Source organism: Bacillus sp. DB-2 (assembly GCF_003315125.1).
Classification (GTDB): domain Bacteria; phylum Bacillota; class Bacilli; order Bacillales; family Bacillaceae_G; genus Bacillus_A; species Bacillus_A mycoides.
Genome location: NZ_QNRN01000017.1, coordinates 15345 through 73015 on the forward strand (window position 1 = coordinate 15345; position 57671 = coordinate 73015).

Annotated in this window: 65 protein-coding genes, 2 pseudogenes and 1 riboswitch (2 of these 68 cut by a window edge); of the genes and pseudogenes, 23 read left to right on the plus strand and 44 right to left on the minus strand. The window is 34.4% G+C overall.

What is annotated here, in order from left to right; genetic code table 11:
- A protein-coding gene (locus DET63_RS24680; protein WP_113938153.1) for a collagen-like domain-containing protein crosses the window boundary here: on the plus strand, positions 1 to 733 show its 3' portion. 641 nt of this gene lie to the left of the window's left edge; only the last 733 of its 1374 coding nucleotides appear in the window; its start codon lies beyond the left edge, outside the window; its stop codon occupies positions 731 to 733.
- A 147-nt stretch (positions 734 to 880) separates the two neighbouring features.
- Here DET63_RS24680 and DET63_RS24685 read toward each other — a convergent pair whose 3' ends face one another.
- Positions 881 to 2098, minus strand: a complete 1218-nt coding sequence (locus DET63_RS24685) for an ATP-binding protein (RefSeq protein WP_113938154.1) — start codon at positions 2096 to 2098, stop codon at positions 881 to 883.
- A gap of 25 nt (positions 2099 to 2123) precedes the next feature.
- Complete coding sequence (locus DET63_RS24690; protein WP_113938155.1) at positions 2124 to 3353, minus strand: ATP-binding protein; 1230 nt, start codon at positions 3351 to 3353, stop codon at positions 2124 to 2126.
- Between the two features lie 172 nt (positions 3354 to 3525).
- Here DET63_RS24690 and DET63_RS24695 point away from each other — a divergent pair, with 172 nt between their 5' ends.
- Positions 3526 to 5553 (plus strand): catalase, encoded by a 2028-nt coding sequence (locus DET63_RS24695; RefSeq protein WP_113938156.1) that lies wholly within the window; start codon positions 3526 to 3528, stop codon positions 5551 to 5553.
- A 21-nt stretch (positions 5554 to 5574) separates the two neighbouring features.
- A complete protein-coding gene (locus tag DET63_RS24700; protein WP_113938157.1) occupies positions 5575 to 6384 on the plus strand; it encodes an alpha/beta fold hydrolase in 810 nt (269 codons plus the stop codon).
- A gap of 25 nt (positions 6385 to 6409) precedes the next feature.
- On the opposite strand, the gene DET63_RS24705 is transcribed toward DET63_RS24700, so the two are convergent.
- From DET63_RS24705 to DET63_RS24720, 4 genes are all read right to left on the minus strand, one after another.
- A complete protein-coding gene (locus DET63_RS24705; protein ID WP_395923201.1) occupies positions 6410 to 6634 on the minus strand; it encodes an ABC transporter permease family protein in 225 nt (74 codons plus the stop codon).
- Positions 6635 to 6846: 212 nt separating this feature from the next.
- Positions 6847 to 8913, minus strand: coding sequence for an LTA synthase family protein (locus DET63_RS24710; RefSeq protein WP_113938159.1), 2067 nt, complete (start codon positions 8911 to 8913; stop codon positions 6847 to 6849).
- A gap of 211 nt (positions 8914 to 9124) precedes the next feature.
- Entirely contained in the window at positions 9125 to 9355 is a 231-nt protein-coding gene (locus DET63_RS24715) for a hypothetical protein (RefSeq protein ID WP_113938160.1), read from the minus strand.
- Positions 9356 to 9366: 11 nt separating this feature from the next.
- Entirely contained in the window at positions 9367 to 9663 is a 297-nt protein-coding gene (locus tag DET63_RS24720) for a DUF3986 family protein (protein WP_113938161.1), read from the minus strand.
- 120 nt (positions 9664 to 9783) lie between these two features.
- On the opposite strand from DET63_RS24720, the gene DET63_RS24725 reads away from it, so the two are divergent.
- From DET63_RS24725 to DET63_RS24735, 3 genes are read left to right on the plus strand one after another with little or no spacing between them, the layout of a single operon-like run.
- Complete coding sequence (locus DET63_RS24725) at positions 9784 to 10791, plus strand: ABC transporter substrate-binding protein (protein WP_113938162.1); 1008 nt, start codon at positions 9784 to 9786, stop codon at positions 10789 to 10791.
- 11 nt (positions 10792 to 10802) lie between these two features.
- Positions 10803 to 11567, plus strand: coding sequence for an ABC transporter ATP-binding protein (locus DET63_RS24730; protein WP_016102906.1), 765 nt, complete (start codon positions 10803 to 10805; stop codon positions 11565 to 11567).
- Complete coding sequence (locus DET63_RS24735; RefSeq protein WP_002089141.1) at positions 11560 to 12366, plus strand: ABC transporter permease; 807 nt, start codon at positions 11560 to 11562, stop codon at positions 12364 to 12366. The genes DET63_RS24730 and DET63_RS24735 overlap by 8 nt, the downstream gene beginning before the upstream one ends.
- A 34-nt stretch (positions 12367 to 12400) precedes the next feature.
- Here DET63_RS24735 and DET63_RS24740 read toward each other — a convergent pair whose 3' ends face one another.
- Together DET63_RS24740 and DET63_RS24745 are read right to left on the minus strand one after the other, a co-directional pair.
- A complete protein-coding gene (locus tag DET63_RS24740) occupies positions 12401 to 12628 on the minus strand; it encodes a hypothetical protein (RefSeq protein WP_002199053.1) in 228 nt (75 codons plus the stop codon).
- Between the two features lie 225 nt (positions 12629 to 12853).
- Entirely contained in the window at positions 12854 to 13972 is a 1119-nt protein-coding gene (locus DET63_RS24745) for a recombinase family protein (RefSeq protein WP_113938163.1), read from the minus strand.
- Positions 13973 to 14065: 93 nt separating this feature from the next.
- On the opposite strand from DET63_RS24745, the gene DET63_RS24750 reads away from it, so the two are divergent.
- The gene (locus DET63_RS24750) at positions 14066 to 14737 is read left to right on the plus strand and encodes an HAD family hydrolase (RefSeq protein WP_113938164.1); all 672 of its coding nucleotides are present in this window, start codon (positions 14066 to 14068) and stop codon (positions 14735 to 14737) included.
- Between the two features lie 47 nt (positions 14738 to 14784).
- On the opposite strand, the gene DET63_RS24755 is transcribed toward DET63_RS24750, so the two are convergent.
- The 3 genes from DET63_RS24755 to DET63_RS24765 form a co-directional block, all read right to left on the minus strand.
- On the minus strand, positions 14785 to 15321 hold the full coding sequence (locus DET63_RS24755; RefSeq protein WP_113938165.1) for a DUF3267 domain-containing protein: 537 nt from the start codon (positions 15319 to 15321) through the stop codon (positions 14785 to 14787).
- A 113-nt stretch (positions 15322 to 15434) separates the two neighbouring features.
- Positions 15435 to 15914, minus strand: a complete 480-nt coding sequence (gene mutTA, locus DET63_RS24760; protein ID WP_002015736.1) for an antimutator 8-oxo-(dGTP/GTP)ase — start codon at positions 15912 to 15914, stop codon at positions 15435 to 15437.
- 84 nt (positions 15915 to 15998) lie between these two features.
- A complete protein-coding gene (locus tag DET63_RS24765) occupies positions 15999 to 16316 on the minus strand; it encodes a hypothetical protein (protein ID WP_002089150.1) in 318 nt (105 codons plus the stop codon).
- 83 nt (positions 16317 to 16399) lie between these two features.
- Between DET63_RS24765 and ytzI the strand changes: the two are divergent.
- From ytzI to DET63_RS24790, 5 genes and pseudogenes are all read left to right on the plus strand, one after another.
- A pseudogene (gene ytzI / locus DET63_RS24770) lies at positions 16400 to 16489 on the plus strand (YtzI protein); the annotation flags it as partial.
- Positions 16490 to 16703: 214 nt separating this feature from the next.
- Positions 16704 to 16934, plus strand: a complete 231-nt coding sequence (locus DET63_RS24775) for a YczI family protein (protein ID WP_113938167.1) — start codon at positions 16704 to 16706, stop codon at positions 16932 to 16934.
- A 14-nt stretch (positions 16935 to 16948) separates the two neighbouring features.
- Entirely contained in the window at positions 16949 to 17179 is a 231-nt protein-coding gene (locus DET63_RS24780; protein ID WP_113938168.1) for a YczI family protein, read from the plus strand.
- Between the two features lie 34 nt (positions 17180 to 17213).
- Positions 17214 to 17447 carry a hypothetical protein gene (locus tag DET63_RS24785; RefSeq protein ID WP_113938169.1) on the plus strand — a complete coding sequence of 78 codons (234 nt, stop codon included), beginning with the start codon at positions 17214 to 17216 and terminating at the stop codon, positions 17445 to 17447.
- Between the two features lie 25 nt (positions 17448 to 17472).
- Positions 17473 to 17703: a YczI family protein gene (locus DET63_RS24790; RefSeq protein WP_113938170.1), complete on the plus strand. Its 231-nt coding sequence runs from the start codon at positions 17473 to 17475 to the stop codon at positions 17701 to 17703.
- 61 nt (positions 17704 to 17764) lie between these two features.
- Here DET63_RS24790 and luxS read toward each other — a convergent pair whose 3' ends face one another.
- The gene (gene luxS / locus DET63_RS24795; RefSeq protein ID WP_001141371.1) at positions 17765 to 18238 is read right to left on the minus strand and encodes an S-ribosylhomocysteine lyase LuxS; all 474 of its coding nucleotides are present in this window, start codon (positions 18236 to 18238) and stop codon (positions 17765 to 17767) included.
- A 128-nt stretch (positions 18239 to 18366) separates the two neighbouring features.
- Here luxS and yidD point away from each other — a divergent pair, with 128 nt between their 5' ends.
- Complete coding sequence (gene yidD, locus DET63_RS24800) at positions 18367 to 18603, plus strand: membrane protein insertion efficiency factor YidD (RefSeq protein ID WP_002112460.1); 237 nt, start codon at positions 18367 to 18369, stop codon at positions 18601 to 18603.
- On the opposite strand, the gene DET63_RS24805 is transcribed toward yidD, so the two are convergent.
- On the minus strand, positions 18600 to 19163 hold the full coding sequence (locus tag DET63_RS24805) for a beta-class carbonic anhydrase (protein ID WP_002089163.1): 564 nt from the start codon (positions 19161 to 19163) through the stop codon (positions 18600 to 18602). The two genes, yidD and DET63_RS24805, sit on opposite strands and share 4 nt — an antisense overlap.
- 224 nt (positions 19164 to 19387) lie before the next feature.
- Between DET63_RS24805 and cydA the strand changes: the two genes are divergently transcribed.
- The gene (cydA, locus tag DET63_RS24810) at positions 19388 to 20737 is read left to right on the plus strand and encodes a cytochrome ubiquinol oxidase subunit I (protein WP_060750091.1); all 1350 of its coding nucleotides are present in this window, start codon (positions 19388 to 19390) and stop codon (positions 20735 to 20737) included.
- On the plus strand, positions 20727 to 21755 hold the full coding sequence (cydB, locus tag DET63_RS24815) for a cytochrome d ubiquinol oxidase subunit II (protein ID WP_113938171.1): 1029 nt from the start codon (positions 20727 to 20729) through the stop codon (positions 21753 to 21755). Before cydA ends, cydB begins: the two co-directional genes overlap by 11 nt.
- 169 nt (positions 21756 to 21924) lie before the next feature.
- Here the strand turns inward: cydB and DET63_RS24820 are convergent, their stop codons facing one another.
- A complete protein-coding gene (locus DET63_RS24820; RefSeq protein ID WP_088040298.1) occupies positions 21925 to 22158 on the minus strand; it encodes a spore germination protein in 234 nt (77 codons plus the stop codon).
- Between the two features lie 712 nt (positions 22159 to 22870).
- Between DET63_RS24820 and DET63_RS24825 the strand changes: the two genes are divergently transcribed.
- Both DET63_RS24825 and DET63_RS24830 read left to right on the plus strand, forming a co-directional pair.
- Positions 22871 to 23905, plus strand: a complete 1035-nt coding sequence (locus DET63_RS24825; protein ID WP_113938172.1) for a YdcF family protein — start codon at positions 22871 to 22873, stop codon at positions 23903 to 23905.
- Between the two features lie 187 nt (positions 23906 to 24092).
- Positions 24093 to 24965: a YitT family protein gene (locus tag DET63_RS24830; protein ID WP_000738210.1), complete on the plus strand. Its 873-nt coding sequence runs from the start codon at positions 24093 to 24095 to the stop codon at positions 24963 to 24965.
- Between the two features lie 138 nt (positions 24966 to 25103).
- Here the strand turns inward: DET63_RS24830 and DET63_RS24835 are convergent, their stop codons facing one another.
- The 5 genes from DET63_RS24835 to DET63_RS24855 all read right to left on the minus strand — a co-directional run bounded on the left by DET63_RS24835 (position 25104) and on the right by DET63_RS24855 (position 27930).
- Positions 25104 to 25322, minus strand: a complete 219-nt coding sequence (locus DET63_RS24835) for a hypothetical protein (protein ID WP_002167505.1) — start codon at positions 25320 to 25322, stop codon at positions 25104 to 25106.
- Between the two features lie 97 nt (positions 25323 to 25419).
- The gene (locus tag DET63_RS24840; RefSeq protein WP_113938173.1) at positions 25420 to 26238 is read right to left on the minus strand and encodes a DUF4247 domain-containing protein; all 819 of its coding nucleotides are present in this window, start codon (positions 26236 to 26238) and stop codon (positions 25420 to 25422) included.
- A gap of 13 nt (positions 26239 to 26251) precedes the next feature.
- Positions 26252 to 26758: a DUF4178 domain-containing protein gene (locus DET63_RS24845; protein ID WP_113938174.1), complete on the minus strand. Its 507-nt coding sequence runs from the start codon at positions 26756 to 26758 to the stop codon at positions 26252 to 26254.
- A gap of 21 nt (positions 26759 to 26779) precedes the next feature.
- Positions 26780 to 27184 (minus strand): DUF350 domain-containing protein, encoded by a 405-nt coding sequence (locus tag DET63_RS24850; RefSeq protein ID WP_002089172.1) that lies wholly within the window; start codon positions 27182 to 27184, stop codon positions 26780 to 26782.
- An 80-nt stretch (positions 27185 to 27264) separates the two neighbouring features.
- The gene (locus tag DET63_RS24855; protein WP_002015754.1) at positions 27265 to 27930 is read right to left on the minus strand and encodes a PspA/IM30 family protein; all 666 of its coding nucleotides are present in this window, start codon (positions 27928 to 27930) and stop codon (positions 27265 to 27267) included.
- 403 nt (positions 27931 to 28333) lie between these two features.
- Between DET63_RS24855 and DET63_RS24860 the strand changes: the two genes are divergently transcribed.
- The gene (locus tag DET63_RS24860) at positions 28334 to 28912 is read left to right on the plus strand and encodes a lipoprotein BA_5634 family protein (RefSeq protein ID WP_002129594.1); all 579 of its coding nucleotides are present in this window, start codon (positions 28334 to 28336) and stop codon (positions 28910 to 28912) included.
- A 35-nt stretch (positions 28913 to 28947) separates the two neighbouring features.
- Here the strand turns inward: DET63_RS24860 and DET63_RS24865 are convergent, their stop codons facing one another.
- The 3 genes from DET63_RS24865 to DET63_RS24875 are packed head-to-tail and all read right to left on the minus strand — an operon-like array spanning position 28948 to position 31344.
- Positions 28948 to 29115: a FeoB-associated Cys-rich membrane protein gene (locus DET63_RS24865; protein WP_000989601.1), complete on the minus strand. Its 168-nt coding sequence runs from the start codon at positions 29113 to 29115 to the stop codon at positions 28948 to 28950.
- 16 nt (positions 29116 to 29131) lie between these two features.
- Positions 29132 to 31120, minus strand: a complete 1989-nt coding sequence (gene feoB, locus DET63_RS24870; RefSeq protein ID WP_002129597.1) for a ferrous iron transport protein B — start codon at positions 31118 to 31120, stop codon at positions 29132 to 29134.
- Positions 31117 to 31344 carry a FeoA family protein gene (locus DET63_RS24875; RefSeq protein ID WP_000060512.1) on the minus strand — a complete coding sequence of 76 codons (228 nt, stop codon included), beginning with the start codon at positions 31342 to 31344 and terminating at the stop codon, positions 31117 to 31119. The genes feoB and DET63_RS24875 overlap by 4 nt, the downstream gene beginning before the upstream one ends.
- Positions 31345 to 31535: 191 nt before the next feature.
- Positions 31536 to 31637, plus strand: a riboswitch (TPP riboswitch).
- Between the two features lie 86 nt (positions 31638 to 31723).
- On the opposite strand from DET63_RS24875, the gene thiT reads away from it, so the two are divergent.
- Entirely contained in the window at positions 31724 to 32383 is a 660-nt protein-coding gene (thiT, locus tag DET63_RS24880) for an energy-coupled thiamine transporter ThiT (RefSeq protein WP_113938175.1), read from the plus strand.
- 219 nt (positions 32384 to 32602) lie between these two features.
- On the opposite strand, the gene DET63_RS24885 is transcribed toward thiT, so the two are convergent.
- The 7 genes from DET63_RS24885 to DET63_RS24915 form a co-directional block, all read right to left on the minus strand.
- Positions 32603 to 34456, minus strand: a complete 1854-nt coding sequence (locus DET63_RS24885; protein WP_113938176.1) for a sensor histidine kinase — start codon at positions 34454 to 34456, stop codon at positions 32603 to 32605.
- Positions 34453 to 35142: a response regulator transcription factor gene (locus DET63_RS24890; protein WP_113938177.1), complete on the minus strand. Its 690-nt coding sequence runs from the start codon at positions 35140 to 35142 to the stop codon at positions 34453 to 34455. Before DET63_RS24890 ends, DET63_RS24885 begins: the two co-directional genes overlap by 4 nt.
- A gap of 54 nt (positions 35143 to 35196) precedes the next feature.
- The gene (locus DET63_RS24895) at positions 35197 to 35817 is read right to left on the minus strand and encodes a class D sortase (protein ID WP_113938178.1); all 621 of its coding nucleotides are present in this window, start codon (positions 35815 to 35817) and stop codon (positions 35197 to 35199) included.
- 89 nt (positions 35818 to 35906) lie between these two features.
- Entirely contained in the window at positions 35907 to 36401 is a 495-nt protein-coding gene (locus tag DET63_RS24900; RefSeq protein WP_002138792.1) for an LPXTG cell wall anchor domain-containing protein, read from the minus strand.
- Between the two features lie 173 nt (positions 36402 to 36574).
- Positions 36575 to 39316: an S-layer homology domain-containing protein gene (locus DET63_RS24905; RefSeq protein WP_113938212.1), complete on the minus strand. Its 2742-nt coding sequence runs from the start codon at positions 39314 to 39316 to the stop codon at positions 36575 to 36577.
- 160 nt (positions 39317 to 39476) lie between these two features.
- Complete coding sequence (locus DET63_RS24910) at positions 39477 to 39809, minus strand: hypothetical protein (RefSeq protein ID WP_113938179.1); 333 nt, start codon at positions 39807 to 39809, stop codon at positions 39477 to 39479.
- Positions 39810 to 39992: 183 nt separating this feature from the next.
- Entirely contained in the window at positions 39993 to 40208 is a 216-nt protein-coding gene (locus DET63_RS24915) for a hypothetical protein (protein WP_113938180.1), read from the minus strand.
- A gap of 160 nt (positions 40209 to 40368) precedes the next feature.
- Here DET63_RS24915 and hpt point away from each other — a divergent pair, with 160 nt between their 5' ends.
- Together hpt and DET63_RS24925 are read left to right on the plus strand one after the other, a co-directional pair.
- A complete protein-coding gene (hpt, locus tag DET63_RS24920) occupies positions 40369 to 40896 on the plus strand; it encodes a hypoxanthine phosphoribosyltransferase (protein WP_000687586.1) in 528 nt (175 codons plus the stop codon).
- Between the two features lie 150 nt (positions 40897 to 41046).
- Positions 41047 to 41949: a diacylglycerol/lipid kinase family protein gene (locus DET63_RS24925; RefSeq protein WP_113938181.1), complete on the plus strand. Its 903-nt coding sequence runs from the start codon at positions 41047 to 41049 to the stop codon at positions 41947 to 41949.
- Positions 41950 to 42058: 109 nt separating this feature from the next.
- On the opposite strand, the gene DET63_RS24930 is transcribed toward DET63_RS24925, so the two are convergent.
- Positions 42059 to 42718: a DUF7003 family protein gene (locus DET63_RS24930; RefSeq protein WP_113938182.1), complete on the minus strand. Its 660-nt coding sequence runs from the start codon at positions 42716 to 42718 to the stop codon at positions 42059 to 42061.
- 66 nt (positions 42719 to 42784) lie between these two features.
- Here DET63_RS24930 and DET63_RS24935 point away from each other — a divergent pair, with 66 nt between their 5' ends.
- Entirely contained in the window at positions 42785 to 43708 is a 924-nt protein-coding gene (locus DET63_RS24935; protein ID WP_113938213.1) for an Rpn family recombination-promoting nuclease/putative transposase, read from the plus strand.
- A gap of 39 nt (positions 43709 to 43747) precedes the next feature.
- Here the strand turns inward: DET63_RS24935 and DET63_RS24940 are convergent, their stop codons facing one another.
- From DET63_RS24940 to DET63_RS31090, 3 genes and pseudogenes are all read right to left on the minus strand, one after another.
- Positions 43748 to 44512, minus strand: a complete 765-nt coding sequence (locus tag DET63_RS24940) for a hypothetical protein (protein WP_113938183.1) — start codon at positions 44510 to 44512, stop codon at positions 43748 to 43750.
- A gap of 52 nt (positions 44513 to 44564) precedes the next feature.
- Positions 44565 to 44819 (minus strand): hypothetical protein, encoded by a 255-nt coding sequence (locus DET63_RS24945; RefSeq protein ID WP_002164894.1) that lies wholly within the window; start codon positions 44817 to 44819, stop codon positions 44565 to 44567.
- 121 nt (positions 44820 to 44940) lie between these two features.
- A pseudogene (locus tag DET63_RS31090) lies at positions 44941 to 45111 on the minus strand (FtsX-like permease family protein); the annotation flags it as partial.
- Between the two features lie 374 nt (positions 45112 to 45485).
- On the opposite strand from DET63_RS31090, the gene DET63_RS24955 reads away from it, so the two are divergent.
- Positions 45486 to 45665, plus strand: coding sequence for a cold-inducible protein YdjO-related protein (locus DET63_RS24955; RefSeq protein ID WP_002015777.1), 180 nt, complete (start codon positions 45486 to 45488; stop codon positions 45663 to 45665).
- Positions 45666 to 45882: 217 nt separating this feature from the next.
- Here DET63_RS24955 and DET63_RS24960 read toward each other — a convergent pair whose 3' ends face one another.
- The 11 genes from DET63_RS24960 to DET63_RS25010 form a co-directional block, all read right to left on the minus strand.
- The gene (locus DET63_RS24960) at positions 45883 to 47730 is read right to left on the minus strand and encodes an FtsX-like permease family protein (protein ID WP_113938184.1); all 1848 of its coding nucleotides are present in this window, start codon (positions 47728 to 47730) and stop codon (positions 45883 to 45885) included.
- Between the two features lie 15 nt (positions 47731 to 47745).
- Entirely contained in the window at positions 47746 to 48507 is a 762-nt protein-coding gene (locus tag DET63_RS24965; RefSeq protein ID WP_002143529.1) for an ABC transporter ATP-binding protein, read from the minus strand.
- A gap of 210 nt (positions 48508 to 48717) precedes the next feature.
- Positions 48718 to 49374, minus strand: a complete 657-nt coding sequence (locus tag DET63_RS24970; protein WP_113938185.1) for a YkyA family protein — start codon at positions 49372 to 49374, stop codon at positions 48718 to 48720.
- Between the two features lie 17 nt (positions 49375 to 49391).
- Complete coding sequence (locus DET63_RS24975; protein ID WP_113938186.1) at positions 49392 to 50213, minus strand: peptidoglycan-N-acetylglucosamine deacetylase; 822 nt, start codon at positions 50211 to 50213, stop codon at positions 49392 to 49394.
- 77 nt (positions 50214 to 50290) lie between these two features.
- Positions 50291 to 52153 carry an FtsX-like permease family protein gene (locus DET63_RS24980; protein ID WP_113938187.1) on the minus strand — a complete coding sequence of 621 codons (1863 nt, stop codon included), beginning with the start codon at positions 52151 to 52153 and terminating at the stop codon, positions 50291 to 50293.
- 674 nt (positions 52154 to 52827) lie between these two features.
- The gene (mreC, locus tag DET63_RS24985) at positions 52828 to 53589 is read right to left on the minus strand and encodes a rod shape-determining protein MreC (protein ID WP_003192006.1); all 762 of its coding nucleotides are present in this window, start codon (positions 53587 to 53589) and stop codon (positions 52828 to 52830) included.
- Positions 53590 to 53789: 200 nt separating this feature from the next.
- A complete protein-coding gene (locus DET63_RS24990) occupies positions 53790 to 54155 on the minus strand; it encodes a YxeA family protein (protein WP_003192005.1) in 366 nt (121 codons plus the stop codon).
- A 112-nt stretch (positions 54156 to 54267) separates the two neighbouring features.
- A complete protein-coding gene (locus tag DET63_RS24995; RefSeq protein ID WP_113938188.1) occupies positions 54268 to 55776 on the minus strand; it encodes a sensor histidine kinase in 1509 nt (502 codons plus the stop codon).
- Positions 55760 to 56461 carry a response regulator transcription factor gene (locus tag DET63_RS25000; protein WP_113938189.1) on the minus strand — a complete coding sequence of 234 codons (702 nt, stop codon included), beginning with the start codon at positions 56459 to 56461 and terminating at the stop codon, positions 55760 to 55762. The genes DET63_RS24995 and DET63_RS25000 overlap by 17 nt, the downstream gene beginning before the upstream one ends.
- A 28-nt stretch (positions 56462 to 56489) precedes the next feature.
- Positions 56490 to 57104, minus strand: coding sequence for a DedA family protein (locus tag DET63_RS25005; protein ID WP_000418950.1), 615 nt, complete (start codon positions 57102 to 57104; stop codon positions 56490 to 56492).
- A protein-coding gene (locus DET63_RS25010; RefSeq protein ID WP_002129619.1) for a class I SAM-dependent methyltransferase crosses the window boundary here: on the minus strand, positions 57104 to 57671 show its 3' portion. The gene runs 11 nt beyond the window's last position; 568 of the gene's 579 nt are visible here — the last part of the coding sequence; the start codon falls outside the window, past its right edge; the stop codon is at positions 57104 to 57106. The genes DET63_RS25005 and DET63_RS25010 overlap by 1 nt, the downstream gene beginning before the upstream one ends.

Consider the following 57671-nt stretch of genomic DNA (forward strand, 5'->3'; position numbering starts at 1 on the left):
TACTGGTTCTACCGGAAACACCGGTTCTACTGGTTCTACCGGAAACACCGGTTCTACTGGTTCTACCGGAAACACCGGTTCTACTGGTTCTACCGGAAACACCGGTTCTACTGGTTCTACCGGAGCTACTGGTCCTACTGGTCCTACTGGTCCTACTGGTCCTACTGGGTCTACCGGAAACACCGGGCCTACTGGCAGCATTGGACCCACTGGTATTACTGGACCTACCGGAATCACTGGGCACACCGGTAGCAGTTCAGCAAAAAGCATCCTTTTCCAAGGAACTAACGCTGAGTTTCAACGTATAGCAGGTGCTCCAGCAGTTGATTCCAATATTATTCCTTATGTAATTGCTGGATCTGGAAATATAGCTGGTTTTTCTGCATCTATAAATGTAAATAATTTGCCTATAGAAGTTTATACAATTCAAATCTGCACTAATGTCCCAACAAACCTTTCCGCCCCTACCTCTGATCACGTTATATCTACTATTACTTTTACCACTACGGCTAAAATCACTGGAACAATCACATTTACTATTACTCCTTCAGACGTTGGATCACAGCTAGTTCAAGTGTATGACCCTACCCCTTTACCAGGACCTGCCACTGTTATTTGGACTAGTACAACAACTGGAAATCCAGTTTCAAGAGGAGACGCATTATGCCTTTATATTAGCCCTGGGATTACTGACAGTGCTATATACTCTATTTTTCTAATTACCTCTATTTAAACTGTACTCTATAGAAAAAGCTTTAATCAGTAGGGGGATCCCTTCCCTACTGATTATTGGTTGAACCAATTGGATCTTAACGCAAGATAAATTAAAAAACATCACTTTTGATTAAGTGATGTTTTCTATTTATCTCTTACACTATCATTAAATCGGCAACATAATCTCAACAGTCGTTCCAACTCCAACTTCACTTTCAAAGTTCAATTTACCGTGGTGATCTTTAATAATTTTTTCCGTAACTACTAATCCTAAGCCTGTTCCAGTTTCTTTCGTTGTGTAAAAGGCTTCATTTAGCTTCGGAATTTTATCTTTCGGAATGCCGCATCCCTCATCTATAATTTGAACAATGATCACATCTTCCACTATAACTTTTACAGTAATAGTTCCGCCAACTGACATTGCTTCAATCGCATTTTTTATTAAATTAAAAAATACTTGTTTCAATCGTTTTTCATCACATGTAATTGAAGGTATATCTTTACTATAAATAGCATGCATTTTTATCCCTTGTTCTAAAGCTGGCTTTTCCATAACCCTGATAACATAAGAGATGATTTCTTTAATATTATGCGTTTCAGATTCTACCGATTTAGATTTCTCAAACCCATTTAGTTCTGTAGCAATTGTATGAATTCGCTCTACTTCCTGTCTCATAATTTCACTATAAATTTTATCTTCTGGATATTTTTTCGCTTGCTTATTCACAAGTTTTTTCAATTTTTCTAACGGTCTTCTAATCTTATCGCCAATTACTGTCGCCATTTTCCCAACCATTGCTAATTTTTCTACATTTCGTATTTCTTTATCCATCATTTCAAGTGTACGAACGTAAGATTGGAATCTTAAAAATATAATCCAACATATAATAACAAACACGCTATATAATGCTATTGGGATAAGAACAATAAAGGATTGAACAACGAATCCCATAAGTGCATATTTCCCAACAATAGTTCCGGCAACTAACCAAAAGTACCTCTTATTCACAAATATCGGTGCAAATAAAATAAAGAATCCTTCTACTATATTCCCGCCATCAAATTCCGCATCACTTCCGTAATAAATAATGAAGTTATTAATAAAATCCAATATATTATAGCCAATTAAAATAATATACTTCACAATATACGGATTTTTCCATTTCATAAAATAAAGTCCTATAAAGAATAATCCAACCATCAAACTATATAGCCATAAACCTAATCCTTCTTCAAAAGCATCTGCTAGTTTTTGATTTTTATCTGATAAAAGGACAATAGCTTTTTCAGCAAAATCATACGCAAAAAATATAACGAAGAATAAGCTTAAAAATATTATTAATGCCTTTATCTCTTCTTTTTCAAATATATTGCCTTTTTCCATATGATAACTCCTTTAACAACACCTCTTAATCTTGTGTCACATTGCGCTCACATTTTTTCGGGAGCAGTATTTCTACTCTCGTTCCTTTCTTTACTTCACTAGAAATGTGTAATTCTCCAAGATGCTCTGTCACAATTCGCTCTACTACCGTAAGACCTAATCCAATTCTATCTTGCTTCGTTGTATAAAAAGCATCCTTAACTCGTCCTAAATTATCCTTTTTTATCCCAAAACCACTATCTACTATACTTACTATTACATAATCTCTTTTTTTATTTTCAACTTGTATTTTTAATGTTCCGCCATGTTCCATTGCCTCTAAAGCATTTTTAATAACATACAAAAATACTCCTTTTAATTTGCGTTCATCACATTCAATTTCACTTCTATTTTGCTCTTCATTAAAGGTGCAATTTATATTTAACTCGTTCATTTTTCCGCGCATGTTTTCTACCGCTTGTACTAAAACATCACTTACAATGTGTTTTTCATAAACAGAAGGTTTACATGTAGCAACCTCCATTAATTCGCTAATCATATTATTCATATTTTCGATTTCAAGAATCATTTGTTCATATGTTGCATCTTTTTCGTGTTTCTCTTTTTGTAATTGCGTAAACCCTTTTAATGAAGCAAGTGGGTTTTTAATTTCATGTCCGACTGTCGCTGCCATTTTTCCGATAACCGCCAATTTTTGTGACTGACTTGCCTCTGCAATACGTCCCTTTACTGCTGAAAGATATTGTAAAAATCGATTTAAAATAATAAATGACACGAAAAGTAACACCATATTTATAACAAGAGACATAAACAGGTTAAGTTCTCCAAATACAAATAGGTATATCATATATTTCCCTATAAGGAATGGCGCTAGGACAAATAAATATCTTTTACTCAAAAAGATCGGTACGAAGAAAATGAAAATATATTCAATTACATTCCCTTCATCAAATGCTATTGTATTATGAAAAGCATACCATCCAATATTAAAAGTCTCTGCGATCATGTATGCAAATAAATATGTATATTTAACTAAATATGCTTTTTCTCTCTCAAATAAGTAAACACTAATACCTAATATAGCCATAATATATGCAAGCTTCCATATCCCTTTATGCCAATTTGCTAAAGGCATTGTATCTTCTAATATAATCGCGTATGCAACCTCGTATACAATTAAAATAACATGTATTACCCATAAGAAAATCTTAGCGTTTTTCTTTTCTTCTTTAGCTGATAGAAAACTCTCTTCCACTTCAACACCCCTTCAAAAGAATACCATTTATTATAATAAATGATTTTCATAGACAAACAAAGATAAATTGAACAAATGAGGAAAATCAATCCATAGATAATATACTTCCCCACACCATATGTAAGCATAAAAACCATGAACAATAATACGTATAATATGGGAGGTGCTTTATATGGACGGTCGTGAAAATAAGAAGATAGAACAGTTACAATCCTTTACGAAAAACAATGAAGGAAAAGAGATGACAACGAATACGGGTGTCAAAATTTCAAATGATGAAAACTCTTTAACCGCCGGCGATCGTGGTCCTACACTTTTAGAAGATTTCCTGATGCGAGAAAAACTCGCTCATTTTGACCGCGAACGAATTCCTGAAAGAGTCGTTCATGCCCGTGGTTACGGAGCACATGGTGTTTTTGAGCTATATGATTCTTTAGAAGACTTAACAATGGCTCATTTTTTACAAGACCCATCTAAAAAGACACCTATTTTTATTCGTTTTTCTGAAGTTGCTGGATCAAAAGGTGCAAATGAAACGAACCGAGATGTACGAGGATTCGCTGTTAAGTTTTATACAGAGGAAGGAAATTTCGATTTAGTGGGTAATAACATTCCGATTTTCTTCATTCAAGATGGTATTAAATTTCCGGATCTTATTCATGCCCTTAAACCAGAGCCACATAATGAGATTCCCCAAGGACAAACAGCACACGATACTTTTTGGGACTTTATCGCCAATAATCAAGAATCAGCTGCGATGATGATGTGGATTATGTCGGATCGCGCAATTCCGAGAAGTTTTCGAATGATGCAAGGGTTCGGCGTTCATACATTTCGTTTAGTTAATAAACACGGAAAGTCACGATTCGTAAAATTCCACTGGAAGCCAAAGCTTGGCGTTCACTCGTTAATTTGGGATGAAGCTCAAAAACTAGGCGGCGCTGATCCAGATTATCATCGCCGTGATTTATGGGAAAATATTAATGCTGGAAACTACCCTGAGTACGAACTTGGCGTTCAAATTTTAGAAGAAGAGGACGAATTTAAATACGATTTCGATATATTAGATGCAACGAAAATTTGGCCGGAAGAAGACTTCCCTGTTAAAATCATCGGAAAAATGACGTTAAATCGGAACGTTGATAACGTATTTGCGGAAACAGAACAAGTCGCACTGCACCCTGGAAGCATCGTCCGCGGTATCGATTTTACAAATGATCCTCTCTTACAAGGCAGACTATTTTCTTATACAGATACACAATTAGCACGCGTCGGTACAAACTATCAAGAGTTACCGATTAATCGTCCAGTATGTCCTTTTCATAACAATCAAAGAGATGGTGCGTCTAAATATATAATTGATAAAGGAAAAGTCGCTTACCATAATAACTCTTTAGCTAATAACTCTCCCTTTACTGTACCTGGTACGAAAGGCGGTTTCGTTACATATCCTTCTACTGTTTCTGGACATAAAACAAGAGAAACAGCCGCTAGTTTTAAAGACCATTTCTCACAAGCCCGTTTATTTTGGAATAGTATGAGCCACGTCGAAAAAATCCATATTATGCAGGCCTTTTCCTTTGAATTAGGAAAAGTAAAAAGTAAATCAGTTCGCCAACAAGTCGTAGGTATGATTAGTCATATAAGTACAGAATTAGCTACTTTAGTAGCTGAAGCAGTCGGGGCAACAGTGCCAAATGTTCAAGAATCAAATGTTACAAAATCCTCGCCAGCACTAAGTATGGAACATACAGCATTCAGCCCAAATACATTACGAGTAGGCGTCATTGTCGCAAACGGATATGACGATCAAAACGCAAAATATATTATAAATCAATTCAAACAAGCCGGTCTTCAGCCCGTTATTATTTCCGAACGATTAGGTTTTGTGCAAGGCTCTCAAAATGGACAGTGGGAAGTGAATGATACTTTCTTAACAGGATCACCGCTTCTTTATGATGGGCTACTTCTTATTGGCGGAAATATTAATGATCATTTTCTTAACAAGGCAAGTTCATTCGTCGTAGAATCGTATAATCACTTTAAGCCAATTGGCGCTTTCCAAAATGGAACTACTATTGTTCAATCTTTAAACATCGAAGGAAAACCTGGCGTTATAACAGAACAAAACCCTACCTTACTTGCAAATGAATTTATTCAGGCAATGACAAAACAGCGATTTTGGGAAAGAGCCTATTAAAATGTATGAGGAGGATACATCATGTTCGTTACAGTTGAAAAAGATGTACACATTTTTGTTGAGGATATTAACCCAGGCCCTGGAAGTAAACCTGTCTTCTTCATTCATGGCTGGCCTTTAAATCATCAAATGTACCAATATCAATTTAATATCTTACCACAACATGGTTTCCGCTGCATCGCCATGGATATACGAGGAAACGGACAGTCTGATAAACCATGGACTGGTTACACTTATGATCGTTTAGCTGATGATATCGCAATTGTATTAGAAGCACTTCAAATAGAAAATGCTACGTTAGTCGGCTTCTCAGTCGGTGGCGCTCTCTCTATTCGGTATATGTCACGATATGATGGGCGTCGTATTTCCAAACTTGCATTAGTGGATGCTGTCTCTCCTTCTTTCGTGAAAAACCAAGAATCCCCTTACGGCGTACCGAAAGAACAAGCAGATGCTCTTATTAATCAAATGTATGTAAATTTACCTAAGTTTCTAAGTGATGTATCTTTATCATTTTTTAATAGAAACTTAGGAGCGGCTACACTAGAATGGTTTTCTTATCTCGGTATGCAGTCCGCTTCTTATGCTCTCATCAAAATTTTGCAAGCAGCCGCGACCGAAGACGTAACGAAAGATTTAAGTAAAATTAACGTTCCAACAAAAATATTCCACGGTGTTCACGACCAACTCATCCCTTATAAAAGTGCTGAGCTAACAAAAGAGCGAATTAAAAATTCTGAACTATATCCTCTTACAAATAGTGGCCACGGCTCTCCAATCGATCAAGCGGATGAGTTAAATAAAGAACTGATAAAATTTTTAAATTCATAGTTCCTTTACGGCAAATTCTTTTTTCTTAACTACCTTTTGCACGAGCAAATTCCACATATGGCTTATTCTTCTCTTCCATTAAAAATAAAACGATAATGCGGAAAAAATGAAGAGTTGGAACAATCGTCATACAAAGAATCGGTAAGACATATGCACTTTCATCATTAAACGCATAAATGGTAACGAAGCGATATCCTGTCTGTTTATAAATCCATACAACAAATAATTGCAAACTAAAAATTAATAACAAATCTGGAACTGATTCTATTAAAATTAAACAAATTGTCCAATTATATACTAGATGAAAAATTCACACACTTCTCACAAATTAATTATTAAAACGACTCTATTTTAATTTATACTAAATGTACAAGTAATACTCCCTAAACCTAGCTTGTCTGGTTATCCCGTTAAATACTATGAAAAAAGAACTTGTATCGTATACAAGTTCTTTTTTGTCGCCTATTTAAATAATATATCCTTACTATATTGCTTTCCGATGAGTAAGTCATATTGAATAAACTCATATTGCTTTAACATTTCTTTTTGTTTTTCTGTTAAACTTTTTATTGCTTCTCCGTCTTTTCCTATCTTCAATTCATCACGAAGTACGGGAATTTCTCCATATAACTTCGATAAAAATTGATAGAACGGTACCTTATTTAATCCAGCATAATCAAAGACAAGATTTGAAAAATAGATTGGACTTACTAAACCTAAATTGTCATTTGGCATATCAAAATTTGCATACATTAATAACGGCGTTTGCGCCATCGCTAATCGTTCACTTGGCGTTTTTTCATTCGTTATATAACCAGTCTCTTTATAAAGAGATTTATTTGTTCCTAGTGATGGGAGATGGTCCCCAAAGAATACTAATAATGTAGGTCTATCTAAATTATCTAGCTCCTCTATTAAATATTGAAGAGCTTCATCTGAACGTCTTAAACCTTCTGTATAAGTCTCTAATTCAGCCTTCGATTCTTCATTCTCTAAACCACTAATCTCTATTTGATTTTCGCCAAATCTTCCTTCTGTAAATGGAAAATGATTTTGCATTGTAACCGCATGAATAAAAGTAGGTTTCTTTTGCTTCTCTAATTCAGCTATTATCTCTTTACTCATAGATAAATCGCTAATATAATCTCCATCAACTTCTACATTTTCCATCGTATCTTGTGCATTAAACTTATCAAACCCTAACACTTTATATACGTCATCCCGTTTAAAGAATGAGCGACCGAACGAATGAATTGCACTTGTATAATACCCTTCTTTTTTCAAAGCTCGAGGAATTGATGGAATTTCTTTCTTATTTGTAACAACTTGCTGATACGGTATAGATCCTGGTTTTAACAAACTCATTGAATAACTCGTTAATACCTCAAATTCAACGTTCGCAGTATTTCCTCCAAATGCAGGAGAAATAGTTTGTCCACCAGGAAAACTTTCTATATAATGATGCAAATTAGGTAAAGGATCTTCACTAAAGGACAGGTTCGTTAACTTCGTTGGATCCCAAAACGATTCACTCATTACAAAAATAATATTCGGTTTCTCTTTTTGCTTCTGCGTCCCTATATTGCTACTATATTGTTTCTTTATATCGTTTGCTATTTGAAGCATACTTTCTTTTGAATACTCTTTCGGCTTTTCAATAACTGTTGTATCTAGATTACTTATAAAGCCTAACACAAAACCGTTCGAAGCATAATTTTCATTTTGATTCCACAAAACGAACTCTATACCTGACTTTTGAAACCATTTATTCATAAACGTATTCGTAAAATTACCATACACATATAAAATAAAAACGGATCCTATTATAAATAGTACTCGTACGCCTGCATGAACTTTTACATTTTGAATATACTTCCTCACATACATACCCGCCAAAATACAGACAACAACACTTACAATAACGAGAAGAATATAACCCCAACTAAAATAATCCATCACCATTGGTATAACAGATTGCATATGTCCAATCTGTGTAAAATCAGAAGGATATAGTGGGTCTCCCCTAAAAACAATTTTGAAGTGATTTACAATAGCCAAAATGATTAGCAAAATGCTTGTCAAAATAGTACTCAAAAAAACTTTCCCAAGCACGTTATACACCAAAACATATATCGCATAAATTACAATTAAACTAAATATAAACTGTGCGTTATAATTGTAAATCCAATTCAGTGTATTTACGAGATTCATATTATTTTGCGTGAAAATAAAAAGCAAAGTAACCACATTCGCTACTAAAAACATTCTAATATAAATCCTAATAATACGTTTAAATTTATTAACAATATCTTTATTCAAATGCGCAACATACAATAGTACAATCCACATCAAAATTGTCATTATACTTAAGACAATTTTTTGATTTAACATATCTTTCATCGTATCTAAACTAAAATATTTTAAAATCAAGAAAAGTGTGGGTATTACATATAGGGTTACTAGGCCACTTAACATCGCTGAAATTAATATACTTCTTCTTGACTGATGAAATGAAAAATTACACCTCAATTCATTCCCTCTTTTCTGTTTATTAATTTCACCCCGCACCGTAATAAAATATTACTTATATAAACATAACATATTATGTACACAACGTCTTCTCATGTACACCCTCCGTATAATGTCATCTGTTACCTCTTGTACATACCGAATAGAAAAGAACCTGTCATGTGACAGGTTCTTCTCGTTATTTATTAGGATACGATGATTAGCATGTTTACTATACAAGAGGAAGCATCCATATTTTCCATATGATACTTACGATTACTATAAGTACAAAATCAAACAAATCTAATCTCGGACCCTTTTTCATAGTCATGTCTAGCCACATATGCATCCATTTCATTTCCTTATATTTATGAATATTTTTCTTTGCGAATCGGTAAGTGAGCACTTGCATGATGTAAATTCCAATTACGCAAATAAGCAATAAGATGAGAAATTCAAACACAAAATTCCTCCCTATTTTTGAAGCGTTCTTTCTACTATATGGTTCTTCAAAATCCATTCCTCAAACTGAGCACTTCCAAACTCCCAGCTCAAATCACGAGCATGTACAGAAAAAACGTAATAACCAGCATATTCGTCCATAAACCGACCTGTCTCTATCTCCTCTTTCTGAAGACCGTATACTCCAAAATTAAAATACACATCCCACACGTCTTCATGCTTCCTCTTATAAGCAATCGATTCCATATCACATTCAGTTCCGAAATAATCAAGATGTAAATGTACGCTATCATCGTATTCGTAATCCATTTTATCACCCCTTATATTTGTACTTCTTTACTACCCAAAAAATTCCTGCTATATATACTCACATATGGGCACTTACCTACATATTATGCTTGTAGATTGACTTCTAGGAGGTGTCATATAGTGAAAAAATTAATAACCGTTTTTTGCATCATGTTACTAGCTGTTTTCACATTCGCTGCTTGTAGTAGTACAAAGGAAAGTACGAAAGAACAAGCTCAAAAAATTCGCGTTGGCGAAGTTACACACTCTCTTTTCTACGCACCATTATATGTTGGAATGGAAAAAGGATTTTTTAAAGATGAAGGCTTAAATATTGACTTACAAACAACAGCTGGCGGAGATAAAACGATGACCACCCTTTTATCTGGCGGAATTGATATTGCTCTCGTTGGTTCAGAAACGTCTATTTATGTTCATCAACAAGGAGCAAAAGATCCTGTCATTAATTTTGCGCAGCTTACACAAACAGATGGCACATTTTTAGTTTCCCGTAAAAAATTAGACTCTTTTAATTGGAACGACGTAAAAGGCGTTACGTTTTTAGGACAGCGTAAAGGCGGCATGCCGCAAATGGTTGGTGAATACGTTTTAAAGAAAAATGGTATTGACCCTCGCAAAGATACGAACTTAATTCAAAATATCGAGTTTGCTAATATTGCAAATGCCTTTGCATCTGGTACGGGAGAATTTGTACAGCTCTTTGAACCGACTGCAAGTATACTTGAAAAAGAAGGAAAAGGTTATATCGTCGCGTCTTTCGGAGCTGAATCTGGTACTGTCCCTTATACAACGTTTATGGCAAAAGAAAGTTTCTTAAAGAAAGATAAAGCTGCTGCAGAAAAATTCACGCGCGCACTATATAAAGCGCAGCAATGGGTTGATACACATAGTCCAGAAGAGATTGCCGATGCCGTTTCACCACTATTTAAAGACACTTCAAAAGACATTTCAGTAAAAGTAATTGAACGCTACAAAAAACAACATTCATATGCGACAAATCCATTATTAGATGAGGCAGAATGGAAACAACTCCAAACGATTATGAAAGAATCTGGTGAATTACAAAAAGAAGTTCCACATGAAGCGCTCGTCAATACAAAAATTGCCGAAAGCGTTATTAAGAAATAGAGGCGAAGTGTATGAGCTTTTTACAAATACGTAACGTTTCTCACTGCTTTTTTGCAAAAGAAAATGCCAAACTTATTCTTGAAGATATGAGTTTGCAAGTAGACGAAGGCGAATTTATTTCAATCCTTGGTCCAAGTGGTTGCGGAAAAACAACGCTCCTCTCCATCATCGCAGGTCTACTCGATCCAATTGAAGGTATCGTATTTTTAGATGGTGAACCGATTACAACTAAGACCCCCTCTATGGGCTATATGCTCCAGCAAGATTACTTGTTTCCGTGGAAAACAATTGAAGAAAATATTATGCTCGGACTTCATATTCGGAAGGTTTATGATGAAAATACGAAAGAACATACATTAAAGCTTTTAAAACAAGTCGGCCTATATGATATAGAACAGCAATACCCTCGTGAACTATCCGGTGGTATGCGCCAACGTGCTGCACTCGTTCGAACATTAGCGACCGACCCAAAAATTTTATTGTTAGATGAACCATTTTCCGCTCTTGATTATCAAACAAAATTAAAACTAGAAGATCTCGTCTTCACATTACTACGTAACTATAAGAAAACATCCCTACTTGTGACACATGATATTGAAGAAGCAATTGCGATGAGTGATCGTATTTATTTGCTGCAGGCGAACCCTGGAAAAATTGCAAAAACATTCATCGTCCCAGAAAGTATCCGTTCCTTATCGCCGTTAGAAGCACGCCACCACCATGACTTCCCATCCCTCTTCCAAGAAATATGGAAGGAGCTGGAACGACTTGGATAATATAAAACAACTACATGAACAGTTTCGAAAAAAAGAAAGACAACATGCATGGTTAGCTCGCTCTTTACAACTTGTACTTCTTGTTCTTTTCTTTGCACTATGGGAAATAGCTAGTAAAAAAGAATGGATTGATCCTTTACTCTTTAGCTCTCCTTCAAGTATTTGGGATCTCTTTTTAACGAAATGGATTGACGGTTCACTTTGGGTCCACATATGGACGACATTACTTGAAACAGGAGTAGGCTTCATTCTCGGAACTATACTCGGAGCTATTATTGCTACTCTCCTTTGGTGGATGCCACTTTTGGCCCGCGTACTTGATCCTTATCTCGTCGTCCTAAATGCAATGCCAAAAGTTGCACTCGGTCCAATCATCATTGTTATTTTCGGTCCAAATATTTCATCCTCTATTGCAATGGGGGTAATCATCTCCATCATCATTACCATTCTCGTTATTTACAGCGCATTTCAAGAAGTCGATTCCAACTATATTAAGGTCATGGACACATTTGGCGCAAATAAATGGCAATGCTATAAGCACGTTATTCTCCCTTCATCTTTCCCTGCAATTATTTCAACGTTAAAAGTGAATGTTGGCTTATCATGGGTCGGTGTTATTTTCGGGGAACTCCTCGTTTCTAAACAAGGGCTTGGCTATTTAATTAGCTACGGATTCCAAGTCTTTAACTTCACACTCGTCTTACTCAGTGTATTGCTCACTTGTGTCCTCGCAACTCTTATGTATGTATTTGTCGAGGCATTTGAAAAACTCCTTATTGGAAAACGAAAAAAAAGCTGACTTAGAGCGATACGCTAGAGTCAGCTTCTTTCTTCTACCTTTTATCACACATTTTCGAATTATCTGTAACATTCCCATTAGCAACCGTAACTGTATGGAAACAATCTTTCACACGCACCGTAACGACATTATCTTTTCGATCAATAATATGATAATCATTAAACTCTTTATTTAATGCACTACGAATTTGCTCCCCTTCAAAAATCGGAAAACCGTGAGACATTACCCAAATGAGACCAGCAACAGCAAGAATCGTTTTCATACGTTTCATTACCTCCTCGAGAGTAAACTTATAGCCCCTATACTATGCGCATTATAATTGTGTCTAATTTGTGACGTTTTTATACTAATTCTATTTTAATGATTCAGTTCCTTCTTCTTTTTTAAAAAAGACAGAATTTTCAATTTTATCAATATAAAGAAACGCAAAGAACTACAATTCTTCACGTTTTCCCTTGGCTAAAATATATCGAACACATAATTCGCATTAATGTCCACTTGGTTGTTCTATCGTTTTCGAAACATCATATAATCCAGCTAACACTTCCGCTCTCATTTTTACAAGCTCAGGGAATTGATAGAAGAAGGCAATTTTTTTATATTTTAATTCTGTTCCTTCTTTCACCTTTTTTGAATCTTGTAAAATAAACGCTGTAAATGTATCCGCAATATCCTCCGCTACATTTGTCGTTCCATACAGTGAAACAAACTCACCATGCTTTTCCTTAAAAAATTCAATTTGAGCTTCTTCGCTTTCTTCCACTTTCTTTTCTGTCCACTCCTGGTCAATTGGTTTCCAGAAAGAATTATAAAATTGATTTATATAAGAGCTCTCCTTCGCACATCCTTCTTGTAAGAAAAGAGATTTACATTTATTTTGGTATGATGAAATATCTTTATCTTCTTCAAAAGCCTTTAAGTACTTTTCATTTACTGGTATTTGTTTATGTCCCAGTGTCAATACGTGAGCCGTCTCATGTATTAATGTTTTCATCACTTGATCGATATTTACTGCAGAATCAAGCGTATCTAAACTAATGGTCCACTCTTTCGGATACTCCATACTCGGCATAACATGAGCCACAATTCCATCGTACCCATCTGTTACCATATCAAACTCTTTTATGTCAGTGCGATACTTAGCAGGAATAAGCGTGCTATACATCTCCCATAACGATTCATGATAATCCCTATCTTGACGTTGCTTTAATACTTCTTCTTTCGCGTCCTTATCCTCCGCAAAAGCCTTATTCAATCGTTTACGATCTAGTTTATCGAAATAAGGATCTACAATTTCATCACCATCAATATAATAAGAAGCTAAAAAGAAATAATTTTCATCATCCTTTTTTTTCATTTCTGCTTCTTTCATATCGTTACTTGAATGTCCTTCTAAATCATAATCCTCTAGTACTTCAAGTTCTGAAAGTCCATCTATCTTTTTATATACTTTTTGAAGTGTTTTATCACCTATTTGTGTGCATTCTTCTGTCGTTTCGCACACATCTTTTTTCTCTCTTTTCGAAGTTTGCTCCGACATATCACATCCAGCTACTAAGCCCGTTGAAATCATAAAACACACTAACTTGCCATAAAGTTTCTTCATACGCACCTCCATTATTCCATTCTACAAAAATATCATAATCATTTTTTAACGAATATGCGATAATTAATTATAAAAACTGTATGGAGGTTTCCCATGATTCGAGCAATCTTATTTGACTTAGATGGAACACTATTAGATCGTCGTCAATCTTTAGAGCAATTTATTCGTGATCAATATAATCGCTTCGCCTTTCATTTGATAAACATAGAAAAATTCGAGTATTGCTCTCGTTTTCTCGAACTCGACAATAATGGTTACACGTGGAAAGATAAGGTATATTCCACTCTCCTTTGCGAATACAACATTACCACTTTAACGCAAGAGCAACTGCTGCACGACTACATTACAAACTTCCAACATCATTGTATTTCTTTCCAAAACATGCATGAATTACTTCAACAACTAACTCAGCAAAACATTAAAATCGGTATTATTACAAACGGCTTTACTGATTTTCAAATGAACAACCTTCGAGCACTAAACATACATACGTATACAAACACGATTCTTGTTTCAGAAGCGGAAGGAATTAAAAAGCCTCACCCTGAGATTTTCGAACGTGCTTTACAAAAGCTAAACGTAAAAGCAGAAGAATGCCTTTACGTTGGAGACCATCCAGAAAATGATGTGCTTGGTTCTGAACAAGTAGGGATTCTTGGCGTTTGGAAGAGAGATTTATTTTGGGGTGACTTTGAACATCCACGTGTGGTGGATGATTTATTAGAGGTGCTTTCGTTTTTAGAGGTGGAAATAAAAAAAACATAAAGCAGTCCAAAGAACCACTCTACGGAAGAGAGGTTCTTTGGACTGCTTTACTCATAAACTGTAAACTGCGGTTTACTCGGATGATCTTTAACTAGCGCATCATCTGGAAACTTTGAAACTTTTTTATATAAAGCAATGTCACCGATACAACCTGCTGTTAGTAGAATCCCTAAAAATGAGAGTGGCTCCAGATTCATAGCTAATCCCAATACAATTGGTAAAATTCCAGTTGGTAAAAACGGAAGCATTAACACTGTCTTCATTTGCTTTACTGTAATCACCTGTTTAGAATGAGCATATGCAGCACCTAATTTCCAATTGACGCCCCATTTTAGTTCACTCCACGGAACACCTCCGATATAGCGAAATCCAATTAAATGTATTGCCTCATGAATACAAACGAGAATAATCATTCCAATAATCAAAAGAAACATAATCGGCAATGTAATTTCAATTTGAAACTCGCCTGAAAAAAGCGCATGTAAAAAACTAATTCCAAATGCCAAAACAAATATTATAAGAAATGCATAGAAATTTAATTTAACCATCGAAACCGCAACAGTCGTTTCTTTTCTTTTATCCATCTTTTCCCCTCCTAAAACGTAAATACACCTTTACAAAATTGTATAATATACCCAAAATAAATGTAAAGATATATTTACATTTATTTTGAACACAAAAAAAGAAACCGGCCACTTTACTTCGTAAAACAGCCGATTTCTTCTATATGTTTCATCGTACGCGCTAATACATCATCGCGCATAATAAAGCTAAATTTTCTATCAGTTTTAATATTATCAGGAATGTCTTTTAATAACACAGACCCTTTCGTTTCTTCGTAATGCGTATGTTGCTCTACCGCACTAATTGTTGCAAAATAAATGTTTTTAATGATTATTTTGTCTTTTCCGGATACTTTGTATTGCCCTAAGTAAGTTAAATCAGAAACTATGCCGCCGGTTTCCTCATGAACTTCTCGAACTGCCGCTTCTTCCGGTGTCTCCCCGAGTTCTACTTTACCACCTGGAAATTCAAGACCACGGCGTAAATGATGCGTTAATAACCATTGATCCCCGTACCGGCATACAACCCAAACATGCTTTGGCTCAGGAGAAAATGGGTAACGTTCAAACGATAATTGTACAGTGTTGTGGTAATAATCTTTAAATTTGTACATGCCATTACTCCCCTATTGATGATTACAAGTTTTTCCTACCACAAATTGTAGCATATTCTCGCTTTTCTGCATAATATTATCCAATTACAATCCATTGATTATTCCCATTTGCGCGACTAATTCTTTCGTTTCATGATTCCCTAAATCATAAATCATTTTATATGCTTTTTGTAGTTGTTCATCATATCGATCATTATTCGAATCGTGATGATACTCAACGAATGGAACGTGGGAGCGTACATACGAACCTAAGTCCTCTTCATACGCTTGATCAAAATACTCTCTTAACTCCGTAATCTCTTCGTCATTTGCATAAATTTCAAAATTATACGTATCCGCCGTCTTCACTTGCGAAATTTGACCATTTCCAACTGATATATAATATGTTTTTTTATTCTCCATGTAACACCCTTCTTTCATCCTTTTAATTTCTATTGTTTTCATCAATTACAAAATTATGTAAAATAAAGAAAAGGAGGGATTTCATGCTCAAAATATTAATTACCGGCATTATAATCGTACTGATCGTATTAGTACTCTCCGTCATGACGATTAATAAAGGCTACGCATATAAAGTGAAACTATAATCAGTGGGGGTTTTGTTCATCCCCCACTGATTATTAGCCTTCACCAATCGGGCGTTTACGGGCAGTTGATCTCCCACCTAACTTCTTTGCTCCATCCGAATTTTGAGGTGGGAGTTTTACTGCCCGTTAATGCGGGATAAACATTCTGTTGATAAGCCCGAAGATAACCCTTACCCGAAAAATAATAAGGAGGAATCATAGTATGCCTCGTATACTTCGCATCGCAATCGCACTCACTGTGATAATTATGTCAGCAATTGGGCTCTATACAGGTCAAAATAACTTTCTACCACTTTCACAATTTCTATTAGGCGCTTTAATGTTTCTCATCGCAATTGAGCAAATAAAAAAGAAGGATTCAGGAACCGGATTTATTTGCATTGTTGCTGGAGCTTTCATTTGGATTGTTCTTATCATTACCTACATAAAATAGAAGGAGGGTCCTTGATGTTAAAAGGAGTTCGAATTACTTTTTCACTTATCGCTTTATCTATAGCAATCTATAGTTTTATCAGCGGCAACAGAGACATTATGCCTTACATGTTCATTTCCTTAGGCTTGATGGCTTTCACTATGGGTCTAGAAGAAATAAAGAAACAGAGACAATCTAGTGGCACACTTGCTTTCATAGCTGGCGCTGCTGCTTTATTTCTTGGCTTCTCAGAAATATTTCGTTAAATAATCTGCTATCTTTTAAATGGAGGGTGATACAATGCTAAAACCATTTCGCATTATATCCGCTCTTATCGTCATCGCTCTCGCTCTATATGGAATGTTTGCAAATCCGCTTGTTACGATGCCCTATATGCTTATTGCCTTATCTATTATGACTTTCATCATTAGTGCAGAAGAAAAACAGAAACAAAATAAAGTAAATAGTACAATCTCTTTCTTTTCTGGCGTCTTTACTTTAATTATTGTCATTCTTATTCTTGTTTCTCGATAACAATACTTCTACTAAGGAGGATTTCATGTTAAAAAACTTTCGAATTATAATAGCTACTATCGCTCTCATTCTCGCTCTACTTAGCCTCTTTGCAAACTTCTCTATACTTTTACCATTCGTATTTATCCTTTTAAGTATTATGTTTATCCTTTTTGGAATTGATGAAATAAAAGAGCAGCAAAAAGCAAAAGCCTTTGTTTATTTTCTCGGTTCTGTCTTTATTTTATATGTTGGAGTGTCTAGTATACTTTCATAAAAAAAGAGCAAGTTTTCTCTTAACAAAATAAAAAAACTGCCCTTTCACAGGCAGTTTCACTTTATCCAAACACTTTCTCAAGTTCATCTTTATCTTGGCTTAACCAGAAGTTCATTAAGCGTTGTGCTCCTTCTAAGTCGTGAAGCTTCGCTTGGCCACATTGTGTTTCATTTGCAGCTGGAATTTCTGTAATTTGAACCGCATCTTTTAATGTTAGTTCTAATAAATCAATGATTTCTCGAACAGTCGGTGTTCCGCTTACTACAAGATAATATCCTGTTTGGCAACCCATTGGTGAAATATCGATAATATCAAAATGCGGATAACGATCAATATATTTACGTAAATTAAATGCTAATAAATGCTCTAACGTATGAATAACATCTGGTTTCATTGCTTGTTTATTTGGTTGGCAAAAACGAATATCAAATTTATTTACAATACCGTCACTACCTACATTGTGGACTCCGCAATGTCTTACATAAGGCGCCTTTACAATTGTATGATCTAATTCAAAGCTTTCTACTGATGGCATATAACATCTCTCCCGCTTTTAATTTAATTCCGTTATATCCAATATGATATAACGGAAATCGACATTAGTAAAGAATTATGTACGGTCGTGCTATAATACTTTAAGACTATGCTGAAAAGGAGACCATTATGAAACAGATTTTTATCGGTATTATACGCTTTTATCAAAAGTTCATTTCTCCGATGACACCGCCAACGTGCCGCTTTCATCCGACTTGCTCTCATTATGGATTAGAAGCGTTTCAAAAACACGGTGCCTTCAAAGGATTTTGGCTTACATGTAAGCGTATATTAAAATGTCACCCTTTCCATCCAGGAGGATTTGATCCTGTCCCAGATAAAAAGGATGACAAAGTAAATTCTTAATTTTCATAACCATTTACAACTAAATCTAATTTTCCTGTGTCAGGATCTATAACAAGACCGTGAACAGGTACTTCTTCCGGAAGTAACGGATGGTTGCGAAGTATTGACACACTATGTTCTACACTTTCTTCTACACTAGAGAACCCTTGTAGGAATCTTTCTAAATCGATTCCAGAATAACGAAGTGTATCTAATTTCTCTTCTGTTACGCCGCGCTCTTTCATTTTCTCAATTGTACTGCTTGCTTGAATTTTTGCCATACCACAATCATGATGACCGACAACACATACTTCGTCAGCTCCAAGCTCATATACAGCGACTAAAATACTACGCATAATACTTCCAAACGGATGTGAAATAACAGCGCCTGCTACTTTAATAATTTTCACATCACCGTTACGCATATTCATTGCTTTCGGTAATAATTCAACAAGACGAGTATCCATACAAGAGATAATTACCATCTTTTTGTTTGGAAATTTCCCTGTTTCATACTCTTCGTATTTTTTCTCTTCAACAAATTTTTCATTGTATTGTAAAATCTCTTCTAATGACTTCATAGTAAAGAACCCTCTTTTCTCTCATTTACACTACATATATAGTGTACCAAAATTTGAAAAACTCAAAAAGGATATTGCTTTATAGTAAAAATAGGATATTTTCAGATAATCGACATAATTCTTTCAAAATATACACACACCTTTGTAACAAGTCTCACATACTTTAAACGTTTTTTCACTATAAACTGATTGTAGATAATGTAAAAAAGGAGTGAATATTTATTATGTCCGACGTTCTGTTACTAAGTCGTTTTCAATTTGCAATTACTATTTTTTATCACTTTTTATTTGTACCTTTGACAATCGGACTTGTTATTTTAGTAGCATGTATGGAAACTCAATACGCCCGCACATTGAATCCAACATACCGTAAAATGGCAAATTTCTGGGGAAAACTTTTTACAATTAACTTCGTAATGGGGATTATAACCGGAATTACGATGGAATTCCAATTTGGAACAAACTGGTCTGAGTACTCCAAATATATGGGGGATATTTTCGGATCACCTCTCGCAATCGAAGCACTCGTTGCCTTCTTCTTAGAATCTACTTTCATGGGAATATGGTTATTCGGTAAAGACAAAATCTCACCAAAGTTCCGTGCTTTCTGTATGTGGATGGTTGCACTTGGAACAAATATTTCTGCCCTTTGGATTATTACAGCCAACGGCTTTATGCAAAACCCCGTTGGCTATGTAGTACGTAATGGCCGCGCTGAATTAAATGACTTCTGGGCTCTTGTTACAAATCCATATGCATGGAATATGTTCTTCCATACTGTAATTGGTTGTTATATTGTCGGTGCTTTCTTCGTTATGGCAATTAGTGCATATCACTTACTACGTAAAAACGAAGTGGAATTCTTCAAAAAATCATTTAAATTTGGTTTAATGTTAGGTTTATTCGCCGCAACAATTACACCATTTATGGGCCATCAATCCGGTGTATCAGCTGCTAAATATCAACCAGCAAAAGGAGCTGCGATGGAAGCAGTTTGGGAAACTGGAAAAGGACAAGGCTTCTCAATCATTCAAATTCCTGATGTGAAAAATGAAAAGAACTTTGAATTCCTTACTATTCCAAAACTCGGAAGTTTCTTCTATACAAACTCATTTGATGGAGAAATTGTTGGTTTAAAAGATATTCCGAAAGAAGATCGTCCAAACGTTAACCTCGTGTACTATAGCTTCCGCTTAATGGTTGCACTTGGTATGTTCTTTATGGCATTAACTTGGTATGGATTCTATTTAAACCGAAAAGGAAAACTAGAAAACTCAAAACGTTATTTAAAAATTACAATGTGGTCTGTCTTACTTCCATACATTGCGATTAATGCTGGCTGGATTGTTGCTGAAGTAGGTCGTCAACCATGGACAGTTTATAAACTAATGCGTACAGCAGAATCCGTGTCACCTATATCAGTTCCACAAATTTGGTTCTCATTAATTAGTTTAATATTGTTCTACACTTTACTCTTAATTGCAGATGTATACTTAATGCTGAAGTTCGCGAAAAAAGGACCCGCTGCATTAGAAGAACCTGCTACTGAAGGAGGTACAGCTCATGTCTCATGATATGCTTGCAATTATCTGGTTCGGTTTATGGGGCGTAATTTGGACAGTTTACTTCATTCTTGATGGCTACGCACTCGGTAACGGGATGATTTTCCCATTCGTTGCGAAAGACCGACAAGAACGAAATCAATTACAAGAAGCAATTGGTCCATTCTGGGGTGGTAATGAAGTATGGTTAATTACAGCTGGTGGTGCAACATTTGCTGCCTTCCCAATCACGTATGCAAATATGTTTAGTTACCTATATACACCACTGTTTTTAGTATTACTTGCACTATTTGCTCGTGCCGCTGGACTTGAATTTATGCATAAAGACGATTCACCAATTTGGCAAAAAACTTGTAAATGGGCATTTACAAGTGGTAGTTTCCTAATCGCCTTCTTATTCGGCGTTACATTCGCTAACCTGTATTACGGGCTGCAAATCGGAAAAGATGGTTATGAAGGAACTTTACTTAGCTTACTAAACCATTATGGTATTTTAGGTGGTCTTTTCTTCACTGCTATATTCGTCGTATCTGGTGCCCTTTGGATTATGATTAAAACAACTGGCGAAGTATCTGATCGTGCTTATAAAATCGCAAGACCATTTTCAATGGCAGCTGCTATCATTTTAGCTATTTTCTATGTCGCAACTGCAAATCGTACAAATTTATTCCAAAACTTCACGGAATATCCTGTACTATTCATTCTTCCAGTACTTGCAATGTTAATGAGTGTACTCACACTTATTATGGTGTACAAACATAAAATCGGCCTTGCATTCACATTCGTTTGCTTAACAATCGCAATGTTTATGACAACTGGTTTTGCAGGTATGTTCCCAAGAATGTTACCATCTCGTATTAACGACGCTTATAGTACAACGTTATACAAAGCAGCTGGTAGTCAATTAAACTTAAAAATTATGTTCTTCGTTGCAATCGTCATGGTACCAATCGTTATTGGATATCAGCTTTGGAGCTACAGCATATTTAAAAATAAAATTCATAAAGACTCTGCTAAAGGATATCACTAAAATAAAAAAGACACTTCGAGCGAAGTGTCTTTTTTATTTTACGTATGATTTTCGATAAGATGTTACATTTCTAATCTAACAACTATGATAAAGAAGAATCACTAACAGCTCACAACTAAATTGTATCACAGGGCAAGCACATCATTTTATGCAATTTTACATATAAAAATTATAACGTAGATTGAATTACTTGGTCATACACATCGTTATCCGTTACATCTGCCGTACTAATACCACTGAATGTCCTCACATTTAATCCGGTATTTGAAGATCCCGATCCATTATAAGCTTTCGTTTTTTCAATCGGATGCACATTATATTTATCACCTAAATTAATTGTTCCGTTACAGTTTTCAATAATAACACCTTCAACGACTGCCGGCATTTTTTCACCTACTTTCATTTCGTTACTTTTATTTTATGAACATCGCCTAAAAAAATAGCATGTTTCAATAAGAAAAAGCACTCAAATTGAGTGCTTTTTCTCTAAGCATTACTGGCAAGTTTGGAGACAGTTGACTTCTTCAAAATTTTATTAGGGGTAATATTTTGAAAAAGAAAGCCTTTCATATGTAGCTTAACACCACTGGAATATATAGTAAATTGATAATGTTTATACGGAATATTGCTAATGTTTAGTATAGATAGTTTGCACTACGTTAATAGTGGAAATTATCTATACTAAGAAACAAAAAGACGCCTTTCAAGAAGACGTCCTTTCCCCTGTTTATATATACCCCATCCCGCTTTTTGTAAACACACACTAGAAAACAGAATCATGAATTGTTACAAGATTGTTAGGTACAAAAAGAGTAGAGGTAAATATTAATATAAAATTCTGCTTTATAGCGTGTATCCACAACTTATATTTTAATCCTCTTCCCTTGAAAATAAACATAATATGCATAATTACATACCAAAAAGAAAAAGACACTCCACAGAGTGCCTCTTCAACCATTTTACTTTTAATATATCGCTTTGAATACATTTTACCATATTTAACTATATCGTTTGTTGAGAAAATTCGAAATCGTTATTTTTTTATCAACATCTTCAAAATCATGTAATATTAAGGATGCAATAAAACATTATACAAATTGAGGTGTACTATATTTATGTATTTCGGAATTATTCCTCTTATATTGTTTATTATTTTTCTTATTTCTTACTTAAAAGATCCACGGAAAATAATAAACGGTTTTTTATTCAATGCCTTTTTCTGTTCTTTCCTTATTTTTTGCACTATTACATCCTATGATTCAGGCAATAATACCCTGCATTCAATCATATTGCTACCTATTTTAGCACTTATCATTATGATTCCTTTTGGTATTATCGCTTTAATGTTTGGGTTATTTCTGAATGCTAGAATTTTAATGAAACGAGAAGGAAGACGTTTCACTAACTGTTTAACACTCATTGCTGCTTTAGGTATTTTATTCTTTATGTTACTCCCTATTATAAATCCAGCAAGTTTGTTCTCATCACATTTCCAGCCTATTTTTGCTGGTATTTCTCTTATAACTGTATATTTCTTTATACACTTATCTAACTTCTTAACTGCTTATTTTTTATACCAATTCAACAGACCAAGGCGTAATCAAGATTTCATCATCGTTCTTGGTAGTGGCTTAATTAATGACAAAGTGCCACCTTTACTTGCAAGTCGTATTAATAAAGCAATCGACTTTTACTGGAAACAAGCTGCTGTGAATACACCACCAACAATTATTTTCTCTGGTGGACAAGGTCCAGATGAAGGGCTTCCGGAAGCAGAAGCGATGCAAAAGTACGCTGTTGAAAAAGGAATTTCTCTTGAACATACAGTGCAAGAAAATCGCTCTGTAAACACATATCAAAATATGTTGTTCTCTAAAGAAATTATGGATTCTTTAAAGCCTGAAGGTAAATATAGAAGTATTTTTACAACGAACAATTTCCACCTTTTCCGCGCTGGTATATATGCAAGACAAGCTGGCCTTAATAGCCAAGGAATCGGATCAAAAACAGCCTTTTATTACTGGCCTAATGCAATGATTCGCGAATATGTCGCAATTGTCGTTATGGGGCGTAAGCGCCATATGAAAATATGTGGAACTATTTTAGGTTTCGCTTTATTCCTAACAGTCGTTAGTTTTATACTTTCTTAACAACATCCCATCCTTTAAAAGGATGGGATTTCTTATACGAATTTCAAAAATATTTTAATGGTAATATGGTGATAATATCCCCTGCATACATCCATTAAAGGAGAATTTTTTCAAATTAAATGTTAAAATGGAGTTTAGGTGTGAATTACGTAACAAATAAGAAACTAGTTTGAAACGAGGAAATTATATGAAAAAAATGATCAAGAGTAAGCCCAATAAGCTGAAAATTGCTTCAAAAGCTTTGATGATTATTATTGGGGCATTTATCACAGCGTACGGATTAGAAGCTGTCTTAATTCCAAATAACGTATCCGACGGTGGTGTGACTGGTTTAAGTATCGTTAGTTCAAGATTATTTGGATTGCCATTAGGAGCTCTAATCGCAGTTATTAACATTCCTTTCGTTTGGTTAGGATATAAACAAATCGGTAAAAGCTTTGCAATTTATTCCATCATCGGGATTGCTTCATTAGCAATAGGTACCGTTGTCATGCACGGAATACCAACTATTATTGAAGGCGATACACTACTCGTTACAGTTGTTGGTGGTATTATTATCGGTTTCGGTATGGGACTAGCCTTACGTAACGGCGGCGCATTAGATGGAATCGATATGCTAGCTGTATTACTTTCTCGTAAGTTACCTTTTGGAACAAGTGACCTTATTTTATTCTTAAATATGTTTGTCTTTATTTTTGTTTCAACAGTATTTGGTCTTCAAGGGGCTATCCTTTCGGCAATTGCTTACTTTATCGCTTCGAAAGTGATTCATATCGTTGAAGTTGGTTTAAGTGGTTCGAAAACATTTAAAATCATCACGAAAGAGCCTGAATTAATGGTAGAAACAATTCGCGATCGTTTAGGCCGAAGCGCAACGTATAACGAAGTATATGGTGGTTATTCAAGAGAGAAATTCAAAGAAATTTCTTGTGTAATTAACCGTTTAGAAGAAAGTAAAATGAAGGACCTGATTAATGAAATCGATCCTAATGCCTTTATTACAGTTTATGACGTAGCTGAAGTAAAAGGCGGTAACTTTAAGAAACGTGATATTCATTAATCATTATGAAAAAAGAGGGTGTGCCAAAATATTGGTGCAGCCTCTTTTTATTATGAAGTTGGTAAATCGATATTCCTTTTCGAATCGTTGATATATTTTGAGCTACGATAGATATAATCGAAAAACCGTTGATATATTTTACTCCCCCCATCTTCCCCCGCTTTTAATCCAATCGACGTACTTTTGAAAGGCGGGCACTTCATGCTGAAAGCGAAGCGGAACATATAGAAAGAGAGTACATGTACACAGTATCCATAGAATACCTACTATAAAGTGAAATTTCATCGTTGTGCTAATAAACAAACTGAGAAATAAGACGAGGAACATAATCAAACTAAACCTTTTATATATACTCATAATAATCTCCTCCTTATAACTTAATTGTACCAGCTATAAGGAATTAATTCCCATAATAAAAAGACCGAAAAGAAAATTCCACTTTTCGGTCTCTACACTATCTTCTCTTCATAATTTTCCCTGAACCGCCAACCCTTGTTTTCGGGGGCGACGTATTCTTTGGTGGGGTTTTAATGGATGATTTCGGCTTCACATCAGATCCACTCGAGCCACCCGGGTTTTTCGTAATTTTCCCTTTGCTTCCGGTAGAAGGCGGTGGCGTCGTTTTACTTCCTTTTTCCGTAATACTTCCTTTATCACCTACAGATGATTTCGGATCTACATTATCGCCTCGCTTAATAATAGATCCTTTCCCTTCCTTCGTAATTGGAGGCGGGGTTTTCTTTTCCTCTTTCGTAGGTGGTCTTTCCGGGATCACCGGTTTATGATTTTGTCTGTCATTATATCCGCGATAATCACCGTATGATGATTTGCGTGAACCGAATATATCGTTTAATATACTCCCCATTATATATCCTTGTAAGAAGGATGGTTGGTAATTTTGACGGACAAATTCTTCATTGCTTATTTCAATTAACGTATCAGATGGTTTCTCTTTATCCTTTTGTAAATTATACATTTTATCAGAATAAACGAGGAACATTTGATTTTCGTCTTCTTTAGATGCTTGCTTCGGTGTCCTTTCGGCTATAAGTTCCTTTGCAACTTCAGGAACTGACCGATTGGCGGCCCTATACACGTAAGATTCTTGTTTACCATCCTTTGCGACAGACTCTAGTGGGTAACGGTCCTGAATTGACTTCGCCTGACCACTTTGACAGCCCGATAAAGCATAACCGGCAATAACAAGTAATGTAACGATAGCAAGTATAGGGATCACGAACGATTTAATCATGGTAAACAATCGGTTTGACATGATTACGCCCCCCTTATGTTGCTCTTATGATTTGTACATCAGCAGGAATAATTACTTCTCCCTCATACATCATTGTGCGACCATTTTGCCATTCAACACGTAATAATTTGCGGTTATCAGATTGGAATTCCCATACGTACTGTTCTTCTGAAGCAGCGAATGGTGTTTTCCCCATAACAACAACACGTCCATTATATTGTTCTTCCATATGATACTCTATATCATCCATTTCAATCGTCGTCGGAATTTCATCGATTGAATCTAAACGACCATCAATCGGTGTATACAATTTGTAATACGTATTTTCACGGTCTTCAATTTTCAAATAACGAATATCTTTCCCGTCCTGCAAAGTTAAAACAATCTCTTTGCGAGAATGCATGCTCGTTTTCCCAGTTAATTCGTACATGACTAACGAGACTTCAATCATATCGCCAGGAGCCAACGTTAAAAGACTCTTTTCTGGCCTCGGCGGCTCTGGGCTTTTCATTATATTTTTAATACGTTTAAATAAGCTCACAATCTACCCCTCCTTTTCTCTTTATAAACAAGCACCTAAAATAAGTGCACCAACGATATGTAATGAACCAGCTAACAACGCATGTGCTACGCTGCCTTCTTTCGTTCCTTCTTCTAAATCTAAACCAGACATTTTCTTTAACACAAACTCAATGAACATTTCTACAATTAATAAAATAACGAATGAAACTGCTGAGGCAAGAAGCGCTTGCCATAAGTCATTCGCTTTCGTAATCGATTGTGACAAAATGTATCCTTGAGCGAATAATTTCATAACGAAACGCGTTGTCACTGCTGTATTTCCATTTTTCATCTCTTTTAAATCATTGTATTTTGTAAAAATCGAATCAACCCACATAATTGCAAATAAAAGTACTGCACTCGCCCCAGTCCATACAAGCATAGCTAAAACATTCATCCACGTCATTACAAAACCTCCTCTAAAAAAGTAATAGAAAACCGACATGAATTCTCTTCAGACATGTCGGTTTCTTTGTCTATTCTATATTATTTCTCATACTGCTTCATAATACGAGCTAATTCATCGTCAACAACAGAATTTTTGTTTAAGCTTGCGAATTCATCATCTAACGACTTTTCTTTCTTGTAAATTTCACCGCTTGCTTCTGCTTCAGCCTCTAATTGAAGTGCTTTCTCTTCCATACGGCTTAAACCAGCTTTTGCTGAATTTGAATCAAATCCAGACATCGCCTGATTAATATTCTTTTGTGCTTTCGCTGCATTTACACGTGCAACAAGTGTTTCACGTTTATTTTTCAGCTCTGTTAATTGCTTACGCATTTCTTCTAGCTTCAGACGAAGGTTATCAGCAGCTGCTTTGTTTTGCTCATAGCTCGCTTTATACTCATTCATCTTTTGCTCTGCATTTTGTTTTTCTTCAAGAGCACGACGCGCAAGGTCAAGATTGCTTGCTTGAACAGCCATATGAGCTTGCTCTTCACGTTTTTTCACAAGTGCTTCTTGCTCTTCAAATAATATTTTGAATTTCTTCTCAAGTGCAATTTGAGCTGCTACACTTTTCTCAGCTTCTTGTACATCCGCTTGCATATCGCGTAAATATTGATCCGTCATCTTAACTGGATCTTCCGCTTTTTCAATTAATGAATATACATTCGACATTGTTAAATCTCGTAATCGTTTAAATACAGACATTCTAATTCCTCCTATGACTTACCTCATATTTCAAATTCACTACTTGGAAAACTGAAAAATCTCCCTTAACAGTAAAGAATATTCATTTTTACAGCCTATGTGTTTATTATAACAAAACTAATATGTCCTTACATGTTATTTCCAAAATACAGCCAATATAATATGACATTCTAGATAAAACATTGTATTCCTAATATATTCTCATTAATCCTCTTCAGAATTGACATATTTTTATGCACTTTCACTAAATTACATTATTGTAATGTTACTGTAAGCTAACTCGATAGTTACGTTTCAATATTTCTTATACACTAATACCAGAAGCAACAAACAAGCTTCTCATAATTTCAGGACTAATACAAAAAATGTATTTACTATAAAACATATAAAAGGAGCAATCATCATGAAAAAATTAGTAGGAATCGGATTAGCAGCAGCAATTTCATTCGGAGCATTATCAGGTTGTTCTTTATTAGGAGAAAAAGCGAACGGCTTTGTACTATACGGAACAGATGAGCAAATTCAACAAGTTACAGATAAAAATAAAAAAGAAGTGAAAGAAAAAGACTTCTATAAAATGAAAATGACAACATTAGAGGGTAAAAAAGTTCTTGTAATGGATAAGAAAACTGGTGAAGAACTGGTGAAAAAAGAATTACTTAGCAAAGTTGATAAAAACGATGATACAAAACCACTTGATAAATTACCAGCTGTAACAACAGAAGAAGGCGTGTTATTTGCAAAAGAGAAAGTAGAAAATGCTACACTTGATGGGGCAAAATTAAAATACGAAGGCAACACAATTATCGGAAGTGGCCGTGCATATGCAGACATGTTCGCAATTGTTGACGATGCAACTTATGGAAATGTAAAAGGTGATGAAAAATCTGTTGGTGTATTAAAATTCGATAAAGACCCTAGTAAAGAATTCCCTGGTTACAACGGAGTAGAAGCTTCTCAGCTTGTAAAAATTAAAAAGTAAACAAAAAAGCTTTGCGAAATTCGCAAAGCTTTTTTCTATTTATGAGCAATTTGCTCCATATCTGGACTACAAGTTTGCGACTGACATGACTTACTTAAAGAGCATGCTGCGCATTTGCCTTTTTTACTTCTCTTTACAAAATTAACTAACGTATATGCTGCATAACCAAAAATGATAGCTCCAATTATAATATTGACCATCACCGCGATACATCTCCTTCTAGAATCCGAGTAAGGACCCAACTTGGTATATAATGAGCGTTAATACATAAGCAACAACGAGCGGATAAACGACAGAGAAAACTGTCCATTTCATCGATCCAGTTTCACGTTTAATAACAGCTACTGTCGCTAAGCACGGAACATATAATAAAATAAAGAACATAAATGCATAGGCTGATAGCGCAGTATAATGTGCTCCCATTACATTTCCTAGCACATCTTCTTTAACCGCATAAATAATTGCCATCGTAGAAACGACAACTTCTTTCGCTAAAAATCCTGTTAAAAGGGATGCCGCAGCTTGCCACGTTCCAAAACCGAGCGGTGCAAAAAGTGGTGCAATAAATCCACCAATCATCGCTAAGAAACTGTCTCCCATATCAACACCAAATCCTGATGGACCTGCATAGTTTAATAACCAAATGACAACAGAACCACCGAAGATGAATGTACCCGCTTTACGAACAAATCCTTTACCTTTCTCCCACGTGCTCAGCCATAACGTTTTCGCTTGCGGCACACGGTAAGGTGGTAGTTCAATTACAAAAATAGATTTTTCTGCTTTTAAAATAGTAAGAGACATAATTTTTGTAACGAGTAATGCAAGAACAATCCCTGCGATATATAAAGAGAACACAACAGTCGCCTGACTATGAGGGAAGAAAACTCCCGCAAATAGTGCATATACAGGTAAACGTGCCGAACAAGACATAAACGGTGTTACAAGAACTGTAAGTAACCTTTCTTTTTCTTGTTCAATCGTTCTCGCTGCCATAATACCTGGAACGTTACATCCAAAGCCGATAATCATCGGAATAAATGCTTTTCCGTTTAAACCGAAAAACTCCATAATTCTATCCATAACAACTGCAATTCGTGCCATATATCCTGAGTCTTCTAATAATGAAATGAAGAAGAATAGTGCAAAGATTTGTGGAACGAATACTAATACCGCACCAACACCAGCAATAATACCTTCTGTAACGAGTGCTTGAATAAAGTCAGAAGCACCAACACTTGTGAGCCCAGCTGTAACCCAATCAGTAAGTTGTCCGCCAAAAAATCCATCAAGCATATCCGATAAAGGTGTACCAATCCACGTAAACGTAACCTGAAAAATAAAAAACATAACTGCTAAAAAGATTGGAAGTCCTAAAATTTTATGTGTAATTAACCTATCAATTTTTTCTGAAAAAGGAATTTTCCCTTCTTTCTCATGTTGCATAACATTTGTTTTTAACTTTTCAATATACGCTTCACGAGTCTTGTAAATGTGCTCTTCCAACGTACAATCAAGTTTTCCATCTAAACGAGATCGAATGGCTATAAGTTCCTTATAAATTGGTAATGCTTTCATTTCTTTTTCTACTACTTCGTTATTGCTTAAAAATTGAAGGGCTAACCATCTCGGATGCTCATAATTCGCTGTCTCTAAAAGAGCGATTACCTCTCCAATTCCTTCATCCATTTGTACACCATATGAAATAATGAATGGCTTTTTCTCTTTTTGTTTCTCTTCATGAAGAGTAGTAAGTAATTCTTCACAGCCTTTTCCGGTTCTTGCGATGACAGGAACGACTGTTACACCTAATATTTCTGATAGCCGTTTTACATTAATAACAATTCCTCTTTGCTTTGCCACATCAATCATATTTAAACCAATTGAAACGGGCTTACCAAATTCAAGTAATTGCAATGTTAAATGCATATTTCGCTCAAATTGAGAAGAATCCACTATATTTAACATATGATGAAATTCATCTGTTAGTAGAAAATTCGTAACGACACCTTCATCACGTGAAACTGGATTCAAATCATAAACGCCTGGTAAATCAATTAATGTTCCTTGCTTATCTTTTAATTTACCAACCTTCTTTTCTACTGTTACACCACTCCAGTTTCCTACATATTCATAAGAACCGGTAAGTGCATTAAATAATGATGTTTTCCCTGTATTCGGATTCCCTAGCAAAGCAACCTTATTCACGCTAATTCCACCTTTATCATTTTCGCGTCACAATGACGAATACTAATTAACTGTCCACGACACTCCAATGTACAAGGACCTTTAAACATCGCTTTCTGTTTCAAGCGAAGTTCGCTTCCTTCCGCGAGACCGAAAGCAGCTAGTCTACGCTTTAATAACTGATCTAAAGACTGAATACTTTTTACTAACACTTTCTCGCCAATTTTAATATCTACTAAGCTCATAACCTTCCCCCTCAGAAGAGAATGATAATTATTTTCAAAAAAATTATATCATACTCTATTTCACTTGGACTATATCTTTTTGCTTCATATTTATCAACATTTCAATACAATTATATTTCAATAATTGTCATACAAAGTATGTTTGCCATTCTCATCCATTTCACTTACAATAAACAATAACAAAAGAATCTCGTTATCACAGGGGGAGCCTTACCGCTGAGAGGGAACAATTCGTTCCGACCCTTTGAACCTGTTAGTTAATGCTAACGCAGGAATTGTGCAAACGTCCGAAATACACACCTCTTTTTTTATTTACGTATTTCGTATCCTCCTATGATAATGTTCTTTTTTGTGAAACTTGGATTTAGGGGGAGACAACATGCGTAACACCAATTTACAAGCGATGATCGAATCTGCTATTCTTGCAGCCTTCGCCTTGATTATCGACATTCTACCATTATCAATTAAACTTCCAACAGGCGGTTCCATCTCATTTGCTATGATTCCTATTTTTATTATCGCATACCGCTGGGGCTTCAAAAGGGCTTTCTTAGGAGGCTTAATTTGGGGGCTTTTACAAATTGTCGTAGGCGATGCTTACATTCTAACACCAGTTCAAGCATTCATTGAGTACTTCATTGCCTTTGCCTTTATCGGCTTTGCTGGTTTATTCTATCGTCCAATTCAAAAAGCACTTGCCTCAGACAACAGTAATGCAGAGCATTCAAATTTTGGTAGTCGCAAAGATAAACCAAAACAAAACAAAGGAAAAAAAGCACTCGTTTACATTATCCTTGCCACATTTGTCGGCAGCTTTGCACGCTATTTCTGTCACTTTATTGCTGGTATTATTTTCTTTGGTCAATATGCACCTAAAGGACAATCAGCTGTGCTATATTCATTAATTGTAAACGGCAGTACCATGATCGGTTCTTTCATACTATGTACTGTATTACTAATTCTTTTATTTACAACTTCACCACGCTTATTCAAAAGCATCGGTGCTTATCAAATGAATACACAAAAAAAGGGCGCTTAATTAGCGCTCTTTTTTTATCAAAGCTCTCAATGAGTAATATCAATAATAAATACAATAAATGCACAAAGAAAAATAAATACCATCACGCCTAGTAAATCGCTATTCACGGCTAATCTACTCCTTACATAACCTCATTTTCTATCCAAATTATACTTCTTAAAAATAAAGATTAGGTAAAGATAATATGAAGTTAAATTAAAAAAACGTAGATTGTATTATCTACGCTTTTTTCGGTAAATAGAAGTAAAATAAAACACCATCTTCGGTATTCTTCACCCCATATTCAGCATTGTGCAGTTCTAAAATATTTTTTGAAATCGCAAGGCCAAGCCCTGTTCCACCTTGTGAACGTTTCCTTGCCGCATCCACGCGATAAAAACGATCCCAAATTTTATCTAATTGTTCTTCTTCAATGTGAGCACCTTTATTTTCAATACATACTTTTATATGATCCTTCCCGTCTATTGTGGAAATAATAATATCTTCTTTTTCTGGTGTATAACGTATTGCATTCGTAATAAAATTCACAATTACTTGTTCAATTCTATTTTGATTCCCAATCACTTCTGCTGGACATATATGTTTGTGCACACTCAGTTCTTTTTTCTCTATCTCCGCTGAAAGCTGTTCACATATTTCTTCAATCACTCCATCTATATAGAAAGAATCCATCTTCATGTTATATGTGCCAGACTCAAATTTAGCTAATTCAAGCATATCCAAAATTAGTATATCCATCTTGTCTACTTCTTTTTCCATCGCCTGAAAATAGTAGTCTTTCTTATGTTCAGCTACCCCATCTTTTAAAATGGAAATACAGCTTTTCATAATACTCAGCGGCGTTTTTAGTTCATGCGATACACCCGCAATAAATTCTTTCCTTGTGTTTTCTAACTTTCTTTCTTTTTCAATATCTTGTTCTAACTGTCCAATATGTGAATGTAGTTTATTAGATAATGTATTAATATTTTGCGATAAATCACCAATTTCATCTTTTGAAGTAATCGGAATTTTTTCTGTGAAATCCAAATGAGCTATTTTCTTCGTTGTATCATTTATTTTTAGTAACGGTTTTGCAATTTGTTTTGAGTAATAAAACGAAGCTAGAAAAATTAGAACGACTACAAATGCTACAATATAGATGTAATAATCTTGCACCATTTGTACAGCCTCATCTACAGGCTGTAAAGAAGCCATCGCATATATATATGTTACCGATCCGTCTTTTTCTTTTTTTGGTTTAATTAATAATTTATATTTTATATCATTTTTTTCATAGTCCATTATTTGTGTTGAATACTGTATATGATTATTCTCTTTTAATAATAACTCAGTTTGAAATTCCTTTATGCTATCTAAGAATAAACTATTTTTATAAATTGGATTCACAGGACCTTTTACATCGGGGAACTGTACTTTCGTAACACGTCCTACTATGAAAGCATCTAATTCCTGAGCAGCTTGCTCCTGAACGGCCGGCTTCTTTTCCTTAACAACTTGTTCCTCAGCTGCTTTCTTTTTCTCCTGATCTAATTTAATCATTTTCTCATTAAATGCTTTTTCTAACGGTTTATTAGATCCACTTAAATTTTGTTTACCTAACGAGAAAGAGAATGGAATAAAACTTTCTTCTTTTCTCACTCCAGAAAAATAAATTTCTTGTCCTAAAAACTTCTCTGATAATTTATTATCAATCTCCTCTATATTGACGAGATTACCTAAGGGAATCTTGAATATTTGTTGTCCAAAGCTCTTTTGTTGCCTACGGTCTATCGTTACTTCAAAATAAAAATCATCCACATGTTTTAAATTCCCATTCTGATCTAACGTCGTAATCCACGTATTATTTTCTCTTAAAAAATCTTGCTCCAGTTTCTGAACTTCTTCTGCACTTCCTGCATAATTCAAATAATTCTTCTCAAAGGAATTTAAATTCACTTTAATATCTTCTACTTTTCGGTTCGCATAATATTGTTTGAAAAATATTGTTTGCCCAATAAATATCGTCGCTAAAATCAACATACATAGGGCTGTTGTAAGTGTAAATAATTTAAGTACAATCCCATTTCTCATATGTTCCCCTCGAATTTATAACCGGTTCGCACTACAGTTGTAATGTGCTTTGATTTCTCTCCTAATTTATTTCGTAAATTACGAATATGGCTATTAACCGTTCGATCATCACCAGCAAACTCATATCCCCAAATTCTTGAAATTAATTGCTCTCTTGTTAGTACAATTCCTTGGTTTTTCATGAAATACACTAATATTTCAAATTCTGTATGTGTTAAAGTAATGTCTGCCTCATCAACAGTAACAGTACGTGACGGAAAATGGACGTGAATGCCATGAATTGATAACGTATCATCTTCATTTTCTAAAGGTTTCTTTGATGCTTGTCTACTTTCTAATAATCGTTTCGCCCTCGCTAATAAAATAGGCGGACTATACGGTTTCGCAACATAATCATCTGCCCCAAGCTCAAATCCAAGTAACGTATCATCTTCATCTACACGTGCCGTCAGCATAATAATTGGGACCCCGGACGTCTTACGGATCCTTCGGCAAACAGACCATCCATCTAGTTCTGGTAACATAATATCAAGTATAACTAAATCGACCTCTTCTTCTTCAAATAAAACTAAAGCCTCTTTCCCGTCTCTCGCTTCAAGCACTTTATATTGTTCACTCAAAAAGTAATCCTTTAATATTTCGCGTAAAATATCTTCATCTTCAACAATTAAAATGTTTTTTGACATAATCTATGTCTCCCCCTCTCATTTTAAGTAGCTAGCATTTTGTACTTGATAATTTTATTTTGAATTGCTCGTAATTAACTTTGCCTCGATAATATATCGATCCGGTGCATCCCCTATATAATCAAATGGATAGCAAGTCGTCAGTGTTAATGTCGGCTCTTCTTTTTTTACAATAACAGTGCGATCATCCGCATGTGTAATCCATGTCTTTTGAATTTCGTATGTGTACATTTTATTATCATACTCCAAAATAAGGTTATCCTTTTCTTTTAACTCTCCTAAATCTGTAAATACAGTATCTCGATGCCCACTCAGTACAGTATGTCCCCCTCCAGATGGTGTTGTCGTTAAATCACTGACAAACATACCGACTCCTTTTTTCAATGTTGCATCATTTGCTCCCCAATATATAGAAAACTTCTTCTTTATTTTCGGTATATTTAACATTGCTACCTTTTCTCCTTCTTTATGCTCGGTTTGAGAAGAAGGTACTTGGGAAGTTACAGGTGTTTCATGTGAAAGTTGATTATCTTGTATATTTTTAAAGCTCTTTATTTCTTCTTTCGTTAATTCTCGAGCAGAGCTTTTTCCTTTATACCATTCCACAGCGTAATACGATCCCATGAATAGCCCTATGGCCATCAATATGATACCGATATAATTGAGTAACTTCATGTTCCATCCCTCCATGCAAAAAATGGTAGGAATAACCTACCATTTTTAATATATGAAATTATCCCATTCTTTATAGAAAAATATTTTATTTACGCCTTAACTTTATTACGACGCTTCAAACCAAATAATGTCCCTATTCCTACAAGACATGCGCTTAGTGCCATCATTGCTACATTATTTGATGCCGTGTTTGGTAATTTTTCACCTTGTACAGCTGGCTTTGCTACTTCCTTTTTCGCTGCATCATTCTTTTGCCCGGCCTTAATTGCTTCTTCTTTTTTTGCAAGAGCTTCCTTTTCTTGAACTTGTGGTGTTACTTCTTTTTTCGCTGTATCATTCTTTTGCCCTGCTTTTATTGCTTCCTCTTTTTTAGCCATATCACTTTTTTCTTGTACTTGTGCCGCTTGCTTTTTCTCTACATCATTTTTTTGCTGTACCTTAATTGCTTCTTCTTTTTTAGCTGCATCTTGCTGCACTTGCGCCGCTTCTTCCTTTGTTAATGTTCCAGTATCCGCACTCGCTACTGAAGAATATCCTACTGTTAAAAGTGCCATCGCACAAATTGGTAATAGTTTTTTTTTCATTTTATTTCTCTCCTTTTATACTTTATTCTAGTAATACATTACGTCGCACCGGATGTATTACTAGAATAAACAAGAGATGTAAATATAAGATGCAGATGAAATGGAGTTCTTTTAAAGATTTCATTATAAAAAAAGGTTATCCAAAAATAATCTTTTGGATAACCTTTTTTTATTTAATCTACACTTAAAGCTTTCTTCCCCATTTGGTTATAAATACTTGCAAACCAACTCTTACTCACTTTCACATTTTTCGTTCCATAAAATGGATCATTATAATACACGTAATTATCATCGACACCTGTTAAAACGACCGCATGAGTATTCATTCGTCCATAAATTGTTTTTCCGCCTGGTGTTTTCCACGTTGTAATTGGTCTTGGATTATTTAGTGCTACAGTTACCCAAGTAACAACTGGTTTCCCATTTCGTACATAATCTTCTAGGACTGAGAAATTATTTCCTGTTAAATTCGTTCCTCTTGCATATTTATCTAACAATCTTTTTAATGGTTCTGGATTAATAGAATATCCTGGCGTATTTCCTGTCACATCACCTACAAACCCTACATCTGGATCTCCCCAAATTTGTGATGATGTTTTATAGTTCTTTAATTTTGTTTGATCAAAAGGCATTTCAAACGCAAATGCTACTTTATTTAATGAACGACCAATTTGATGTTCCACAAGCATTTGTAAAGAAACTACTTCACAGCCATTGTGTAATTCTGGGAATTGGTAAATTGATGGTACGTTCAATATCACTTGACTACGATTAACATTGCCTTCATTCACCCATTTCAAACCATTATTAGTTTGTATTTGAATCCAACCGCCTGCTCTTTCGCCATACACTTCTACTGTTTGCGGAGAATATTTCCCTGATACGCGCGATACAAAACTAGGGCTGTCATATGCGAAAAATACTTTAGATAAATACTTTGTCTCCTTTTTCGTGTCCAACCATTGGTATCCTGCATATGTACTTATACGAAGCCACGTTCCTCTTTCTTCTACAACAGTTACTGTTTGTGGTCCATAATACGCTAAAACATTCGCAGACCGTGACGGAGCATCATAAGTAGTAAAGTCTCTATCAATCTGTACTTTCTTTTCAGTTAGACATACCCACTTATAGCCCACACTAGTATGAATTTTAATCCAATCGCCTTCTCTTTCTTCAACAACCGTCACTTCTTGCGGAGTATACTCGCCTGAAATACCAGATGATAATGACGATTCATTATATGTAACGAAGTTTTTCGTTATATTTACTTTCTTCTCAGTTAAGCACACCCACTTAAAACCCAAATCCGTATTAATTTTTATCCATCCACCATCTCTTTCTTCATATACCCTTACTTCTTGTGATGCATATTCATTTGAAATACCTGATGATAATGATGGACTATTATAAGTAAAGAAATTTTTCGTTATATTTACCTTTTTCACTTTTACTTCGCTATCTTTAGATTGATCTGTCACCGCAACAAGTCGAGCTGCCTCAGCACGTGATATCGATTTATCAGGTTGCCACTGTGTTCCATCAATACCACTTGATATACCTAATTCTACTAAAATATTAATGAATTTCTCGCCCCAATGATCTTTCACATCATTAAATAATGTCGGTAATTCTCCATTAACTTTCGAATCTAATTGATATGCTTGTACAAGCATTGTTGCCATTGCCGCTCTTGTCATTTGACCGTACGGATTAAATTTCCCGTTTCCTTCACCTTTAATAACGCCTGCTTTTTCCACCGCTGCAATGTAAGAAGATGCCCAATTATCTTTCGAATCTATAAAGGTCGGCTTGTCCCCTTCTTTAACTTCTAATCCTAAAACTTTAGCCATAATTGTAGCCGCTTCAGCCCTACTTAATACGCTATGCGGTGAAAATGTTCCATCCGGCATTCCTGTAATTACTTTTTTATTCACTAAATAAGTAACAGACTCTTCCGCCCACCCTGGAACATCAGGGAATGATTGTGGTGCTGCTTGTAAATTACTTACTGCCCTCTTTAATTCTACTTCTCTTTTTTCCTGTTCTTCCTTTTGCTTTAATTCAAGCTCTTGTTTTTCTTGCTCTTCTTTTTGCTTTAATTCAATTTCTTGTTTTGTTTGTTCTTCTTTTTGCTTTAATTCAAGCTCTTGTTTTGTTTGTTCTTCTTTTTGCTTTAATTCAATTTCTTGTTTTGTTTGTTCTTCTTTTTGCTTTAATTCAATTTCTTGTTTTGTTTGTTCTTCTTTTTGCTTTAATTCAATTTCTTGTTTTTCCTGCTCTTCTTTCTGCTTTAACTCTATTTGTTGCTTCTCCAATTGTTGCTGCTTTATTCGTAATTCTTCTTGCTGTTTCTTTAATTCTTCTCTCTTTTGCTTCTCTTTTAATTCATGATTTGTCCCTTCTTGTTTATTCTTTTCGTCTACTTCTAATCGATCCTTCTCTTCAAGCTCTTCCTTCTTTTTTTGTTCCTCTAATTCATTCGAGTTTGTTTCTTCTTGGTTATTCTTTTCATCAATCTTCTTTTCTTTTAGTTCTAACGGATTCTTCTTTTCAAGTTTTTCTTGTTGTTTCTTTAATTCATCTAATTTTTGCTGAACTTCTTCTAATTGTCCTTTATCTTCGCTACCTTGTTTCAGTAACTCTTCTTTTTTCTGTTTTAATTCGTCAACCTTAATAAATAACTCTGCCTGCTGTTTCAAAATATCTTTTCTTTTTTCTAATTCCATTTGTTGCTCTTGTATAACTTCCAATTGTTTTTGCAATTCACTTTGTCTATCACTATGTATACTCTGTAAAGCTTCTATATTATTTCTTGTTTTATTTTCAATTTCCGCTAGCGAACTAGAAGGAAATGTTAATAGATTTGTTGCCAATAAACTCGCTACTGCAATTACACTATATTTTTTCATCATACACACCTTTTCTAATTTTACTTCCATCATATTTCCTACCATATGCAAAATGTAAGATTCCTTTATAATCATAACAAATCTTTCATACACTAAGGGACTTTTTATGAACAGGAAAGAAGCACCGTATAAATACGATGCTTCTTTCGATGTGTCTCGATATTTATTTGTTACTTTCGCGTGATTGAGAAGTAGGAAGGGCCGGAGTGATAACTAATTGTCTCGGCTCAGTTTTCTTTAAGTGATTTTTGACGTTACACTTACGACGTTGAACAACCCACGCTTTAATAGGGTTTGTCAAAATAATCTTTTGCTCTTCATTAGGGGCCTCTTCTTCAAACCTACAACTCTCGCTCCATTTATTCCATTTCATTGTAAATTTAGAAGAAGAATGATCGTCTTCTCGATCAAACAAGTGCAAAAAATCCATTTCGCCAGCTAGCATTACGGTGTTGCTAGTTGCTAAAAAAGAAAAGGTCGTCCAACGTTTCTCCATGCCCTCCTACTCCTTCTTCACATATAGAGTGCCTAAAACTTAATTTACCTAAAATATGCTTGCCTTTTACCTTACACTTATAGTTTATCCAAAACACTATTATGCAACTATCGATTTGCCTTACAACTACCTTACATTTTTGTAAGAAACAAAAAACCTTCACTCTCTATACGTGAAGGTTTCTCATTTCTTATCTATATGATCTTTCATATGATCTACTCCAGCTTCTTGCAGCTGTGACATCATACCGTGGGAAATTGCGCCTAATACTAAAGTCATTCCAATTAGTGAAATGCGAATTGCAGGTACATCAATTATGTAAGCCAACATGCCAAGAACAATTGTTAAAAGCAATGCTTTTATAAATGTTACACTTGTATACTGTTTCTTTTTCATCATAACCACCCTTTTGGAAGCGTTTTCTTAATATTATCAGTATATCATATCATCTGACTATTTTGTGGGGATTTCTGTAAAAACCTTATATCTTCTTTGACTTTTTTCTTTCTATCCTTTACAGTCGAAATGTTCACAAGTTTTACACTGTAGGAGGATTCAAATGAAAATTGAAATAAAAGACACTTTAATTTCTGAAGAACAATTACAAGAAAAAGTAAAAGAACTAGCGCTTCAAATCGAACGTGATTTTGAAGGAGAAGAAATCGTTGTAATAGCTGTATTAAAAGGATCTTTCGTATTCGCTGCTGATTTAATTCGTCATATTAAAAACGAAGTAACTATCGACTTTATCTCTGCATCCAGCTACGGAAATCAAACAGAAACAACTGGAAAAGTAAAACTATTAAAAGATATCGATGTAAACATTACTGGAAAAAACGTAATTGTCGTAGAAGACATTATCGATTCTGGTTTAACACTTCACTTCTTAAAAGATCACTTCTTCATGCATAAACCAAAAGCATTGAAATTCTGTACGTTACTTGATAAACCTGAACGCCGTAAAGTGGACTTAAAAGCTGAGTATGTTGGCTTCCAAATTCCAGACGAATTTATCGTTGGCTACGGTATCGACTGCGCAGAAAAATATCGTAACTTACCATTTATCGCTTCAGTTGTAACGGAATAATATAATAAAATGAAACCTTAATCATTGGGATTTTTGTCCATTCCCAATGATTATTGGCCCGCAAATAGCAGGATCAAATAAGCTTCCATGCATTATTGGTGGAAGTTTTATTTCTACCGTAATTTATAAAAACAAAGGGAGAGATGAAGAATGACAAAAACAAAATTTGAAAAAGTACTCCTCATCGTAAATCCGAAAGCAGGACAAGGCGATTTACATACGAACTTAACAAAAATCGTACCACCACTTGCCGCAGCTTTTCCTGACTTACATATCCTTCATACGAAAAAACAAGGTGATGCAACAAAATATTGCCAAGAGTTTGCTAGTAAAGTAGATTTAATTATCGTCTTTGGTGGTGATGGAACTGTATTTGAATGCACAAACGGCTTAGCCCCTCTTGAAACTAGACCTACACTTGCAATCATTCCAGGCGGAACTTGCAACGACTTCTCTCGCACACTTGGTGTTCCGCAAAATATTGCAGAAGCAGCGAAACTCATTACAAAAGAACATGTAAAACCAATTGATGTCGCAAAAGCAAACGGACAACACTTCTTAAACTTCTGGGGCATTGGACTCGTATCTGAAGTATCAAACAATATTGATGCAGAAGAGAAAGCAAAGCTTGGTAAAATCGGTTACTACTTAAGTACCATTCGAACTGTCAAAAACGCTGAAACATTCCCAGTAAAAATTACTTACGACGGACAAGTATATGAAGACGAAGCTGTCCTTGTTATGGTTGGAAACGGTGAATATCTTGGTGGTATCCCGTCCTTTATTCCGAACGTGAAATGCGATGACGGAACACTTGATATTTTCGTCGTAAAATCCACAGGCATCCAAGCATTTAAAGATTACATCGGAAAGAAATTATTTGAAGACACAAATGAAAATGATATCTTCCACGTAAAAGCAAAATCCATTCATATTGAAACAGAAGAAGAAAAAGAAGTAGATACAGATGGAGAAAGTTCGCTTCATACACCTTGTCATATTGAACTATTACAAGGGCACTTTACGATGATTTATAATCCTTCGGTTGTGTAATGCAAAAAGACGAGCTAAAGTTTCAACACTTTGGCTCGTCTTTTTTATTAGCAAGGCATTTTGATCTACTCTTTAATTTTTAATATAAATTTTCGTAATCAAACTCCACCTAATTTTTCCAGTGCGTATTAGCATCCTTGTCTACAATAACACTTGGATCTTGCTTCTCTATCGCTGCAGCTACTGATTGGAAGAATTCATTTTCACTTACTTTCTCTTCTTCAACATGTTGCCACTCTTCCGTTTCATAAGCTACTTCCCAATCACCTTTTAAACCGAACTCTTCTAAAATTTCTTCTTTATCCCACCATAATAACTTTCTAGCTTCTTCATTAGTAGCAAGCATACGCAGGAAATATGTTGGATAAGACTCTTTCGTTTTCACTTCTATTCCATTATTCGCATAATCTTCTTCTGTAAATTGATATTCAAAATGATGATCGCGAATTTTTAAACTACCGTTATGAATATCCGGTATAAATTCACCTTTATTATCAAATAATTCATAATCTCCATCTTTTACTTGCAAAATACCGTCATCACCAATTAAATGATTCATTCTATTGCCATATACTTGAATATCATTAAATACACCTAATGAACCTACACCGACAATTTGAAACACCATTAACCAATCCTTAGTATCTTTAAAGAAAAGAGAAAATTTCACTTGCGAAATATCCATATATTCATTATCAAAGGCAGGAAATTCATAGTTACTTTGCTTTCTATCTAATAGCTTCAAAATAGCAGAAGGGTCTGTTTGCATGGCCTAGTTCTTTTTAGGTACAATGAGGGAAAGAGGCAACCTGATATACAAGGGAGAGGAAAAGCTGTGTTCAACCAACAGTTAGTTAATTTACGCATTGATTTTGCATTTAAACAATTGTTTGGTACGAATGGTAGTGAAGATATTCTAATTGCATTTTTAAATGCCATGTTACAAGATTCTTTAGAATCACCCATCGCTTCTCTACAACTAGAAGATCCGCATTTACACCGGGAACACGCAAATGATAAATTATCAATTCTAGACATTTCAGCTACGTTAAACACAGGGACAAAAGTAAATGTCGAAATACAGCTCAATAATAATCACGATATGATGAAACGCAGTTTATATTATTGGGGAAAATTATACACATCTCAATTACAAAAAGGCATGCCATACAGTGCACTTCGTAAAACCATCACCATTAATTTATTGAACTTCATAATATTTTTAGATCACAAAGAATTTCATACAATGGGCACATTATGGAATACACAACAACAGAAACTACTAAGTGATGACATAGAAATTCACATTGTAGAAATCCCAAAGTTAACAGAACAATGGCATGAAGAAAAAGTAAATCCATGGAAAGATCCATTTGTTCGTTGGCTTTTATTACTTTCAGCAAATGAGGATGAACACTTAACTAAAACATTGGAGGATATTGCTATGAACCAAGATCCTATTTTACAAAAAGCGATAAATAAATGGGAACGTATGAGTCAAGATTCTTCTTTTCGCCAAGCCTATGAAGCGAGGGAAAAGGTTTTAATGGATGAGGCTGCAAAATTTGCCCACGCAGAGAAAGAAGGAATGAAAAGAGGCATAGAAAAGGGGATGGAAAAAGGGATGAAAAAAGGGATTCAACAAGGAAAAATACAAATGATTAAAGGTATGTATGAACTTGGTATCCCTCTTGAAACGATTTCTCAAGCAAGCAAATTAAGTGTACATGAAGTTGAACACATGTTAAGACATAAATAATAATGAAAAAGAGCTTGAATGGTTTCAAGCTCTTTTTCATTAACTTTCCTCAATTCTTTCAATCTTCCAAACTAAATTAGCTGGCTCATTTTTCTCTAAAAAGGTTAACATCCATATATTTTTCCCTTTGTCGTTCATCAACATCACTTTATGGTTTAACTTCCAAGCCACGTCACTAACATGATTAAACATTTTATACATGTCTTCTTCTCTAATAAGTTTGTCTTTTCTAATTAACCTTCTAGTTCTATACTCCCTTATTTCTAAGTAAATATCAGCATAAGCCACTTCATGCTGACAAATTATACTACATACATATTTTTTATTTGGACTACTCTTCTTTATATATGCAAGTTCATTTTTATAATCCAAATCCAGTATCTGATTGTATGCTTTTTCTAACGCCTCTATATCCCAATCATATTTCACAGCTAAATTCTTCATTTCAGAGTGTACAATACGAAGAGCTAATTCTTTTTTCTCTCGCTCTAATAAATACGAAAAATCCTTTTCACTCCCATACTCTACAAAAGCATTCATATATTCAGGGAAAATTCGATATTTCTTCTCCCACTGATTTAATAATGAAATATCATCCACACAGTAAATCAAAATACCTTTTTCATAGTCTGTTCTTAGCTTTGGCATATGTCGCTCGTATAAAGAAGTAATACAGCTCGTTTCTTGTAAAAAAGATATCTCTTCCTCATAATTGCTTGAGGATGTTAATTGTAATACTTCTAGGCTACTTATATTCTCTTTTCTTTTTAGAAAACTTAATTGGATATCTCTTATAATTGGCATTTACTCTCTCCTTCTTAACGCTACGACTATATAATTAATTCTCTAGTACCAACTAATTAATTTCAACCCAGCCCATTCCCATAGAGAGAAATAAAAGCCCCACTACAAAAAAGAGCGCACCAATTAAAAAGTAGAACGGTGCTCCGTGCAGCGGATCACTAAATAGCTCTAGAATATTTTGTGCCACTACTGTCCATTTATCTTTCTTTGAATCTTTTTCTTTTATTTCTTTTACAAATCTATAAATGCTTAGGCCAATCAAAATGATGCCTATTAATAGGCATCCTACTATAATTAAAATCCCCAATTATAACACTCCATTTAAATACCATTGTCATACACACTTCATTTTAACTAATAAAAAAGCGAAAGAGAACATAATCCCCACTATGTTTCCTTTCGTTTCACGAGAAATTTCATCACTATTTTTATTCCTTAACAATCCGAAAATAAGAACGAACCGTTAAGAAATAATAGCCAATATACATGGTGCTATACAGACCAATACTAATTAATAACGGGACTGCAATTTCATACGGAAGTACTGCCGATAAGCCTTTTAGCACAAATAAACTATGTGAAACTCTAACTACTAATGGATATATTCCTCAATTACTCATATTAAATCTATTTTAATTCAGTTCTCTTAAAATTTTTTTTGATAGTATACTCATTTTTCTTTATAGTTCTTTAGGCTTATCTGAATTGAAATAAGAGAAGAAAAAGAGGTAGAAACATGCGGAGAAGGTTGACGGCATACACCGTGTCAAATTGAATTATTACTAAGGCGTTCAACGATGATTTATAATCCTGAGCTTGTATAATCGCTATTTCGCTATACTTTAACAATTACTAACCTTCGCATTTTTTAAAAAAATACAGTATAATGAATAAATAAAAGGTTGTTAACAAAAAACGTTAACAACCTTTTTTGTTTTTTCCGAAAAACTTTTCAAATTAAAGAAGCGATCACATGTATTGGAGAAAAAATGATAAACCTGTAGAAGAACCAGAAGCAATTGCTGTGTGGGAATGCGAAGCAGACGACTGCCTTGGATGGATGCGTAAAAACTTTTCTTTAGAAGATAAGCCACAATGCCCGTTGTGTAAAGGCGACATGAAAAGCGGCGAACGATTACTACAGAAGTTATAATACCTTTCCCTCTTTATCTTTTATATACTGAAAAAATAGAGGATTTTGTTTCTCCTTATCTACAGTACAAGTTGCTTCCTAATTACAAATAATGAAAAAAGCAGCTATTACGTAGAATAGCTGCTTTTTTGAATTTATAACTTCTTCATCACTATAAATTCCATATAATATTCCCCTAAATTTAGCTCGATTCATCATCCCCCTTATTCACTACACACTACACTTCTTTCGGAAGAACAATTTTTTTATACAATTGAACTGTAATGAAATAATAAAACACATAAATGACTAAGAAAATAATAATCGGCAGCCAAATACGGAAATATGGATTATCTATTAAGAACGAGAACATGTTCATTCCGACTAATACGTGCGTTATACCTACGATCGCTGGGAATAAGAAAATGAAAAATAACTCTTTATAAATTGATTTCGTTAATAGCTCATAACGTACACCAATTTTACGAAGCATTTGATAGCGAATAATATCTTTTGAAGCACCAGAAAGAATTTTAAACATTAAACAACTTGCCAACATCGCTAAGAAAGCTATGCCTAAGAAAAAACCCATAAATACTGTTCCACTGTAAGTACTGTAATATCCTTCATACAGCATATATTTACTCAAAAGATGTACGCCCTTCATATCTTTATATTTAGCTAGCTCTAATTCATCAATTTTTTTCCATTCTTCTTTATACGTTATAAAATTGTCCGTTTTCCCCAGTATTATAATTTCTTCTTTACCTTGTATCCCATCATACATCTTTTGATCTACAATTTTTATCTTTTGACTAGGATTCATATATGTCTTTTGAAGAGACCGTAAAACATTTCCCCATTCTTCTGGAATTACATTGGTATTATTCTCATTTTTTTCTTGGCTATGACTTAAAACGGATCCCGCAATTAGTTCCCTCGAAACAGGAATGAATCGGCTACTATTCTCGTCATTTCCAGTACGTGTTAGCGGACGCTTTCTTTCCAAATCTTCTTTCAATTGATAAATAAACTGCTCATCTACTTTGTATCGATATTCATTCTTTTCTTTAAATGTAATACTATCTAGTATTTTCTTTTCTTCTGCTGTGGGATTTTTAATTTCGACATCATAGTATTCTGCACTCTCCACTATATTTGTAACATTATTTTTTAACGCCATACCACTGGAGATTGCACCCGCACCAAGAGCAACTAACATCGTCACTGTTGCTAATACTTTCGTTAAGCTATTAATAGAAAAACTTAACTGAGCAAACGTAAACACATTGATTCCTTTTTCACTACGATTTTTATTCGCTTTTAGTTTATTAATAATAATGGGAAGGAATGATGCAAATAGCATGTAAGTTCCTAATGTTACTGTAATTGTTGCAATGATAAATCCTGATTCCTTTAGCTCCTTCATATAAATCATCGAAACATAGCCAACTGCTAATAAAATAATTGATAAAGGTGCTACTATACTTGTTAGTTTCCCTTTAATAAACGTACGCTCAGTTTGACTATTGGAGTGAACGAGTTGTAATGGCGAATTACGCACTAGTTTCATACCATTCATAATTGCGGACAACATAAATAATGCAATGAAAAAGATGAAAGTAACAACGATTGATGGTACATAAAATGCATGATAACCACCGCCAGTAAATTCCAGCTCCTTCATCAGTAAATGTCCAACACCTTGTGCCAAGATTATACCGACTATCACACCTACTATAAGAGATACTATTCCTAATACAATTGTTTCAATAAACATGAGCAATGTAATTTTATGCTTTTTTGCCCCTAATACCATATACATACCAAATTCTTTTTGCCGAAGTGATAATAAAAATGAATTGGCGTATAAAATATAAAATAATGTAATAAATCCTAATAAAAATGAGCCCGTTTGAAAGACGGAAAAAATCCCATCCATAGAATTCCCTTCAATAAACGTTTTATTTAACGCTAACGTTTGAAACATATAAAAAATTGAAATAGACATAATAAGCCCAACTAATAAGACCATATAGTCTTTTCGTTTACTTTTTATTCCCGACATGGAAAGTTTGAATAACATGTTGAACCTTCTTTCTTATGCTTTTTGTGTGCCTAAATCCGCAAGCACATCTAAAATTTCTTTATAAAACTCATCACGCGTACCTCTGCGATGAATTTCTTTATACAGTTCTCCGTCTTGGATGAATAAAATACGTCGGCAGTAACTCGCACTAAATGGATCATGTGTAACCATCATAATCGAAACATCCTGTTCTTCATTTAAGTTGGTCATCGACTCTAATAAACTTTTCGCATTTTTAGAATCAAGCGCTCCTGTTGGCTCATCTCCTAAAATAATGGCTGGCTCATGTACAAGTGCACGGGCCGCTGCCGAACGTTGTTTTTGTCCACCAGATACTTCGGACGGATATTTTTGAAGAATCTCTGAAATCCCTAACATTTCTGCTACCTTTTTCACCTTTGATTCAATTCTTTTCGAATGAACGCCTTGCAGAGAAAGCGGTAATGCAATGTTTTCATAGATTGATAAATTTTCAAGTAAGTTAAAATCTTGAAAGATAAACCCTAGTGTCTCTGAGCGAAAATCAGATAATTCTCCCTGCTTCATTTTCGTAATATCTATTCCAGCAATTTCAACAATTCCACCTGTTGCCTTATCTAATGTAGAAATTACATTCAATAATGTTGTTTTTCCTGAACCAGATGGTCCCATAATTCCAACGAATTCACCCTCTTGAATTGAGAACGATACATTCTTTAGTGCATGTGATTGACTCTCATCTTTTTTACCGTATACCTTTTGTACATTCTTTACCTCTACAACTGATGCTTTCATATATATCCTCCTACACTTCTTTTTCCTATCTTTTATTTTCCCTACATATTTTCCGAGCACTTCTTAACCCATTTCTAAGTATAGATAGCATTTCTTAATAAATAGCAGCGGATATTCTTAACATTTCTTTAAGAATATGAAAAAGCCCCAAGGCTAGTAGCTTGGGACTTTTGATTTCTCTATTCTATTTTGGAGTAAGAAATAAAGTATTTATTTCTCCTCTTTCATCTTAATTTTCGCTTGTTTATAAAAATCTAATTTCTCTTTGTTATATTCTTGTGTATATCTATTAAATTTCTCTTTTTCTCGTTGAATGTCCTCATTCATTTGATTTACACCTTTAATCTTTTCACTAACCTTTTTTAAGTTCGTTTCTTTTTCACCTAAGCTTTTATATAATTCTCTTTCAGATTTCATTAATTTTTGATACGAATCATTTATCTTACTAAAAGATGCATAACGCTTTTTATAAATATCCTGTATGTTTTTCGCTTGTTTCTGAAGAGCTACATCTTCCATTTTATCTATAGTTTTATGAACTGATTTTACTTCTTCTTGTGCTTTTCCAAAAGCTTCTTTTTCTTTGTTCCATACTTTTTCACGTTCATCAATACTTTTTGTAGCTTGCTCTAACTTCGGCATAATTGCTTGGTTACTATCTTTACCATCATTTATAATTTGATTGTATAACTCTTGACCTTCTTTTTCTAAAACCTCTAGTTTTTTCACATCTTCAGAAACCGTCTTTTCTTGCTTCGTTGCATTTTCAAATGCAACGAACAATTCTGCTTCTGGCTTCGTGCCAAAACACCCTGTCAATAAGCTTATAGATATAATTCCCGTAATCGCTAACGCTTTATAAGTCAATGTCAATTCCCCCTATGTTACATACGTTTATCATGCATAAAGTTCAATGGGAAATGATCATCTTCATGATATGCTTCAAATTCATACCCTTTTTCTTTTAAACCTTTAATAATAGCAGGTACTGCTGCAACGGACTGCGGATGAATGTCATGCATCAAAATCACTTCTTTTTGATCTGTCGCACCAGCCAGTACATTTTGAACAATTTTTGCTGTTGCCGTATTTATCGGCATCCCACTGTATTCCCAATCTAATGAATCAATTGTCCAATCCCATACTTTAAGACCATTTTCTACAACTTTATTACGAAGCTCTTCGTGTAACCCAGGCTTCGAACCATATGGCGGACGTGTGAGTTTTGGTGCATGTCCAAGAATACTAGCAATTAAACTTTGATCCTCTTTCATTTCATCAACATAGCCACCCTGGGCATATAATTTCTTGTTATTGTGCGTCATACTATGCATTCCCACATAGTGTCCTTCTACTTCTTCTCGCTTTACTAAATCAGGATACGATTTTACATTTTGACCAATTAGAAAAAATGTTGCTTTCGCATCATTTTCCTTTAATATATCTAGCAACTGTGCCGTATACTTTCCTGGACCGTCATCAAAGGTAAGATAGGCAATTTTTCTAGTTTGACCATTAAATTGCGTTGGTGCTACCTTATTCATCTCCACTTTTATTTGTTCATTTGCATATTGAACTGGATTCTCTTGATTTGCTATCGCTTTTGCAGGTGAGGTTATCGATTGAAATACAAAAAAAGCTCCTCCCATTACAACTGTAGCTACTGTCATTACAACTATGTTTTTTACCTTTAACAAATTCCCCATTCTATTAATTCCTTTCTACATTCCTTACGTATTAATAAAACATTAATCTAGCTTTTCAAGTCTTCCTCTTTAACTATTTATCTTTCCTTTGGAAGAACAATCCTCTTATATAATTGTACAGTGATTAAATAGTAGACTATATAAATCCCCAGGAATATACTAATCGGCATCCAGATGTTCACATATGGATTCACAAAAAATTTAACAAATGTAAATATATTCATTCCTACCAAAACATGAATGAGACCCAATATTGCTGGAAATAGAAATACGATACCTAATTCTTTATACATAGATTTTATAAGTAATTCTTTACGCACCCCAATTTTCCGAAGCATCTCATACCGCCCTATATCTTTCGTAGCCCCAGAAAGGATTTTAAACATTAAACAACTTGCCATCATAGCTAAAAAAGCAAGACCTAAAAAGAATCCCATAAAGGAAGTTCCTTTTGAAAAGGCGAGCATAGATTCATAATCACCATAGTTCGTTGGTAAATATACGTCTTCCTTAGACCTATTAGTAGCAACAGCTATTTTTTCAATTTGACGATTATCCATCTCTTTTAACTCTGTTTTATACTGTAAAATATTATCTACTTTAGCAATAAAAAACGTATGCTCATTCCCTTGAATTGTTTCATAACGGTTTTTATCGACAATATAGACAGGCTTACGATCATATACAGTAATATTCGACCTAAAATCACTATCCACAATCTTGTCCCAGTTCATCGGTAACGTAGAACTAGATGGATCAACTTCCTCTCCCTTAAACATCCTATAAATCGAAGATGGAAGTTGTTCAGAAATATGTGTTGTCTCTTTCTTTCTGAATAGTAGTGGAGGATTCTCTAATAATTCCTCTTTTAAATAATAAACAGCCTCATTATCAACTTTATATTTATACTGTTTTTTATCTATAATTTTCATTTTTTCCATAGCTTTATAATCCGTTGCTTCTGGATCATGAATTGTAATATCATACCCTGGCATTTTTTCTGCTGTAAGGATTACATTTTTCTGTAAAGACATGCCACCGGCCATTGCCCCCACGCCTAGTCCAATTAGCATCGTTACCGTTCCTAATATTTTCGCCAAACTACTTACACGGAACTGCAATTGTGCAAATGTAAATGCACTTAATTTCTTTTCGTTTAAATAGCGCGTTTTTTTTAATCTATTAACAAACGTGGGTAAAAGAGAAATAAATATAAGATATGTTCCCAATGTAATTGTGAATAATGGGAGTAAAGTGGCACCAGCACCTTTTATTCCTACAAAGATTACGAAATAATATCCTACACTTAGTCCTAATAAACTACATAAAGTTAACGCCATTGTGACAGGACCCTTTTTTCGTATCTGCTCCGCCTTTTGCTCTGTACGAATTAAATCTAATTCTGTTTTAAGTGTTATTCGAATTGCATTCACAACAGATGTAAGCAGAAACAATGCACTGAAGAATATAAATGTTATTTTGAATGTAGGACCATAAAAAGCTTGATAACCTTCAGCTGATATTTCCAATTGTTTTGTTAAAAACCCACTTATGAAATTAGAAAGAATAGCTCCGAATACACTACCTAATACTAGTGAAATCATTCCCATGGCTAACGTCTCAAAAAATAAGAGTTGGCTGATTTTACTCTTTTTTGCTCCTAATACAAGATACATGCCAAGTTCTTTCCGCCGGAGTGAGAGGAGAAATGAGTTTGCATAAAAAATATAAAAGAAGGTAATAAACGCCACCAAAATAGATCCTATTTGAAATACAAATACAATTGAACCAATAATGCTGTTATTCATTGTAAATTCTTTATTTAACGCAAGCGTTTGAAACATATAAAATATAGAAATTGAGATTACAAGACCTATTAGTAAAACGATGTAATCCTTTATCATTTTTTTCATACTGGAAATAGAAAGTTTTAATAACATACTCTATGCCCACGCTTCTCTACAGTATGGTGTACTACATTCACCTTTTTACTATGCACTTTTTGCACAACGTTCTCATCAAATATTAAATTTTTCATATTGCCTCCTGTCATATGGCCAGTGTTGCGATTATGCTATTTTTATAGACACTAACTATCATTTTATCTTTTCTTTACAAACAGCAATATTGATTCCCCTTACATTATCCTTACATTTTTGTAATGTATATTTCTAATGAAATTATAATATACGAATTAAATGTTTTATAACCCAATTCATATACCATTACTTTGTTCTCACGAAGATGGCGTCAATAACGTTTTCGAAGAGCCATTATTCTCGCGCTCAAATAATGCATTTACAAATATAAATTCGAAGGATATTGTATAGGTTTTCTAGCCTACTGGAGAGGTTATATAAATAATTAATATTAAAAATGGACAAAAAAAGACCCACTGTAATACTTAATAACTTTGCACTTATCATCAGTTTACCTCTTCATTATAATTGTCCGAGATAAAGATAAGATAAAGATAAAATAAAAACGATATAAAGATATAACTACATATTATTAAATTTAGTACCATTTTATTTTCCCTTATCCCTCTTACTCTTTACTTTACATTAATTCTCTTCGTTTCTAATTCACCTCTCATAGACACTATATAAAACTATTATTTAGGTTCTATTAAAATTACATCTTCTAAATCATATAGATTTGCCTTTGGTTTTGCATAAATAATATAAGCAAGACCATATTGATCTGGTTCTTGCTCTATCACCTCTGCTACTTCAAGACCGGGTGGTATTTTCTGACTTAATTCAGAGGTAATAACGCTATCACCTATTTTTATTTCTTTCGCTTTATCTGATGGAATATTATCAATTCGAAGGGCTTGTTTTTTCTTATCGTACCCTGTAACAAATCCTAAAATAGATGAATCATTTTGGAAGGTGATTGCTAAACGATTTGTTCGTTCATCTTTCGTAATTAATTTCACAACAGATGTATATTGATCTACACTCTCTACCTTTCCGATAAAACCGTTCACTGTAATAACAGCCATATCAGCCTTTACACCATGTTGTGAACCTCTATCGAGAGTAATTTCTCTATACCACTCTTCTGCTACACGGGTTACTACTGTAGCTTGAATGAAATTATATTTTCCCTGTTCCTTTAATTCTTTCGTTTTGTTGATAATTTTAGTAAGGCTTTCTTTCTCCTCACTTAACATTTGCACTTTACTCTTTAACGATTCTTGATGTTCAATTTTCCCTTTCAATACCTGATTCTCTTTATATACTTTATAGATGTCTTCTATATTATGAACAATATTTTGGACATGCTTATTATTTGTACATACATACACCATCAATAAAGCCAAAAGAATAATTGAAAGAAATAATAATATTTTCTTCTTAGAAACCTGCATAATTATCCTGCTACTCCTTACTATTTTTTATCTACATACTATAGAATACTAGTCATTGTACACAGAAGAAATGTAGTTTGGATAAAGTTCAGATAAACTTTATCTTCTTTATAAAAAATTTAGAAATTATCATATACTGCCACTATATTCGAAGCTTGATCGTTACTTTATCCATGGAATGCAACTTATAATTTCTATAACTAATTATGTTTTATTTGTACTTTCTCTTTTACTTTATTAGGTATTTCATCTACTTGTACTTCCTCCCATTTCATACCATAACTTCCTTTAGATCTAATCTTTAAATATGACCCTATTCTTAAATGTTTTGAAGCAGTCATCGCGATCTTTTGCTCTTGACCGGATTCATTATATCCTTTGAATTTATATTGCCATCTACCAAAACCATCTTTCTTAGCCTCAAATTTACCATCATTGTCTACAACAGCATAATAAACATCTTCTTTAATAAATGGATTGAGTTGATCTACAATCGGTCCACCTTTCCCGATAAGTAATGTAACTCCAACTATAATCAATACGATAAACACACTTATTTTTTTCATGAAACTTTCTATTCTCCTCTTCTCAGATACTTCCCCTTAAAGGACTTCCTCTAAATCAATCGCGGCGCTATTACTTATTAAAATGTAACCAAATTTCCTAATGCTCTTCTAATTAAATTGGCAATAAGATAATAAATTGAATAACCCCATTTTCATATTCTGCTCGAATTTCTCCTTTGTGCAATTCAACAATGCTTTTTGCAATTGCAAGCCCCAAACCTGAACCTTCTACAGCTCTACTTCTTGATTGATCTTTTTTATAAAAACGCTCAAACAAATTCTCTAATTCTTTTTTTGTAAATTCTTCACTATGATTCGCTATAGAAATTTTGATATGCTGTTCTTCTCTTTGAAGTAAAACTCGAATTTCTGCTTTATCTATACTGTATTTAATTGCATTTATTAAAAGATTTTCAAACACACGTACCATTTTTTCTGAGTCCACAACAGCATATATACGATCTTCCTGAAATTCTTTCACAAAAGAAAGATTATGCTCCTCCGCTTGTGGTACTAGCTCTTCTATTAACTGATCAAGTAGTTCATTCATACACACTTCTTGTGAATCTAACGCCTTATTTTCATCTGTTAGTTTTGTATACTCAAACAAATCCTCTATTAACATCTTCAACTGCTCTGATTTTGAGAAAGCAATTTTTATATACTCATCATGCTGTTCTTTATTTTCATATTTTGCATCACCTAGTAAACGTAAATACCCCATAATAGAAGTAAGTGGTGTTCTTAAATCATGTGATACATTTGTAATCAATTCACTTTTTTGTTTCTCTATTTGTTTTTCCTTTTCTATATTAGCCAAAAGCTTTTCTGCCATTTGATTAATATTTGAAGTTAATAACCCTATTTCATCTTGACCTGCCTGTTTGATTTTATATTGTAAGTTACCTTTCGAAAATTCCCTTACTCCTTCTGCCATCGCTTCAATCTGATTCATCTTCCTTTTCGTTATATAAAAGAAAGATAGTATAAACGTGATAAAACCTAGTAAAGATGGAAATGGGCTATTATCATTCACGATATACTTCACATTTCCTTGTGGTATACCACTTGCAATGATATACATATTTTTCGTATTAACAGTAACCGGATAAAAGGTTGTAAACTCCTTACGCTTTTGTTCAGTTCCATCTTGAATTAAATTTTGCGCCTCTACATATCGTACTTGATCCATTTTAAAATCCATCACATTACGCATCGTCTCATGAAGATTGATTTGTTCTTCCGGCGCTCCCTTTGTTTTATAAACGACTTTCCCATTCTCATCTATTATTAAAATTTTCAGTTGATTTTGATGATTCGATTGATCAAGCAGTTCTTGTATATTAATTTCCTTACCTTCCTCTGTTATACTTCCAACAAGCCATTGTGTCTGTCCATCAATGGCTTCCATACCTGATGCATAATCAATGATAGAAATTTTATTCGCATCCTCGAAAAAGGAAGATGAAGACCATCCTACTAATACACCGAGTAACGTACAGAAAGTAAATGTAGCAATTAGCTGTATCCGTATACTTTTTTCCAAATAACTCACTGTTTTACCTATCATTTTTTTAAAAATTTGATTCATCCATATTATCGGTTCAAATATCTTTCTCAATCTTGTAGCCAACTCCCCATACTGTTTTAATATAACGAGGCTTTCTTGGAATCGCCTCTATCTTTTCGCGTATTTTCCGAATATGTACCATCACGGTATTATCGGATTGGAAAGCTTGTTCTTTCCATACTCTTTCATAAATTTGCGCTGCATTTAATACCATTCCTTGATTTCGTGCGAACAATTCTAATACCTCAAACTCTCTCGGTGTCAATTTCACTTCTTCATTTGCAATAATGACCTGACGCGTTACTATATTTATCTTTATATCTCCAACTTCAAATACACTTTCATCTTTTACGCTTGTCCCGCTCATTTTCATATATCTCCGAAGTTGTGATTTAATCCGAGCAATGAGTTCCAGCGGATTAAATGGTTTTGCTACGTAATCATCTGCCCCAGTTGTTAACCCTAAAATCTTGTCCATATCTTGCGTTTTTGCCGACAGCATAATAATAGGCATTTCCGCTATTTCTCTCACTTTCATACACATATGAATGCCATCTATTTTCGGCATCATAATATCAAGTACAATTAGATGCACGTCTCTTTTCTTTACTATTTCTAACCCCTCTTCACCATCTACAGCTTGTAATACTTCGTATCCTTCATTCTTTAAATAGATAGCGATAAGTTTTCTAATTTCCTTCTCATCGTCCACGATTAGTATCGTTCCTTTACTCACAAAATCTCCTCCAGCATCATTTACCAAACTAAGAATGTTGCTTTATTTCACTCACTACTGCATTCTTCTTATGCATATACACATAAGAAATACTACAAACTACAATAACGATGCCACCAAAATATATACCGTACTCGGTCGCAAGGGTTACTATCACTTCTATATGCTTTCCAAATATAGAACCTAGTACAAAATAAACTAACGTCCAGACAAATCCTGTTACATATGAATAAATCGCATATGTCTTAAAAGACATGTTATTCATTCCTACTAAATACGGTACGATATGCCTCACAACAGGTATAAAATAACTTATAACTAATGCATAATGACCATATTTCCCTATCATCTCTTGCGATTTTAGAAGATACTTCATCTTTTTCTTTTTCATCAATTTATTAAGCACTTTTATGCCAAAGATTTTCCCGAGTATATACCCTAAAGAAAGGCCGGATACAACGCCTAAATACGTTAATAAAAAGGCGGGAATCAAATTCAATATACCCATCGATGATACAAATCCACCACTCATTACAATCATTTCATCTGGAATCGGCATACCGATAATACCAAGCCATAAACAAAAAAATAGTGCCCAATAACCATACTGCTCAATGTATGACATTAATTCATGTAGCTCCATTATGCATATGCTCCCCTTAGCTCTTTTTTACAGCTAAAGACGTAAGCTGGTGGGAAATTGAACCACACTTTTTCTAGTGTAATTTCAGGGAAGAAATGCTGTATAAATCCTTTTTTCACAAGTGAATATTGGAATGTAATAAATTCTCCATTCTCATGTATCGTTTCCATTACACTGTTTAAAATGCGCTTTGAAACCTCTTCTGGTAAAGAAGTGAAAGGCAATCCCGATAAGACGTAATCAATACATTCTATATTCAATTGTTCCATATACTTCTTTATATTTTCCGCTGAGCCGTGTATAACAATCACGTTCTGCTCATCTTTAAATTTTCTCTTTAACTCTTTGAAAAATACTTCATTAATTTCAATAAGAAGAAATATTGTCTCCTTCTTCTTTCTCTTTATAATTTCTTTCGTAAAGGCTCCTGTACCAGGCCCTAGCTCTACAATGCATTTCGCTCTATTAAAATCAATTACATCTACCATTTTCTTTGCTAATATCTTTGAACTTGGCGCAATCGCACCAGTATGTTTCGGATGTTTAATAAATTCATTTAAGAATGTT

Coding starts and splice junctions, on each gene's coding strand:
- DET63_RS24895 (WP_113938178.1), bottom strand. CDS start 35,817: ATGAAGTTACTCAATTATATCGGTATCATATTGATGGCCATAGGGCTA.
- DET63_RS24850 (WP_002089172.1), bottom strand. CDS start 27,184: ATGACGTGGATGAATGTTTTAGCTATGCTTGTATGGACTGGGGCGAGT.
- DET63_RS24745 (WP_113938163.1), bottom strand. CDS start 13,972: ATGAAGAAACTTTATGGCAAGTTAGTGTGTTTTATGATTTCAACGGGC.
- cydA (WP_060750091.1), top strand. CDS start 19,388: ATGTCCGACGTTCTGTTACTAAGTCGTTTTCAATTTGCAATTACTATT.
- thiT (WP_113938175.1), top strand. CDS start 31,724: ATGCGTAACACCAATTTACAAGCGATGATCGAATCTGCTATTCTTGCA.
- DET63_RS24965 (WP_002143529.1), bottom strand. CDS start 48,507: ATGAAAGCATCAGTTGTAGAGGTAAAGAATGTACAAAAGGTATACGGT.
- DET63_RS24885 (WP_113938176.1), bottom strand. CDS start 34,456: ATGAGAAATGGGATTGTACTTAAATTATTTACACTTACAACAGCCCTA.
- DET63_RS24790 (WP_113938170.1), top strand. CDS start 17,473: ATGTTAAAAAACTTTCGAATTATAATAGCTACTATCGCTCTCATTCTC.
- DET63_RS24750 (WP_113938164.1), top strand. CDS start 14,066: ATGATTCGAGCAATCTTATTTGACTTAGATGGAACACTATTAGATCGT.
- DET63_RS24930 (WP_113938182.1), bottom strand. CDS start 42,718: ATGCAAACAGACCCTTCTGCTATTTTGAAGCTATTAGATAGAAAGCAA.
- yidD (WP_002112460.1), top strand. CDS start 18,367: ATGAAACAGATTTTTATCGGTATTATACGCTTTTATCAAAAGTTCATT.
- DET63_RS25005 (WP_000418950.1), bottom strand. CDS start 57,104: ATGGAGCTACATGAATTAATGTCATACATTGAGCAGTATGGTTATTGG.
- DET63_RS24765 (WP_002089150.1), bottom strand. CDS start 16,316: ATGGAGAATAAAAAAACATATTATATATCAGTTGGAAATGGTCAAATT.
- DET63_RS24785 (WP_113938169.1), top strand. CDS start 17,214: ATGCTAAAACCATTTCGCATTATATCCGCTCTTATCGTCATCGCTCTC.
- luxS (WP_001141371.1), bottom strand. CDS start 18,238: ATGCCATCAGTAGAAAGCTTTGAATTAGATCATACAATTGTAAAGGCG.
- DET63_RS24875 (WP_000060512.1), bottom strand. CDS start 31,344: ATGAGCTTAGTAGATATTAAAATTGGCGAGAAAGTGTTAGTAAAAAGT.
- mutTA (WP_002015736.1), bottom strand. CDS start 15,914: ATGTACAAATTTAAAGATTATTACCACAACACTGTACAATTATCGTTT.
- DET63_RS24820 (WP_088040298.1), bottom strand. CDS start 22,158: ATGAAAGTAGGTGAAAAAATGCCGGCAGTCGTTGAAGGTGTTATTATT.
- DET63_RS24905 (WP_113938212.1), bottom strand. CDS start 39,316: ATGATGAAAAAATATAGTGTAATTGCAGTAGCGAGTTTATTGGCAACA.
- DET63_RS24840 (WP_113938173.1), bottom strand. CDS start 26,238: ATGTCAAACCGATTGTTTACCATGATTAAATCGTTCGTGATCCCTATA.
- DET63_RS24860 (WP_002129594.1), top strand. CDS start 28,334: ATGAAAAAATTAGTAGGAATCGGATTAGCAGCAGCAATTTCATTCGGA.
- DET63_RS24975 (WP_113938186.1), bottom strand. CDS start 50,213: ATGGGGAATTTGTTAAAGGTAAAAAACATAGTTGTAATGACAGTAGCT.
- DET63_RS24940 (WP_113938183.1), bottom strand. CDS start 44,512: ATGCCAATTATAAGAGATATCCAATTAAGTTTTCTAAAAAGAAAAGAG.
- DET63_RS24685 (WP_113938154.1), bottom strand. CDS start 2,098: ATGGAAAAAGGCAATATATTTGAAAAAGAAGAGATAAAGGCATTAATA.
- DET63_RS24990 (WP_003192005.1), bottom strand. CDS start 54,155: ATGAAAAAAATAAGTGTGTTTATCGTATTGATTATAGTTGGAGTTACA.
- DET63_RS24980 (WP_113938187.1), bottom strand. CDS start 52,153: ATGTTATTAAAACTTTCTATTTCCAGTATGAAAAAAATGATAAAGGAT.
- DET63_RS24910 (WP_113938179.1), bottom strand. CDS start 39,809: ATGGAGAAACGTTGGACGACCTTTTCTTTTTTAGCAACTAGCAACACC.
- DET63_RS24855 (WP_002015754.1), bottom strand. CDS start 27,930: ATGTCTGTATTTAAACGATTACGAGATTTAACAATGTCGAATGTATAT.
- mreC (WP_003192006.1), bottom strand. CDS start 53,589: ATGCAGGTTTCTAAGAAGAAAATATTATTATTTCTTTCAATTATTCTT.
- DET63_RS24805 (WP_002089163.1), bottom strand. CDS start 19,163: ATGAAGTCATTAGAAGAGATTTTACAATACAATGAAAAATTTGTTGAA.
- DET63_RS24780 (WP_113938168.1), top strand. CDS start 16,949: ATGTTAAAAGGAGTTCGAATTACTTTTTCACTTATCGCTTTATCTATA.
- DET63_RS24900 (WP_002138792.1), bottom strand. CDS start 36,401: ATGAAAAAAAAACTATTACCAATTTGTGCGATGGCACTTTTAACAGTA.
- DET63_RS24720 (WP_113938161.1), bottom strand. CDS start 9,663: ATGGATTACGAATACGATGATAGCGTACATTTACATCTTGATTATTTC.
- hpt (WP_000687586.1), top strand. CDS start 40,369: ATGAAAATTGAAATAAAAGACACTTTAATTTCTGAAGAACAATTACAA.
- DET63_RS24700 (WP_113938157.1), top strand. CDS start 5,575: ATGTTCGTTACAGTTGAAAAAGATGTACACATTTTTGTTGAGGATATT.
- DET63_RS24830 (WP_000738210.1), top strand. CDS start 24,093: ATGAAAAAAATGATCAAGAGTAAGCCCAATAAGCTGAAAATTGCTTCA.
- DET63_RS24955 (WP_002015777.1), top strand. CDS start 45,486: ATGTATTGGAGAAAAAATGATAAACCTGTAGAAGAACCAGAAGCAATT.
- DET63_RS24825 (WP_113938172.1), top strand. CDS start 22,871: ATGTATTTCGGAATTATTCCTCTTATATTGTTTATTATTTTTCTTATT.
- DET63_RS24835 (WP_002167505.1), bottom strand. CDS start 25,322: ATGAGTATATATAAAAGGTTTAGTTTGATTATGTTCCTCGTCTTATTT.
- DET63_RS24925 (WP_113938181.1), top strand. CDS start 41,047: ATGACAAAAACAAAATTTGAAAAAGTACTCCTCATCGTAAATCCGAAA.
- DET63_RS24730 (WP_016102906.1), top strand. CDS start 10,803: ATGAGCTTTTTACAAATACGTAACGTTTCTCACTGCTTTTTTGCAAAA.
- DET63_RS24775 (WP_113938167.1), top strand. CDS start 16,704: ATGCCTCGTATACTTCGCATCGCAATCGCACTCACTGTGATAATTATG.
- DET63_RS24960 (WP_113938184.1), bottom strand. CDS start 47,730: ATGTTATTCAAACTTTCCATGTCGGGAATAAAAAGTAAACGAAAAGAC.
- cydB (WP_113938171.1), top strand. CDS start 20,727: ATGTCTCATGATATGCTTGCAATTATCTGGTTCGGTTTATGGGGCGTA.
- DET63_RS24695 (WP_113938156.1), top strand. CDS start 3,526: ATGGACGGTCGTGAAAATAAGAAGATAGAACAGTTACAATCCTTTACG.
- DET63_RS24740 (WP_002199053.1), bottom strand. CDS start 12,628: ATGAAAACGATTCTTGCTGTTGCTGGTCTCATTTGGGTAATGTCTCAC.
- DET63_RS24890 (WP_113938177.1), bottom strand. CDS start 35,142: ATGTCAAAAAACATTTTAATTGTTGAAGATGAAGATATTTTACGCGAA.
- DET63_RS24915 (WP_113938180.1), bottom strand. CDS start 40,208: ATGATGAAAAAGAAACAGTATACAAGTGTAACATTTATAAAAGCATTG.
- DET63_RS24755 (WP_113938165.1), bottom strand. CDS start 15,321: ATGGATAAAAGAAAAGAAACGACTGTTGCGGTTTCGATGGTTAAATTA.